The organism is Microbacterium sp. GXF0217 (genome assembly GCF_054798195.1).
The window spans coordinates 57063-112030 of the sequence record NZ_JBSJZG010000002.1; the positions used below are offsets into that span (position 1 = coordinate 57063).

General features: G+C 69.2%; 57 protein-coding genes, 1 tRNA gene and 3 pseudogenes (2 of these 61 cut by a window edge). 25 read left to right on the forward strand and 36 right to left on the reverse strand.

From position 1 onward, the window contains the following. From ACWAT3_RS03595 to ACWAT3_RS03605, 3 genes are all read left to right on the forward strand, one after another. Positions 1–350: the end of an endonuclease domain-containing protein gene (locus ACWAT3_RS03595; RefSeq protein ID WP_460795959.1), read on the forward strand. It extends 415 nt beyond the left edge of the window; 350 of the gene's 765 nt are visible here — the last part of the coding sequence; the start codon falls outside the window, past its left edge; its stop codon occupies positions 348–350. Positions 351–631: 281 nt separating this feature from the next. Further along, positions 632–919, forward strand: coding sequence for an HU family DNA-binding protein (locus tag ACWAT3_RS03600; protein ID WP_120230127.1), 288 nt, complete (start codon positions 632–634; stop codon positions 917–919). 94 nt (positions 920–1013) lie between these two features. After that, positions 1014–3008 carry a cytochrome c oxidase assembly protein gene (locus tag ACWAT3_RS03605; protein WP_460795961.1) on the forward strand — a complete coding sequence of 665 codons (1995 nt, stop codon included), beginning with the start codon at positions 1014–1016 and terminating at the stop codon, positions 3006–3008. Between the two features lie 157 nt (positions 3009–3165). On the opposite strand, the gene ACWAT3_RS03610 is transcribed toward ACWAT3_RS03605, so the two are convergent. Next, positions 3166–4227 carry a hypothetical protein gene (locus tag ACWAT3_RS03610; RefSeq protein WP_460795962.1) on the reverse strand — a complete coding sequence of 354 codons (1062 nt, stop codon included), beginning with the start codon at positions 4225–4227 and terminating at the stop codon, positions 3166–3168. Positions 4228–4300: 73 nt separating this feature from the next. Between ACWAT3_RS03610 and ACWAT3_RS03615 the strand changes: the two genes are divergently transcribed. After that, on the forward strand, positions 4301–5692 hold the full coding sequence (locus ACWAT3_RS03615; RefSeq protein ID WP_460795963.1) for an ATP-dependent DNA helicase: 1392 nt from the start codon (positions 4301–4303) through the stop codon (positions 5690–5692). Here ACWAT3_RS03615 and ACWAT3_RS03620 read toward each other — a convergent pair whose 3' ends face one another. Next, a complete protein-coding gene (locus tag ACWAT3_RS03620; RefSeq protein WP_460795965.1) occupies positions 5693–6340 on the reverse strand; it encodes a biliverdin-producing heme oxygenase in 648 nt (215 codons plus the stop codon). Positions 6341–6384: 44 nt separating this feature from the next. After that, positions 6385–6702: a DUF2470 domain-containing protein gene (locus tag ACWAT3_RS03625; RefSeq protein WP_460795966.1), complete on the reverse strand. Its 318-nt coding sequence runs from the start codon at positions 6700–6702 to the stop codon at positions 6385–6387. A 94-nt stretch (positions 6703–6796) separates the two neighbouring features. Between ACWAT3_RS03625 and ACWAT3_RS03630 the strand changes: the two genes are divergently transcribed. Both ACWAT3_RS03630 and ACWAT3_RS03635 read left to right on the forward strand, forming a co-directional pair. Beyond that, positions 6797–8080 (forward strand): serine hydrolase domain-containing protein, encoded by a 1284-nt coding sequence (locus tag ACWAT3_RS03630; RefSeq protein ID WP_460795967.1) that lies wholly within the window; start codon positions 6797–6799, stop codon positions 8078–8080. 5 nt (positions 8081–8085) lie between these two features. Further along, positions 8086–8763, forward strand: a complete 678-nt coding sequence (locus ACWAT3_RS03635; protein WP_460795968.1) for a FadR/GntR family transcriptional regulator — start codon at positions 8086–8088, stop codon at positions 8761–8763. Positions 8764–8772: 9 nt separating this feature from the next. Here the strand turns inward: ACWAT3_RS03635 and ACWAT3_RS03640 are convergent. Both ACWAT3_RS03640 and ACWAT3_RS03645 read right to left on the reverse strand, forming a co-directional pair. After that, positions 8773–8964 (reverse strand): annotated as a pseudogene (locus ACWAT3_RS03640) (response regulator transcription factor); the annotation flags it as partial. Positions 8965–9116: 152 nt separating this feature from the next. Continuing rightward, positions 9117–9281 (reverse strand): hypothetical protein, encoded by a 165-nt coding sequence (locus ACWAT3_RS03645; protein ID WP_460795970.1) that lies wholly within the window; start codon positions 9279–9281, stop codon positions 9117–9119. 150 nt (positions 9282–9431) lie between these two features. Here ACWAT3_RS03645 and ACWAT3_RS03650 point away from each other — a divergent pair, with 150 nt between their 5' ends. From ACWAT3_RS03650 to ACWAT3_RS03670, 5 genes and pseudogenes are all read left to right on the forward strand, one after another. Further along, positions 9432–10616 (forward strand): MalY/PatB family protein, encoded by a 1185-nt coding sequence (locus tag ACWAT3_RS03650; RefSeq protein WP_460795971.1) that lies wholly within the window; start codon positions 9432–9434, stop codon positions 10614–10616. Between the two features lie 85 nt (positions 10617–10701). Then, positions 10702–11478: an alpha/beta fold hydrolase gene (locus tag ACWAT3_RS03655; protein WP_460795972.1), complete on the forward strand. Its 777-nt coding sequence runs from the start codon at positions 10702–10704 to the stop codon at positions 11476–11478. A gap of 77 nt (positions 11479–11555) precedes the next feature. Then, positions 11556–12113, forward strand: a complete 558-nt coding sequence (locus tag ACWAT3_RS03660; protein WP_460796783.1) for a Dps family protein — start codon at positions 11556–11558, stop codon at positions 12111–12113. Then, positions 12110–12253: pseudogene (locus tag ACWAT3_RS03665) on the forward strand (SDR family NAD(P)-dependent oxidoreductase); the annotation flags it as partial. The gene ACWAT3_RS03660 and the pseudogene ACWAT3_RS03665, both read left to right, overlap by 4 nt. A gap of 67 nt (positions 12254–12320) precedes the next feature. Continuing rightward, positions 12321–12515, forward strand: a pseudogene (locus ACWAT3_RS03670) (DUF72 domain-containing protein); the annotation flags it as partial. Between the two features lie 3 nt (positions 12516–12518). Here the strand turns inward: ACWAT3_RS03670 and ACWAT3_RS03675 are convergent. The 5 genes from ACWAT3_RS03675 to ACWAT3_RS03695 form a co-directional block, all read right to left on the reverse strand. Then, the gene (locus tag ACWAT3_RS03675) at positions 12519–13592 is read right to left on the reverse strand and encodes a PQQ-dependent sugar dehydrogenase (RefSeq protein ID WP_460795974.1); all 1074 of its coding nucleotides are present in this window, start codon (positions 13590–13592) and stop codon (positions 12519–12521) included. Between the two features lie 126 nt (positions 13593–13718). Next, positions 13719–14480 carry a hypothetical protein gene (locus ACWAT3_RS03680; protein ID WP_460795975.1) on the reverse strand — a complete coding sequence of 254 codons (762 nt, stop codon included), beginning with the start codon at positions 14478–14480 and terminating at the stop codon, positions 13719–13721. Then, positions 14417–17539: a P-loop NTPase family protein gene (locus ACWAT3_RS03685; RefSeq protein ID WP_460795976.1), complete on the reverse strand. Its 3123-nt coding sequence runs from the start codon at positions 17537–17539 to the stop codon at positions 14417–14419. Before ACWAT3_RS03685 ends, ACWAT3_RS03680 begins: the two co-directional genes overlap by 64 nt. 364 nt (positions 17540–17903) lie before the next feature. Next, positions 17904–18239 (reverse strand): hypothetical protein, encoded by a 336-nt coding sequence (locus ACWAT3_RS03690; RefSeq protein WP_460795977.1) that lies wholly within the window; start codon positions 18237–18239, stop codon positions 17904–17906. Then, a complete protein-coding gene (locus tag ACWAT3_RS03695) occupies positions 18236–18442 on the reverse strand; it encodes a DUF3263 domain-containing protein (protein ID WP_460795979.1) in 207 nt (68 codons plus the stop codon). Before ACWAT3_RS03695 ends, ACWAT3_RS03690 begins: the two co-directional genes overlap by 4 nt. A 41-nt stretch (positions 18443–18483) precedes the next feature. Here ACWAT3_RS03695 and ACWAT3_RS03700 point away from each other — a divergent pair, with 41 nt between their 5' ends. From ACWAT3_RS03700 to ACWAT3_RS03725, 6 genes are all read left to right on the forward strand, one after another. Then, entirely contained in the window at positions 18484–18648 is a 165-nt protein-coding gene (locus tag ACWAT3_RS03700) for a hypothetical protein (RefSeq protein ID WP_460795980.1), read from the forward strand. Positions 18649–18835: 187 nt separating this feature from the next. After that, on the forward strand, positions 18836–20080 hold the full coding sequence (locus tag ACWAT3_RS03705; RefSeq protein WP_460795981.1) for a DUF1214 domain-containing protein: 1245 nt from the start codon (positions 18836–18838) through the stop codon (positions 20078–20080). Between the two features lie 52 nt (positions 20081–20132). Then, entirely contained in the window at positions 20133–20501 is a 369-nt protein-coding gene (locus ACWAT3_RS03710; protein ID WP_460795982.1) for a hypothetical protein, read from the forward strand. Positions 20502–20536: 35 nt separating this feature from the next. Next, positions 20537–20989, forward strand: coding sequence for a hypothetical protein (locus ACWAT3_RS03715; RefSeq protein ID WP_460795984.1), 453 nt, complete (start codon positions 20537–20539; stop codon positions 20987–20989). 24 nt (positions 20990–21013) lie between these two features. Next, on the forward strand, positions 21014–21688 hold the full coding sequence (locus ACWAT3_RS03720; protein ID WP_460795985.1) for a hypothetical protein: 675 nt from the start codon (positions 21014–21016) through the stop codon (positions 21686–21688). After that, positions 21639–22142 (forward strand): site-specific integrase, encoded by a 504-nt coding sequence (locus tag ACWAT3_RS03725; protein WP_460795986.1) that lies wholly within the window; start codon positions 21639–21641, stop codon positions 22140–22142. The genes ACWAT3_RS03720 and ACWAT3_RS03725 overlap by 50 nt, the downstream gene beginning before the upstream one ends. An 83-nt stretch (positions 22143–22225) precedes the next feature. On the opposite strand, the gene ACWAT3_RS03730 is transcribed toward ACWAT3_RS03725, so the two are convergent. Next, positions 22226–22299 (reverse strand) — tRNA-Gly (locus tag ACWAT3_RS03730). A 220-nt stretch (positions 22300–22519) separates the two neighbouring features. On the opposite strand from ACWAT3_RS03730, the gene ACWAT3_RS03735 reads away from it, so the two are divergent. Both ACWAT3_RS03735 and dcd read left to right on the forward strand, forming a co-directional pair. Then, positions 22520–23269, forward strand: coding sequence for a dienelactone hydrolase family protein (locus ACWAT3_RS03735; protein WP_460796785.1), 750 nt, complete (start codon positions 22520–22522; stop codon positions 23267–23269). A 57-nt stretch (positions 23270–23326) separates the two neighbouring features. Further along, positions 23327–23932: a dCTP deaminase gene (gene dcd, locus ACWAT3_RS03740; protein WP_429459318.1), complete on the forward strand. Its 606-nt coding sequence runs from the start codon at positions 23327–23329 to the stop codon at positions 23930–23932. Positions 23933–23992: 60 nt separating this feature from the next. On the opposite strand, the gene ACWAT3_RS03745 is transcribed toward dcd, so the two are convergent. The 3 genes from ACWAT3_RS03745 to ACWAT3_RS03755 are packed head-to-tail and all read right to left on the reverse strand — an operon-like array spanning position 23993 to position 28575. Further along, the gene (locus ACWAT3_RS03745) at positions 23993–26026 is read right to left on the reverse strand and encodes a pectinesterase family protein (RefSeq protein WP_460795987.1); all 2034 of its coding nucleotides are present in this window, start codon (positions 26024–26026) and stop codon (positions 23993–23995) included. Next, positions 26023–27558 (reverse strand): pectinesterase family protein, encoded by a 1536-nt coding sequence (locus ACWAT3_RS03750; RefSeq protein ID WP_460795989.1) that lies wholly within the window; start codon positions 27556–27558, stop codon positions 26023–26025. The genes ACWAT3_RS03745 and ACWAT3_RS03750 overlap by 4 nt, the downstream gene beginning before the upstream one ends. Positions 27559–27609: 51 nt before the next feature. Beyond that, the gene (locus ACWAT3_RS03755) at positions 27610–28575 is read right to left on the reverse strand and encodes an alpha/beta hydrolase (RefSeq protein ID WP_460795990.1); all 966 of its coding nucleotides are present in this window, start codon (positions 28573–28575) and stop codon (positions 27610–27612) included. Positions 28576–28648: 73 nt separating this feature from the next. Between ACWAT3_RS03755 and ACWAT3_RS03760 the strand changes: the two genes are divergently transcribed. Both ACWAT3_RS03760 and ACWAT3_RS03765 read left to right on the forward strand, forming a co-directional pair. Continuing rightward, positions 28649–29293: a TetR family transcriptional regulator C-terminal domain-containing protein gene (locus ACWAT3_RS03760; protein WP_460795992.1), complete on the forward strand. Its 645-nt coding sequence runs from the start codon at positions 28649–28651 to the stop codon at positions 29291–29293. A gap of 78 nt (positions 29294–29371) precedes the next feature. Beyond that, positions 29372–30286, forward strand: a complete 915-nt coding sequence (locus ACWAT3_RS03765; protein ID WP_460795994.1) for a hypothetical protein — start codon at positions 29372–29374, stop codon at positions 30284–30286. Positions 30287–30476: 190 nt separating this feature from the next. Here the strand turns inward: ACWAT3_RS03765 and ACWAT3_RS03770 are convergent, their stop codons facing one another. Continuing rightward, complete coding sequence (locus tag ACWAT3_RS03770; protein ID WP_460795995.1) at positions 30477–31232, reverse strand: MarR family winged helix-turn-helix transcriptional regulator; 756 nt, start codon at positions 31230–31232, stop codon at positions 30477–30479. 89 nt (positions 31233–31321) lie between these two features. Between ACWAT3_RS03770 and ACWAT3_RS03775 the strand changes: the two genes are divergently transcribed. Next, the gene (locus ACWAT3_RS03775) at positions 31322–31825 is read left to right on the forward strand and encodes a MarR family winged helix-turn-helix transcriptional regulator (RefSeq protein WP_460795997.1); all 504 of its coding nucleotides are present in this window, start codon (positions 31322–31324) and stop codon (positions 31823–31825) included. 18 nt (positions 31826–31843) lie between these two features. Here ACWAT3_RS03775 and ACWAT3_RS03780 read toward each other — a convergent pair whose 3' ends face one another. The 3 genes from ACWAT3_RS03780 to ACWAT3_RS03790 form a co-directional block, all read right to left on the reverse strand. Continuing rightward, positions 31844–33247: an MFS transporter gene (locus tag ACWAT3_RS03780; RefSeq protein WP_460795998.1), complete on the reverse strand. Its 1404-nt coding sequence runs from the start codon at positions 33245–33247 to the stop codon at positions 31844–31846. 67 nt (positions 33248–33314) lie between these two features. Continuing rightward, a complete protein-coding gene (locus ACWAT3_RS03785; protein ID WP_460795999.1) occupies positions 33315–34163 on the reverse strand; it encodes a serine protein kinase RIO in 849 nt (282 codons plus the stop codon). A 35-nt stretch (positions 34164–34198) separates the two neighbouring features. Then, positions 34199–34417 (reverse strand): hypothetical protein, encoded by a 219-nt coding sequence (locus tag ACWAT3_RS03790; protein WP_460796001.1) that lies wholly within the window; start codon positions 34415–34417, stop codon positions 34199–34201. On the opposite strand from ACWAT3_RS03790, the gene ACWAT3_RS03795 reads away from it, so the two are divergent. Continuing rightward, positions 34416–35606: an MFS transporter gene (locus ACWAT3_RS03795; protein WP_460796002.1), complete on the forward strand. Its 1191-nt coding sequence runs from the start codon at positions 34416–34418 to the stop codon at positions 35604–35606. The genes ACWAT3_RS03790 and ACWAT3_RS03795 overlap by 2 nt on opposite strands. A gap of 47 nt (positions 35607–35653) precedes the next feature. Then, positions 35654–36115, forward strand: a complete 462-nt coding sequence (locus ACWAT3_RS03800; RefSeq protein ID WP_460796003.1) for a DUF3817 domain-containing protein — start codon at positions 35654–35656, stop codon at positions 36113–36115. Between the two features lie 30 nt (positions 36116–36145). Here the strand turns inward: ACWAT3_RS03800 and ACWAT3_RS03805 are convergent, their stop codons facing one another. From ACWAT3_RS03805 to ACWAT3_RS03890, 18 genes are all read right to left on the reverse strand, one after another. Continuing rightward, positions 36146–37042: a helix-turn-helix transcriptional regulator gene (locus tag ACWAT3_RS03805; RefSeq protein ID WP_460796005.1), complete on the reverse strand. Its 897-nt coding sequence runs from the start codon at positions 37040–37042 to the stop codon at positions 36146–36148. A 51-nt stretch (positions 37043–37093) separates the two neighbouring features. After that, positions 37094–37852, reverse strand: coding sequence for an ABC transporter ATP-binding protein (locus tag ACWAT3_RS03810; protein ID WP_460796006.1), 759 nt, complete (start codon positions 37850–37852; stop codon positions 37094–37096). Continuing rightward, positions 37849–38667 (reverse strand): ABC transporter ATP-binding protein, encoded by an 819-nt coding sequence (locus ACWAT3_RS03815; RefSeq protein ID WP_460796007.1) that lies wholly within the window; start codon positions 38665–38667, stop codon positions 37849–37851. Before ACWAT3_RS03815 ends, ACWAT3_RS03810 begins: the two co-directional genes overlap by 4 nt. Next, the gene (locus ACWAT3_RS03820; RefSeq protein WP_460796009.1) at positions 38664–39524 is read right to left on the reverse strand and encodes an ABC transporter permease; all 861 of its coding nucleotides are present in this window, start codon (positions 39522–39524) and stop codon (positions 38664–38666) included. Before ACWAT3_RS03820 ends, ACWAT3_RS03815 begins: the two co-directional genes overlap by 4 nt. Next, positions 39521–40483: an ABC transporter permease gene (locus ACWAT3_RS03825; protein WP_460796010.1), complete on the reverse strand. Its 963-nt coding sequence runs from the start codon at positions 40481–40483 to the stop codon at positions 39521–39523. Before ACWAT3_RS03825 ends, ACWAT3_RS03820 begins: the two co-directional genes overlap by 4 nt. Positions 40484–40542: 59 nt before the next feature. After that, entirely contained in the window at positions 40543–42036 is a 1494-nt protein-coding gene (locus ACWAT3_RS03830) for an ABC transporter substrate-binding protein (RefSeq protein WP_460796011.1), read from the reverse strand. 55 nt (positions 42037–42091) lie between these two features. Then, on the reverse strand, positions 42092–42808 hold the full coding sequence (locus ACWAT3_RS03835; RefSeq protein WP_460796013.1) for a DUF1684 domain-containing protein: 717 nt from the start codon (positions 42806–42808) through the stop codon (positions 42092–42094). A gap of 223 nt (positions 42809–43031) precedes the next feature. Beyond that, positions 43032–43961, reverse strand: coding sequence for an NAD(P)/FAD-dependent oxidoreductase (locus tag ACWAT3_RS03840; protein WP_460796014.1), 930 nt, complete (start codon positions 43959–43961; stop codon positions 43032–43034). Beyond that, on the reverse strand, positions 43954–44283 hold the full coding sequence (gene fdxA, locus ACWAT3_RS03845; protein WP_460796016.1) for a ferredoxin: 330 nt from the start codon (positions 44281–44283) through the stop codon (positions 43954–43956). Before fdxA ends, ACWAT3_RS03840 begins: the two co-directional genes overlap by 8 nt. Continuing rightward, positions 44280–45716 carry an FAD-dependent oxidoreductase gene (locus ACWAT3_RS03850; RefSeq protein WP_460796018.1) on the reverse strand — a complete coding sequence of 479 codons (1437 nt, stop codon included), beginning with the start codon at positions 45714–45716 and terminating at the stop codon, positions 44280–44282. Before ACWAT3_RS03850 ends, fdxA begins: the two co-directional genes overlap by 4 nt. A gap of 46 nt (positions 45717–45762) precedes the next feature. Beyond that, complete coding sequence (cobA, locus tag ACWAT3_RS03855; protein WP_460796020.1) at positions 45763–46629, reverse strand: uroporphyrinogen-III C-methyltransferase; 867 nt, start codon at positions 46627–46629, stop codon at positions 45763–45765. Continuing rightward, positions 46626–47528: an ABC transporter permease gene (locus tag ACWAT3_RS03860; protein ID WP_460796021.1), complete on the reverse strand. Its 903-nt coding sequence runs from the start codon at positions 47526–47528 to the stop codon at positions 46626–46628. The genes cobA and ACWAT3_RS03860 overlap by 4 nt, the downstream gene beginning before the upstream one ends. Beyond that, positions 47518–48390 (reverse strand): ABC transporter ATP-binding protein, encoded by an 873-nt coding sequence (locus ACWAT3_RS03865; protein WP_460796023.1) that lies wholly within the window; start codon positions 48388–48390, stop codon positions 47518–47520. Before ACWAT3_RS03865 ends, ACWAT3_RS03860 begins: the two co-directional genes overlap by 11 nt. After that, positions 48390–49451 carry an ABC transporter substrate-binding protein gene (locus ACWAT3_RS03870; protein ID WP_460796025.1) on the reverse strand — a complete coding sequence of 354 codons (1062 nt, stop codon included), beginning with the start codon at positions 49449–49451 and terminating at the stop codon, positions 48390–48392. The genes ACWAT3_RS03865 and ACWAT3_RS03870 overlap by 1 nt, the downstream gene beginning before the upstream one ends. 37 nt (positions 49452–49488) lie before the next feature. Next, positions 49489–50835, reverse strand: coding sequence for a sulfate adenylyltransferase subunit 1 (locus ACWAT3_RS03875; protein WP_460796027.1), 1347 nt, complete (start codon positions 50833–50835; stop codon positions 49489–49491). Next, positions 50835–51773 carry a sulfate adenylyltransferase subunit CysD gene (cysD, locus tag ACWAT3_RS03880; RefSeq protein ID WP_460796029.1) on the reverse strand — a complete coding sequence of 313 codons (939 nt, stop codon included), beginning with the start codon at positions 51771–51773 and terminating at the stop codon, positions 50835–50837. Before cysD ends, ACWAT3_RS03875 begins: the two co-directional genes overlap by 1 nt. Then, on the reverse strand, positions 51770–52513 hold the full coding sequence (locus tag ACWAT3_RS03885) for a phosphoadenylyl-sulfate reductase (protein WP_460796031.1): 744 nt from the start codon (positions 52511–52513) through the stop codon (positions 51770–51772). The genes cysD and ACWAT3_RS03885 overlap by 4 nt, the downstream gene beginning before the upstream one ends. Further along, entirely contained in the window at positions 52510–54228 is a 1719-nt protein-coding gene (locus tag ACWAT3_RS03890) for a nitrite/sulfite reductase (RefSeq protein ID WP_460796033.1), read from the reverse strand. Before ACWAT3_RS03890 ends, ACWAT3_RS03885 begins: the two co-directional genes overlap by 4 nt. Positions 54229–54539: 311 nt before the next feature. On the opposite strand from ACWAT3_RS03890, the gene dnaK reads away from it, so the two are divergent. Next, a protein-coding gene (gene dnaK, locus ACWAT3_RS03895) for a molecular chaperone DnaK (RefSeq protein ID WP_460796035.1) crosses the window boundary here: on the forward strand, positions 54540–54968 show its beginning. Its footprint extends 1434 nt past the window's final position; 429 of the gene's 1863 nt are visible here — the first part of the coding sequence; it begins with the start codon at positions 54540–54542; its stop codon lies off the right edge, out of view.

A 54968-nucleotide genomic window follows, 5' to 3' on the forward strand; every position in this document is an offset into this window, starting at 1 on the left:
CCCTGCCGCCGGCGGCGAGGAGGGTCCTCGAGCGCGCGACCCCGTTCTCGGATTCGGGGTTGGAGACCATTCTGATCCAGCGTCTTGGCTGGCTGAATCTTCCACTGCTGCCGCAGGCCTGGGTGCTGGGACATCGCGTCGATCTGCTGATCGGCGACCGGCTGGTGATTCAGATCGACGGCGGCCACCATGTCGGCGCGCAGCGCACGAGCGACATCGATCACGATGCCCGGCTCACGCTCCGGGGCTACCACGTTCTGCGGTTCAGCTATGAACAGATCATGGAGCGCTGGCACGAAGTGCAGGCCATCATCATGGCCGCCATCGCGCAGGGCCTCCACCTCGCGTGAGGGCGCGATCCGCAGGGGAGGACATGAGCCACCCGGGAGGAGCACTCGGCTCGAGGCGTCCTCCCGGGTGGCTCATGTCCTCCCGAACGGTCGCCCCAGAACTCCCAAGCGTGTGACGGGAGTGACGAATGTGGCCCGACACGCCGCTGAAAACGTCAAAACCCGCGAAATGACGCGGAAATGTCGGTCATGGTTGATACATTCGAGGCGGTCGCTCGACCAGGAGCATCCGCTCCGACCCACACAACAACGCGACGGGACCCTCGTCGCTGGAGGATGACATGGCTGACAAGTCCATCACCAAGACCGAGCTCGTCGCGAGCATCGCTTCCGCCACCGGCCAGAGCCAGGCCACCGTCTCCGGTGTGCTCGACGCTCTGTTCTCCTCGGTCTCCGACGCCGTTGCCAAGGGCAGCAAGGTCTCGATCCCCGGCTGGATCTCGTTCGAGCAGGTCGACACGGCCGCCCGCACGGGCCGCAACCCGCAGACCGGTGCCGAGATCAAGATCCCGGCCGGCAAGCGCGTCAAGGTGACCGCCGGCTCCAAGCTCAAGGCTGCCGTCAAGTAAGACTGCTTCCTTTCGAAGGCCGCTCCCGTCGAGGGGGCGGCCTTCGCGCGTTCACCTGGGAATCCGCGGCCTCCGCGCCGCGTAGGCTGGACGGGTGACCACGCCAGCGCAGCGGGTCTCGGCGTATCGCGTCGCCGGGCCCGCGATCCTCCTCATCGCCGGTGTCGTCGCCACCGTTCTCGCCCTGATCTACGGCGGGGGTGCCGAGGCGCCCCGTCTGCTCGACCCCGGCCCCGTGGTGCGCTGGGGTCTGCCGGTCGTCAAGATGCTGAGCAACGTCACGGGCGCGGTCATGCTCGGCTCCCTCGTGCTCGCGCTCTTCGCGCTCCGTACCGGCACCAAGCCCTTCGAGCGGGCGATGGATGCCGCGTCGGCGGGAGCCGCGGCGTTCACCGTGGCGTCGGGGACGACCGCGTTCCTCACCTTCATGTCGGTGTTCAACCCGGCACTGAGCGCCGACCGGCTGTTCGGCGAGCAGCTGGGCAGCTTCCTGCTGAACACGGCGCTCGGCCAGGCGTGGCTCATCACGACTCTCATGGGCGCGACCGTCACCGTCGTCGCCTTCGCGTGGCGCACCTGGACGCCGGTGCTGCTCACGGCGATCCTGGCTGCAGCATCCTTCCTGCCGCTCGCGACCCAGGGCCACTCCGGCGATGTCGCGGGGCACAACATCGCGGTCAACTCGATCCTGCTGCACACGATCGGCGCTGCGGTGTGGCTCGGCGGCCTCCTGCTCGTCGTCCTGCTGCGGCGCACCCCCGACGTCGCGGTCGCCTCGCTCGTGCAGCGCTACTCGACGCTCGCGCTCGCGGCGTTCGTCGTCGTCGCGGTCTCCGGGCTCGCCCGCTCGATCATCGCGCTGGGGGACTGGTCGGGGCTCGCGACGCCGTACGGCGGCATCCTGGTCGCCAAGGTCGTCCTGCTCGTCGCGATGGGCGCGCTCGGCGCCTGGTACCGCTCGCGACTGATCCCCAAGCTCGACCAGAACCGCCGCTGGTTCTGGATGCTGGTGCTCTGCGAGGTCGCTCTCATGGGCTTCGCCTCCGGCGCCGCCGCGGCTCTCGCCAGGACGGAGCCGCCCGTCGGCGAGACACCGCCCGCCGTTCGGACGCCGGCCGAGATCCTCACCGACTCGCCGCTGCCCCCCGAGCTCACGCTCGATCGCTGGTTCACCGAGTGGAACATCGACGTGCTGTGGCTCGTGCTCGGCGGCTTCGGGCTGGTGTTCTACATCGCCGGCGTCCTGCGGCTTCGCCGCCGCGGGGACCGCTGGCCGATCCACCGCACGGTGTTCTGGGTCTTCGGCGTCCTGCTGCTGATCTGGGTGACCAGCGGCGCCCTCAACGCCTACCAGGACTACCTGTTCAGCGTGCACATGATGGGGCACATGCTGCTGTCGATGGCGATTCCGCTGCTGCTCGTGTCCGGTGCGCCGATCACCCTCGCGCTGCGCGCGATCGAGAAGCGCGACGACGGCACCCGCGGCGGTCGCGAGTGGATCATGTGGGCCGTGCACTCGCCGTTCGCGCGCATCGTGACGCATCCGTTCGTCGCGGCCGGGCTCTTCGTGGGCTCGCTGTGGGCGTTCTACTTCACGGATCTGTTCCGCTGGTCGATGTACGAGCACCTCGGTCACGAGTGGATGGTCGCGCACTTCCTCATTTCGGGCTACCTGTTCGTGATGAGTCTCATCGGCGTGGACCCGGTGCCGTATCGCCTGCCCTACCCCGGCCGCCTGATCACGCTGATCGCCGTCATGGCGATGCACGCGTTCTTCGGCATCGCGATCATGATGCAGACCGGGCTCATGGTTTCGGAGTGGTTCGGCGCCATGGGCCGCACGTGGGGTCCGACGCCGCTGGAGGATCAGTACATCGGCGGCGGCATCGCATGGTCGGTCGGCGAGATCCCCACGCTCGTCCTCGCGATCACCGTGGCGATCCAGTGGAGCCGCAACGACACGAAGGTCCAGCGCCGACGCGACCGGCACGCCGACCGCACCGGCGAGGCCGAGCTCGAGGAGTACAACGCCCGGCTGGCGGAGCTCGCCGCCAAGGATGCCAGGGCAGCAGCACGCGAGCGCCGCTAGAGTCGTCAGCACGGCGCCGCCTCGCGGCGCCTCGATCGGAACGGCGCAGCGGGATGACAGCGCGGCCGCCCTGGCATCCCAGCTTCTCATCGCCGGCTGGCCGTACTCGTCGGATGCTCTTCCCCCCGATGCCGAGTGACCGAGAGGCATCCGTGAATTATCCGTCGGTCGGGGATCCGACGAGGATGGATGCCGAGCCGTCGGCGAGGATGGTGATCGTGCCGTTCACCTGGAACGGGACGTCCTCCGAGACATGCAGGATCTTGCCGTCGAAGAGGGAGCGGATGTCGACCTCGATGTGCGCCACGGCATCCGTCGCGGGGATCGCCCACGCGCCGCCGTCCGGTTCGACCGCGACCTGAGGCTGCTGCGCGATCGACCAGGTCGGCACGCCGTCGATGCGGTTGCTCACGTCGTAGCCGAACGGGCAGGCGGTGGGCTTCAGCACCTGCTGGGCGGTGCACGCCGTGAGGAACTCCTCGACCCGCTGCTGCACGACCGCCACGAATTCGTCGGTCGCCGTCGCGGTCACCGAGATCGGTGTCGACGTGACCGGAGCATCCGCGAGGACGCTGACGCCCGGAGACTCCGAGATCGCGGTGTCGACCGTGACCGAGTAAACGCCGGGGGTGAACACGAGCATCGAGAGCGGGGCCGTCGGGTCGGCTTCGGATCCGGACGCCGAGACCTGGCCGCGCTCGACCGTGAACCCGTTCACGGCGAACCGGTCGGCGCCGAGCAGCGAGAGTTCGACCGCCGCAAGGGGGCTCTCGCTGAACCGCCACCGCGGGGCGATGCCGATCCAGCCGTCCTGCTCGACGTGGAACGTGCTCTCACCCGCATGGCCGTTGGCGGCGTACGCGACGGTGACCTCGCTGACGTCGTCCTGCGTCGTCGTCGCGACGACGTCGACGTCGGTCAGCGGCGTCAGGGCGGCCTGCCGCAGCAGCGCCTCGGAGGCGGTGGGGTCGATGCCGGCATCCTCGAGCGTGGCGCGGTCGATCGCCACCCCTGGGACGAGCAGCGCGTCGCCCGCCCGACCGGCGGCCAGCAGGTCGAGATAACGGGTGACGAACGCCGCCGGACTGTAGAACTGCTGGTACAGCGCGACGCCGCCGGCGCCCAGCGCCGCGAGGAGGAGGATGCCGACGAGCGCGAGGATCGACAGATCGACCCCGAGGCGCGCGCGCCGGGGCGACCTCGGCGCAGGCAGCTCCATGGCGTCAGTCTAGGAGGGCGGGCCTGGGACGAAGCCGAGCATTGCCGACGGTGACGGGGCAGGGCGACGTACCATGGATGCCGTGTCCCTCCCCGCCCTCTCCGCCGAACAAGAAGCCCTTTTCCGGCTGATCGAGGACACCGACGAGCACGTCTTCGTGACCGGCCGTGCCGGTACGGGCAAGTCGACGCTGCTGCAGCATTTCGCGTGGAACACCAAGAAGCAGATCGCGATCTGCGCGCCGACCGGCGTCGCCGCGCTCAACGTCGAGGGGCAGACGATCCACTCGCTGTTCCGCCTGCCGATCGGGCTCATCGCCGACAGCGAGATCGACCAGAACGATCCGACCCGGCGCATCCTCAATGCGATCGAGACCCTCGTGATCGACGAGGTGTCGATGGTCAACGCCGACCTGATGGATGCGATGGACCGCGCTCTGCGTCAGGCGCGCGGGCGCCGCGGTCTGCCGTTCGGCGGGGTGCAGGTCGTCATGTTCGGCGATCCGTATCAGCTCGCGCCCGTGCCGCCGCGCGGCGACGAGGCTCGCTACGTGGACGATCACTATCGATCCTTCTGGTTCTTCGACGCGAAGGTGTGGGCGGGATCCGCTCCCGGCGATGACGACGGACTGCTCGACCTCGGACGGCACGGCGCCGAGCTGCACGTGCGCGAGCTCGTCGAGATCCATCGGCAGTCCGACGACGGGTTCAAGGCGATGCTGAACGCGGTCCGATACGGACGCGTGACCGCCGAGATCGCCCAGGTGCTGAACACGCAGGGTGCGCGGCCCCAGCCGGAGCCGGAGCCGGGCGAGGTCCCGATGATCACACTCGCCACGCGCAACGACATCGTCAACAGCATCAACCGCCGTCACCTGACCGCTCTCGGCGGCCGGGAGCAGACCGCGAAGGCCGAGATCAACGGCGACTTTGGCCGCGGTGAGGCGAACTTCCCCGCGGATGCTGAGCTGAAGCTCAAGGTCGGAGCCCAGGTCATGTTCCTGCGCAACGACACCGCGATGGCCGGTGAACCGCCGCGGTGGGTGAACGGCACGATCGGAACCGTCACCCGCATCCTCGGCGGCTCGGTGCGCGTCGACATCGACGGCGAGGAGGTGGATGTCGAACCGGCCGTATGGGAGAGGTATCGGTACGCCTACAACCCGCTGACCAAGACCCTGTCACGGGACGTGGTGGCGGAGTTCACGCAGTTCCCGCTGCGTCTCGCGTGGGCAGTCACGATCCACAAGTCGCAGGGCAAGACCTACGACCGAGCGCTCATCGATCTCGGCTCTGGCGCGTTCGCCCCCGGCCAGACCTACGTCGCCCTGAGCCGATTGACGTCGCTCGACGGCCTGTACCTGTCTCGGCCGCTGCGGCCGAGCGACATCCGCGTCGACGAGGACGTCCGCCGCTTCATGCGCGCGGCGTGGGAGCGCAACTCGACGCCCGAGGTCACCGCCTGATCAGGCGGCGACGCGGGCGCGGTCGAGATCCTCGAAGAGCTCGGTGTTGAAGCGGTACGCGAGCAGCACCTCGGCGATGACGCGCTCGCGCTCGGCCTCGTCCCAGGGCGCAGCATCCAGCTGGTCGCGGTAGACGTCCTTGAACGCCTTCGGGTCGGCGATGTCGTCGAACAGGTAGAAGCCGATCCCGTTCGTCTCGAACCCGAACCGGCGCTGCATGACGCGTCCGATGAAGATCCCGCCTGAGAGATCGCCGAGGTAGCGCGTGTAGTGGTGGGCGACGAAGCCGCCCGGCCATGTTGCGCCGACCTGGTCGATGCGCTCGACGTAGCGCCGGGTGGTCGGCAGTGGCTGGATCTGCGCCCGCCAGTCGGATCCGAGAAGGAAGGCGAGGTCGGCCTCGAGCGCGGGCAGGCGCGTGAGCTTCTCGCTGAGGAAGACCGAGGCCACCGGGTCGCGCCGCATCCGCTCGGCGGCGGATTCGAGTGCGGCGTAGATGAAGTAGTGCTGCGCGACGAGCGCGATGTAGTCCTCGCGCGAGCCCTCGCCGGTCAGCAGTTCGCCCATGAATCCGGCGTGCTCGCTGCGGGAGTGGGACCCGGAGGAACGCTCGCGCAGGGCTGCGGAGAACGACAGGATTTCGGACATGCCCTCAGTGTAAGGGCAACCTAACTCAATGCGAAGAGACGATTTCAGGCGTGCGGTCGCGGCTCGACGCCGAGGCGTGCGCAGGCCTCGTCGTACAGCGCCACGATCTCGCGGCGAACGGCCGGCCGCTCGGAGATCGCGCCGCCCGGCCACGGCACGCGCACCTCGTCCTCCGTGTCGTCGGCACCGGTCACGCGCCAGGTGCCGGCGTCGCCGTCGAAGCCGGTCATCACGGCATCCACGATGAGGCTCCCGGATGCCGGGGCGAACGCGCGAGCGATCAGCAGGTTGTCGTCGGTGTGATCGCCGTTCATGTGGCGCAGCACGGCTGCGACCACGTCGGCGTCAAAGGTGTGGGGCACGCCACCACTGTAGGACCCGGCCGGTCAGTTCCATCCGGGGTGTCTTTCAGGATGCGGCCTCTAGACTCTCTGGAGATACCCAGGGAGTGGATCAATGCACCTTCTGTCGTCGCGCCGTCTGGGCGCAGCAGCAGCCTCAGCCGTGGCGCTCGCGCTCGTTCTGGCGGGTTGCTCGAGTGATGCGGACGCGACGTACACGCCGCCGTCGCAGGTGGACGGCGCTCTCCCCGACGACACGGTCGCGCAGATGCAGGCCGCGGTCGACAACGCCATCACGGCATCCGGCTCCTCGGGTGCGATCGTCGGCGTGTGGGTGCCCTGGAGCGGCGAATGGGTCGCGGCGACGGGAACGCAGGCGCAGGGCGACGAGACCGAGGTCACGACGGACATGTCGTTCCGGATCGCCGACGCCACGCGCCTGATGACCTGCGATGTGCTCTACGGCATGGCCGACGACGGCCTGATCGAACTCGACGCCGCGGTGCCCGATTATGTCTCGGGCGTCGCGGATCTCAAGGACATCACGCTGCTGGATCTCTGCAACGGCACCGCGGGCATCGGCTCGTCCGAGGCGAAGCTGAAGAGCGCGTGGCTGACCACGCCGGAGCGCGTCTGGGCTCCGCTGGAGCTCGCGAGCTTCGGTCTCGGCCAGGAGGCGTCGACCCCGCACACCGCCTACCGCGACTCCGACTCGGGGTACCTGCTGCTCGGTCTCGCGCTCGAGCGGGCGTCGGGCAAGAGCGCGTCGGCGCTCATCAACCAGTACGTGACGGATCCCCTCGACCTCACCCAGACGCGTCTGCCGGGGTCGCGGGCGGCTGCAGCATCCGACGACGCCGTGCTGCGCGGCAACACGCTCCCGGCGATCGAGGGCGGATACGACTGCACCACGCCCATCGACGTGAGCGTCGCGTCCGCGAGCATGGGCTACACCGACTCCGGTGCGGTGTCGACGATCGAGGACCTCGGCAAGTACGTTCAGGCCACAGCGGCGCAGGCATTGCGCGCCAAGGATGCCGAGCCCGCACGGTTCGGCACCCCGCTGCCGGTCTCGGCGTCCTCACCATCCTGGTACCAGGCCACCGGCGGAGCGTTCGTCGTCGGATCTATGATCGGCCAGCAGGGCTGGGTCCCCGGCTACGCCACGTCGGCGTACTCGGACCCCGCCACCGGCTTCACGGTCGCGGTCACGCTGAACAACTCGGCATCCGGCAGCGCTATCGCCGCCTACCTCGCGTGGGAGCTCGCGGCGATCGCGTCCAAGGCTCCGGCCGCCGACGGAGAGACGGCACCCGACTTCGGGCTTCCGTTCACGGCCCAGCAGTACCACGACACGATCTCCAGCATCGTCACCTGCGCCGCCCCTCCCGCCGGCTGACGCTCGTGCCCGATCGTCCGACCGGCTCGCCGAAGGCCGTCGACACACTGAACTTCCTCAAAGCCCGCATCGCACGGGGCGACTGGCCGATCAACAGCCGCATCCCGCGCGAGCCGGAGCTCATGGCGATGATCGGGGTCGGCAAGTCGACGGTGCGCGAGGCCGTCAGGGCGCTCGCCACTCAGGGGATGCTGGAGCCGATCACTGGCGTGGGGACCTTCGTGCGCTCGCGGACGCCGGTGGCGTCCGTCGTGACGGACCATCTCGCCGAGTACTCGCTCGAGGACGTGCTGGTCTACCGTCGTGCCCTCGAGATGGAGGCGGTGCGGCAGGCGGCCGTCCAACGCACGGACGAGCAGGTGGAGCAGCTGCGCGCCGTGTGCGAGCGCGACCGCCGGATCACGGCGGGCACGCCGTTCGCGAGAGAGCTCGGCGAGACCCCTGGGAGCTTCCACCATCTCCTCTTCGAGGCGTCGGGCACGCGTCTGCTCTCCGGTCTGTACGTCGCAGTGATGCCGGTGATCCGCATGGCGGTCCGCGGGGGTCGGCTGCAGATCGGCGCCGCCATGGAGGTCTTCGACGCGGATCATGCGGCGATCCTGGCGGGCATCGCGGATCAGGATGCCGTGGCCGCCGCCCGTGCGATGGCCACGCATCTGGATCACGACCTGGTCGTCGTCTGAGCGGCCTCGTCAGTCGACGAGCCCGAGCCGATGGGCGAGGATCACGGCGTGCACCCTGTCGCGGGCGCCGACCTTCGCCAGCACCCGGCCGACGTGCGTCTTCACGGTGGATTCGCTGAGGAACAGCGCCTGTGCGATCTCGGCATTCGACAGGCCGCGCGCGATCTGCAGGAAGACATCGCGCTCGCGCTCGGTGAGCGCCGTGGTCGGTGATCATGCTTCGACGCTACGGAGGACAGTAGTGGTCGCGCGTCCTCCTGCGGTACCGTTCCTGTGCCATCCGGAGGCACCGCAGGACCATGAACTGAAGAGGCCGCGGCGATTGCTCGCCGCGGCCTCTCCCTTTACCGTTCTCAGACTCTGTTGCGTCCGCCGATCACGCGGAACAGGAACGCGATCAGCGCGATGACGCCGACGATGAGCGCCACCCACAGCAGCCAGCTCAGGGCTGTGTTGAGGCCACCGACGATGGCCAGGACGACGGCGATGACGATGATCAGCACCAGTGCGATGTTCATGAACGACTCCTTCGCTCGGGTTATGCAGACAATAATGCCGCGCTTTGGGCGATAGGCCACGAGGGTTGACGCGCGACGTCGCCGGGTGGTAGCCGCGCCGGCGCCGCCGAGAGCCGGGGAGAATGGAGGGACGAGGTTCTGAGGAGAGACATGGCAGCGCACCCCTTCGACGCGATCACTGCGGACGACCTTCGGCACGCCGGCAGCGTGAAGTGGACGGCGTTCCCCGACACGATCGGGGCGTTCGTCGCCGAGATGGACTTCGGCGTCGCGCCCGCCATCACGGAGGCGATCACCGCGTCATTGGATGCCGGAATCACCGGCTACCTGCCCCAGCGGTTGAGTGCACAGCTCGCTGAGACGACGGCATCCTGGTACTCCGAGAAGTACGGCTGGGATGTTCCGACCGAGCGCGTGCGCGCGGTGGCCGACGTCATCTCGGCGTTCGAGTTCGCGATCGCGTCGTACTCGTCGCCCGGGGCCGCGGTCATCGTGCCGACGCCGGCGTACATGCCGTTCCTGACGGTGCCCGGCCGTCTCGGTCGACGCGTCATCGAGGTGCCGAGCATCCGCGTGGACGGTCGTTGGGTCATGGATCATGCCGGGGTCGCCGCGGCGTTCGCCGACGGCGGGGAGCTGCTCGTGCTGTGCAACCCGCACAATCCGCTCGGCACGGTCGCGACGCGCGATGAGCTGCTGGCGATCGCCGCGACGGTGGATGCCGCGGGCGGGCGGGTCTTCAGCGACGAGATCCACGCGCCGCTCGTGTACGCGCCCGGCGTGCACATCCCGTACGCGTCGGTGTCGGACGTCGCTGCCGCGCACACGCTGACCGCGGCATCCGCGTCGAAGGCGTTCAACCTTGCTGGGTTCAAGTGCGCGCAGCTGATCTTCTCGAACGAGGAGTCCGATCGGCTGTGGGAGGCGGATGGCGGATGGGCCGGGCACGGCACCGCGACGGTCGGCGTGATCGCGAACATCGCCGCCTACACGGGCGGGGAGCCCTGGCTCGACGATGTCGTGGAGTACCTCGACGGCAACCGGCGGCTGCTGGCTGAGCTGGTCGCCGAGATCCCGGGGGTGAGCATGGTGGTTCCGGAGGGGACGTACATCGCGCTGCTCGATTTCCGCGAGACCGGTCTGACGGGGGATCTCGCCGCCTGGTTCCGCGAGCACGCCGGTGTCGCGATGACCGACGGGTCCGCGTGCGGGGAGGCGGCGATCGGGTGCACCCGTTTCGTGTTCGCGACGCCGCGTCCGGTCATGGTCGAGGCGATCGAGCGGATCGCGCGTGCTCTCGCCGATGTCGCTTCGGCCGGGGAAGCCGTGGCCTGATTCAGCACTGGACCGTCATGCGACTCGCAGGATGCCGCGGGGGAGATGCCTTGACGCCCTGCGGGTGCGGGTGTTGCCTGGGGTGATGGAGATCGTCACCTCTGCAGACGGGACACCCATCGCCACCCACACAGTGGGCGACGGCCCGACGGTCGTCTTCGTCAACGGGGCGATGTCCACCGCGCGCGACGCCGGTGAGATCGCCCGTGCGTTCGCGGATGCCGGAATGCGCGCGGTCACCTACGACCGGCGGGCGCGCGGCGACAGCGGCGATGCAGCGCACGCTGAGCCCGAGCGCGAGGTCGAGGACCTCGCGGCGGTGATCGCGGGATCCGGATCCGACGCCGCCGTGATCGGGCACTCCTCTGGTGCCGTGCTCGCGCTGTTCGCAGCCGGTGCGGGCGTGCCGATCGCGCACCTGTTCCTATCCGAACCGCCGTTCCGGTTCGGCGTGGATGATCCGGCATCCGACCTCGCCGACCGGCTGCAGGCGCTGGTCGACGACGGGCGACCAGGTGACGCAGTGGTGCTGTTCCAGCGCGAGGGCGTGGGGCTGCCGGAAGCGTTCATCGAGCAGTTCCGAGCGTCGCCGGCGTTCGCGCAGGTCGCGCCCCTCGGGCGCTCCACGGTCTACGACACGCTCGTCACCCAGCGGGTGTCGACGCCCACGCCGAAGATGCTCGGGGTGCGGATGCCGGTCACGATCATGCGCGGCTCGGAGACGATGCCGATCCTCGTGACGGCCGCGTCGCGGCTCTCCGCGGCGATGCCGGATGCCGAGTTCGTGGAGGTGCCTGAGTCGATCGGGCACCGGATGGATCCGGAAGCGACGGCGCGCGTCGTCGCCGCCCGCCTCGGCTGACCCGCCCGTGGTGGGGCTCGGCCTGCTGTCAAGCCCCTGCGGTTCGCGAGGTCGGGTGGGTTACGGTCGGCCGCATGATGGCAACGACGAAGACATCCCCCAAGGCATCCGGCTCCCGTACCGCCCGCGGAGGGAGCGGCGAGAAGCGCACACGTCGGCAGAACGCCGAGAAGGGCTTCGTGGCGTCGCCGGAGCTGAGCGCGCATCTGCAGGCGGTGCTGGTCGATCTGCTGGAACTCGCGATGCAGGGCAAGCAGGCGCACTGGAACGTCGTGGGGCGCAACTTCCGAGACACCCACCGACAGCTGGACGACATCATCGATGCGGCACGCGAGTTCAGCGACACGGTCGCCGAGCGCATGCGGGCGCTGCACGCGGTGCCGGACGGGCGCAGCGATACGGTCGCGTCGAGCACGACGCTGCCGGAGTATCCGCAGGGCGAGGTGGACACCGCCGAGACGGTCGATCTCATCACGGAGCGGCTCGAGGCGGTCGTGGCGACCATGCGTGATGTGCACGACGGCGTGGACGAGGAGGATCCGACCAGCGCCGACATCCTGCACGCCGTCATCGAGAAACTGGAGCAGTTCGCGTGGATGGTCAGCGCGGAGAACCGTAAGCCGGCCGGGCGCTGATCGTGGACGCGGAGCCGCGCCGGGCGATCGTGACGGGGGTCGATTCCGGTATCGGTCGGGCCGTTGCGGTCGCGCTCGCCGCCGAAGGCGTCGACGTCGCGATCACCTGGCATTCGGATGCAGCGGGCGCCGAGGAAACGGGCGCCTGATCGCGGTGACGAGCGTGCATGCGCATCAGCCGATGGTCGGGTCGAGCGTGTAGCCGCCGTGCGGAGAGGCACCTCCGGGTGGCGGTACCCGCGTTGGCGAGGCGACTTCTATCCGAAGGGACTCGCACAGCGGCGGGAACTGGAGTACATCGGGTCGCGGTTCTCGACCGTCGAGCTGAACGGCTCGTTCTACTCGTTGCAGCGGCCGGAGAGCTACCGGCGCTGGCGAGTTGCCGTGCCGGACGGGTTCGTTGCGTCACCCGATCGGTACCCGGAGGATGCGGTCGTCGCCCGTGTCCGGCTCGCCGCGCCCGTCGGTGTTGTTGGTGAGGATCCACAGGGAGCCGTCCGGTGCCTGGGCGACATCGCGCAGCCGACCGTACTCGCCCACGAACCATTCGGACGACGTCGTCAGGTCACCCAGTGGGGCCGTATGGAGACGTTCGCCCCGCAGGTTGGCGATGTAGACCGTGCCGTCCGCGATCGCGATACCGCTGGGGCTCGCCTCCGACGGAGCCCACTGCTGCACGGGATCGATCGTGTCGGGCACCTCGGCGATGCCCTCGGCATCCGGCCAACCGTAGTTCCCGCCCGGTTCGATCGCGTTCAGCTCGTCCCAGGTGTCCTGGCCGAACTCACTCGCATACAGCGTGCCGTCGTCATCCCAGGCGAGTCCCTGCGGGTTGCGATGTCCGTAGCTGTACACGAGGGAGTCCGCGAACGGGTTGTCGGCAGGGATGCCGCCATCCGGCGTCATCCGGAGGATCTTGCCGGACAGCGAGTCCGGATCCTGTGCGCTGCTCCTGTCGCCGGCATCGCCGGCCGTCGCGTACAGTATCCCGTCCGGCCCGAACGCGATCCGTCCGCCGTTGTGATTGCCGGCCGAGGGGATGCCGTCGAGAACCGTCTCGGACGCACCCAGCCCGAGCCCGCCCGGTTCGCCGGTCAGCTCGTAGCGGTCGATGCGGTTCTCATCGTCACCGGTCGCGTACGCGTACAGATAGCCGTCGCGGACCGCGATGCCGAGGAGCCCGCCTTCGCCCTGCGGCACGACCTCGGCGATGGTGCCGACCTCGCGCGCGGTGCCGTCCGCCGCGATCTCGAGGATGCGGGCGGTGTCGCGCTCGCTGACCAGGGCCGTGTCTTCGTGGAACACGATCGACCACGGGGCGTCGAGGTTCTCGGCGATGACCGTCACCGGCTGTGCGGGTGTCGAGGGCGCACTCGAGTCGGATGGTGACGCGTCCGGCGTGAGCGATGTGCACCCGGCGAGCACTGCGATGCTGCCGAGAGCGATGACGAGCCGGGCGGAACATGTGCTGGTGGACATGCGATCTCCTCGGCTGTGTTCACGCATCCCGCGGCAGTCGACTGAAACGAACGAGTCCCCCGGGTTCACAGTAACCGGTTGGGGAGCATCTCGGGCCGCGACCGGTTTCGGGAACGTGACTCCGATTCACGCCTCGGCGGTGAGAACCACTGTCACGGGCCGGGAGCCGTGGAACGACGCGCGCATGTCCGAGACGGTGACGGCGAGTGTCAACTCCGTGCCGGTCCGCGCCAGGGCTTCGGAGAGCGCGTCTCGACGCACGAGCACGGCGTGCGGAGCCGACAACCCGGCGGCGGGGTCGGTGAACACCTTCACTCCATCGCCGTCCACTCCGTCGAGTCCCCAGCCAGTCCAGTGCGCTCCGAGCAGCCGCGGCAGAACTGCGCTGAGCGGGGCGACGCTGCCGTCCACCGCGGGGACGACGACCGAACCGTCTTCCGGCAGCGTTGTGAACGCGTCGGCGAACAGGTCATGGCGGATGGCGCGCCGACTGACGACGGGTTCGGGGCCGAACGCGTCCATCGGAATCAGACGGGCGTCGTCGATGCGGATCACGTCGTGCCGGGTGCGGCCGATAGCAGGGAGACCGTCGTCATCGTCGTCTCCGAGCATCCATCGGTGTCGTCCGAGGCGCAGCGTCGCTCGCTGATCGTGGTGGCGGTGCGCTGGGTCGAGCAGACGGAACCGTCCGTCGATCACGACCCAGACCGTACCCTCCGGATCGGTGACCTCGAGCTCCTGCGCAGAGTGCCCTCCCGACCCGAGCGGACCGATCCGCGGCACCCACCAGCGTCGTGGTGGCACGGCATCCGAGTCGCGCAGCATCAGCGCCACCGGCACGGTCGGGTCGAGCCGTGTGCGCCACGCCCCATCCGGGTCTTCGAGCATCTCCGTCGCCGGATTCTCGGACGTCCCGCCTTGACGGGGACGAATCCCACCGAGAGGCGCGCGCCGAACGGATGCTTCGCATACTGGCGCGCGAGCCAGCGCCCGCGCACGAGGGAGAGCCCGTGACCGTCGAAAGCGTCCCCGATATCGACGACCGCATCGCGTCCGGTGACCGGCACGCCCATCGCGTCGAGGATGTCCGTCTCGAACCGCTCGGCGTCGCGCTCGGATCGTGCGTCCGCGAACATCGCCCTGTCGTCGTCCCGGATGAGGTCGCGACGGCGGGGAGAGAAGCGGAGACGGCGCACGCGCAGCGGCGGCAGGGCGTGATCGAGGAACGCATGCATCGGAACTCTGGAATCGATCGCCCGGTGGATCGCCGCGAGCGACGCGTACGACTGCACAGCGAGGTCGCTTCGGAGCGCGTCCGTGCACACGTCGCGGACGATATGCGCGGATGGCGACTCCGGCCAGCGGGCGATGATGCCGGCCGCCGCCGCGAACAGCGCGTCGCGAGGGTGGTCGTCGTCGACATCAGCGACCCGTCCAAGCACGGTCTTCAGCAGCGTCGGATGCCGGTGCGCGATCTCGACGAGGCTGCTCACCGCGAACCCGGGCAGACCGGTGTGATCATTCGCGCACGTCATCCAGGTGAGTATTTCCACCACCGGGTCTGCCTGGTCTTCGCTCAACTCCGGCCACCGCTCGGTGGAGAGCCAGGAGAGCAGCTCTTCCATATCGTCCTGGTCACTCGGCGAACGCTCGCACAGGTCCTCCAAGATCGTCGGCCAGAACCGGGATCGCTGAGCGAGCGGAGTCGACCGGAGGATGTCGCACAGCCAGGTGACGCCGATCCGCGACCGTCCCGGAACGCTGAGCACCGACCAGAGAACGGCTTGGCCCGCGTCCCCGCCCGCGCGCAGCATCCGTTCGGCGAGAACACCGGTGCCTGCGTGGATGCTGCCATCGGTCCGCTCGTTCAGGGACAGGGCGAACGCGAAGTCGCGCTGGTCGTCGGTGACGTTCGGAACGGGGAAATCCGGAAGCTCGAGCCGACGTTCTGCCTGGGGGAGCAGCTCGGCGAGAAGGGCGAGAGCTGATTCTCGCTTCCCGCTGGGAAGCTCCCGGAAGAGCGCGTCGACAGAGCCGTCGGCGATCGCGCGCCGCATCCGGAGCGTCTCGCTGAGACCGTCCCAATGCACGCGAACAGCGTCGTCACCCGCGGATTCGAGCAGACCCTCGTCGATCAGCCGATCCACGACGCGGTCGACAATCGGAGCAGGGGTTTCGGCCTTGCGAGCGATCCCGGTGATGTCGCTGCTGCCCCCTGCGTGCGTGATCGTGCCGATGATGCGCTGCACCGTCGCCCTGGGCATCTGCAACGCGGCGGCCGCCTCGTCAGACAGCAGGTCGACCCAGGCCTCGAACAGTCCGGTCCGACTGAGCACACGATCCGCCTGATCGGGCCGTGCACTGATGACCCGGACGGCCACCGACGCCAAGAGGGGATTGGACACGACGGCATGCCAGCGCGTGCCGGCCGGGGCATTGAGCGTCCGCTCCACGGCGCGCGACAGCACGGCGCGTTCGGGACGGTCGTGGTGGAATTCGGGCACGCCGCCGTCGGCGACCGGCATCCGGTCCTCTCGGTTGGAGAGCACGAGCCGGAGGCTGGGGAACCGGCCGACCGTGTCGAACAGGCGCTGCAGGGCGACCGGGAGATCGCGGATCGACGCCTCGTTGAGGCCGTCGACGATGAGCACCAGCGGTGAGCCGCCGTCGCGGACGGATCGGTGCCCGATCGCGTCGAGCATGGCGGCGATCTCCGTCGGTTCGGCGTTCCGGTTCTCGAAGGCGCCGCGCCAGGGCTGTGCGAGGATCGGGTCGTCGGTCGCGGTGAAGTCCCTGGCGCGCAGCAGCAGCACCGGGATGCCGGCGTCGGAGGCCCGGCGCGTGTATTCGGCGAGTTGGTAGCTCTTGCCCGTGCCCCACGCACCGGAGATGAGCAGCCGGCGCGTTCGGGCGGCTTCGGCCTCGCAGGCGAGGAGCTCGGCGTGGGTGTGCAGTGCGGCCGCTGAGGCGGCCACCCTCAGGATCGCTTTCAGGACCGGTCGTTCGTCCTCGCTGTCCTCCGGCAGTGGCAGCCGCGCGCCAACCGTCGTCCTGGCGAGCGTGGATACCGCCGCGCTCCGGTCGCGCAGCTCGGTCAGTGGCGCTTCGAGCTCGGTCGCAGACAGAGTCAGGGATCCTTGCACGGCGGTGCCAGCGGCGAGGACTGCCGCGCAGGCATCGCGGACATCGGTGACGAGCGGCGAGGCCGCGGGAAGGGCGTGTTCGCGACGGTGGAGTTCGTCAATCAACTCGGTGAGACCGTCGAGGCGGATGCGTCCATTCGGTCGGGTCGAGTCCGACAGTCGATCGAGCAGATCGGCAGTGCGCGGCGCGGGAAACTCCAACTGCGGCGCCAGTTCGCCACCCAGGCGGGTGAGGATGCTTCCGGCCCGTGCGGCCGAGTATCGCCTCACATCCTCCAGGCGGAACGGTGTCAGCGACGCCATCACCGCGGCGTACTCTGGGCGTTCCGTGCGGACGATCTCGTCGAGGTCGGTGGCGAAGCGGATGGCGACGTCGACCGTGCGCCCACGCTTCGCGGCCTCGGCGGTCATAGCGGCGATCGCCTGTTTCGCCTTCGCATCGTTGCCCGGCGAGGAGTGCTTCGCACCGGAAACGCCGGTGCCGCCGGTGCGATCCGCGGTCGAGCACCAGATGTACCGGGTCACGCCGCCATGCTCCGGCCGGCCGAGAAATGTGGTGAAGGAGCGCTTGATCGAGCCGATCTCCTTATCGAAACCCGCGCCGGGGTACGCCTTGCACTGCACCGCGAGCCAGCCGCTCGTCGTCGGGATCTTGGCCTCGATACCGCCGTCCGTCGATGGCGCCATCAGCTCGGACGGGCCCGTCGGTACGTCGCCGTAGACCTTCGCGATCTCGCCGATAATGCCGCTGCACACCCACTCGAACTCGCGCGCGTCGAGGTTTCTGACCGACTGCTGCTGCATATGACCCCCAGGACGCGCCTCGTACGACCGTATCGGATGGCTGGCGCGCAGGATCTCATGCCCCGGGTGAGCCGTTCTGCACTTCACGGCCGATGCGGAAGCACCCGCTGGTGTCACGCGCGAGGCGGAGCGAAGAGTCGATCGAGATGCTGATCAAATGGCCGAGATCGTCGCCTGCGGGCTGATCGAACAGTGGAGGGGCTGACGGGAATCGAACCCGCGCTGTCTGCTTGGGAAGCAGAAGTTCTGCCCCGCACTAGTCGGAAATGTTGATAAGCGTTTCTGATCAGGTGTTTCTGATGTCGGTCAACGGTCCTGGATAGTGCCGAATCTCGCTCAAATCCGCGAGTAACTAGCGAGCGGCTTACGGATTGAAGAACAGCCGAACGGCGCCGTCAGGGCTCATGCCGTAGACAATCGTGTGGCCGCCGCCCTCAACGTCACCGGATACACCAGGTGTCAGTGCCTGAGTGATCGTGTACTGCTCGGTCTTGTCGGGAACGAGTCCCTGCAGCAGGCACGTCGACGCCTCACCGGTGGAGTCATGGTCCTGGTCGTACTCCAGCACGCCGTCACTCGTTACCGTGATCCCAGCGTCGCTGCCACCACATTCCTCCGCGACAGAGTCGAAGGATGCCGAGCAACCGGCGAGCGTCATCGTGGCTGCTACGAGCGCGACCACCGACAAGCGTTTCTTCATGCGCCCAACGTAGCGGACCGCTCTCGCACGCGCCGCGCCGTGATCGGGTCCGAACGCACTCCGTCGGGGGAGTGCGCGGCACGACCCAGAAGCTGATAGACCCGCGCCGGGGTCACGCCGAGCTCGTGGCGGATCGCTTCTTCCTTCATGCCGTTGTGGCGCGGCCAGCGCGCTTCGAACGCGAGCAGAGTCTCGGGAGGCATGGGCTCTACCCTGCCGAGAGCCACGGACATACGCTGTCGGTATGGTGAGCCTCGATGCGGCGGCTCAGCAGCACAGCCCCCACGACGACGTCGTGATGCGGGAGATCCCCGGCGCGTACGTGTGCCCGGAGTGCGGGCATAGGCTCACCGTGCCGAGCGTGCCGATGCCGCCCGAGCATGACGGGCCGGCGTTTCCGGGCTATTGATACTTGGCTTCCTGTCTGATCGTGTGGCAGTCTCCTCATCAGGTGGGATCCCGAGGAGGACGGCTTGTCGAGGTATCAGTTTGAAGGCGGCTACCCTACGGGGCAGACCGTCGAGGCGGCGTACGACGATGCGGACTACGCCCGTGCGGTGGTCGTGTACAAGCACTTCTTCCCTGCCGTGTCGGGGATGGCGATCTGGGCCGGAACACAGGCCGCCGGGGTGGTGCCGAACAAGGTCTTCGGGACGATGGACACCCGACCGGGGCAGGTGGGCTTCACGCTGAACTCCGATACCCCTTACGGTCCTGTCCTACTTGACCTCGCGGTCGGGCCGTTGGTGGTGACCATCCCGGCGGGGCCGGTCATCGGTGCGGCGCTGAACACTGACCAGAGCTGGATCACCGACATCGGGATTCCCGGCCCCGACCAGGGCCACGGAGGACGTCACATCTTCTTGCCGCCCGGGTGGGAGGGTGACCTGACGACGGACGGGTTCGTCCACCGTCCGGCGGGGAATCGTGTCGTCGTCGGTCTGCGCGCGATCCCGCAGGATGGCGACGTGCAGGCCGCCATCGCGTTGCTGCGCTCCACCCGAGTCAGTCCGCTCGGTGACTCTGCCGAATGGGCAGAGCCGTCATGGGTCGACCTGACCGGGAAACCGCAGGACACCACTCCGCAGACGGTGCAGGGAACTCTGGAGTACTGGAAGCTGCTGCACGAGTACATCGACAGCGAGCCCGCACACTCCGCTGATATCGCCTACCTCGGTGAACTCGCCACGCTCGGTATCCGCGCCGGGCAGGCATTCTCGCCGGACGAACGGATGCGAACGATCCTGGCGTGTGCGGCTGAGCATGCGGATGCGCAACTGCGGGTGCAGTCACTCGCGGACCGGAGACGGGATCGCATCGTCTGGCCAGATCGCCAGTGGGAGTGGGTCACGCTACGGCCCGAGAACGCAGACTTCGCTATCGACGGTCGAACAGATGTCGACGCCCGCGAGACCTGGTTCTACCAGGCCATCGCGAGCTCTCCGGTCATGTTCCGCCGGCAAGCCGGGTCAGGGTCGCTGTACTGGTTCATCGCCCGCGACGATGCAGGACAATATCTGGACGGTGCACGGAACTACCGTGTTCGCGTTCCCCTTCCTGTGCCCGCGGGGTTGTTCTGGTCGCTCACCGTGTACGACGCCGAAACGAGAAGCCAGATCAGCACACCGCAGGACAACGCCGCCCTGCGTTCACTGTTCGAGCTTGACGGACAACTCGACAGCGACCACATTGACTTGCACTTCGGCCCCGAACCCGCCGAACAAGGGCCGTGGGTTCAGACTCTGCCCGGGCGCGGGTGGTTCGCCTACTTCCGCATCTATGGTCCGACCACCGCAGCATTCGACGGCGCGTGGCGCCTCGGCGACCCGGAAGGCGTCTAACGTCTCGACGTCACCCTTCCGTCAGCTGGATTCAGGCATAGGCGCGGTGGAAGTGCCACCCGTCCTCGCTCTTGAAGACGTCGAAGACCATCGACTCGCCAAGTACGGCACCCTCGAAGCTGCTGCCGACGATCTGGGCATGCCGTACAAGACCCTGCGCCGCCACCTGACCACGACGGGCAAGGACAGGACCGCGAGGGTATCCCTCGACTTCGTGCTGGAAGTCTCCGAGCATCTAGAGCGAGTTTCCGGCGTGAGCTTCGAGGAGATCTATCGCCGTGCGACCATCCGCCCCGACGCGACAGTGACCCCGATCAATGTCCGACGCCCGAGGCAGGATCTGGAGACGGTGGAACTCGATAACACGAGGATCGCCGCATCGAAGGACACGCCGATTAACCCCGATCGGGGCGAGGCGTAACGGAGGGGTACGAATTGAACGGTGCACTGAACTTGATGGAAATGATCGACTACGGAGAGCCGACGGGCAGCCCCACGGCTACCACCGCCTACATGTTCGGGATCGTCGATTTCCAGAACGGTCCGTGCGCGATGGACTACGATCCGTGGGTTCACGCCGAGATCCTGGACCTCCCGATCATCTTCCGCGACGACCTTCCCGACGACGAGATGGTCGCCTGTTACTCCCCGGACCACGAGGCCGTGTTCGTCCGCCCGAACCTGCACGGCGTCGTCGAACGCTGCGCGATCGCCCATGAGATCGTGCACTTCGAGCACGGCGACATCGGCGCCAACGACATACAAGAGGAGCGCGCTGACGCATCGCAGCCCGCCGCCTCCTCCGCCCGTCACGCCTCGACGAGTTCGTCGACGTCACCGAAGACCCCGGCGTCGTCGCGCTCGAGCTCGGCGTCACAGAGAAGATCATGCGCACGTACATGCGCATGATCCGCCAGGGACGGATCGCCCGCTATGCCTAGACCACCGCTCGTCCTCGAAACGTGGGGACGCATCCGCCGTACGACCGTGGGCGGGAAGCCGACCGCCGTCGCCTACTACCGCGACAGCGACGGCGTCACCCGGAAGATGCAACGCCAGGGGAAAACGCCCGCGCAGGCGGAGCAGGCCCTCGTGCAGGCCCTGCGCGACCGTGTCGCCCCCACCGGCGAATCGATCGCCCGAGAGTCGACCCTCGCTGATCTCGCGCGCGTCTGGTTGAGCGAGATCGAGAAGCAGGGGAAAGCGGCGGCGACCGTCTCTAGGTACAAGTCGACGGTGCGCGCGCAGATCAACGAGCATGTCGGCGCCGTCCGTGTCCGGGAAGCGACACCGCCCCGGCTGCAGCGCATCGTCGACCGAGTCGCCGAGTCGTCCGGGCCCGCGCAGGCGCGGATGCTCGGCGTCGTCCTCAACGGGATGTGCAGCCTCGCAGTCAGGTACGGGGCCTCACAGTCCAACGCCGCCGACGAGCTCCGGCTGCCGGCCCGCGCGAAACAGGTCGTACGCGCCCCCGGCGTCGAGGAAGGTCCGGACGCTGCGTGCCGCGATGCGAGCGTGGGATGCGCTGCCGCCCCACCGAGACGGGGCCAGGCGCGACATGGCCGACCTTGTCGACATCCTCCTGGGCACCGGGTGCCGCCCGGGTGAGGCCCTCGCGCTCCGCTGGGACGACCTCGACCTTGACGGCGGGTGGGTGTCGATCACCGCGACCGTCGCCCGCATCGAGGGGGAGGGCCTGATCCGTCAGGAGCATCCGAAGTCGGACGCGTCGAACAGGCGGCTCGCTCTGCCTCGGTTCGTACTCGACGCGCTCACCAGTCGCCGCGTGCACGCCTACTGCGAGTGGGTGTTCCCCTCGGCCGTCGGTGGACTCCGCTGGCCGGAGACGGTGCGCACACACTGGAACGGTGCACTCAAGGGCACGGCGGTGTCGTGGATGACGCCGAAGGATTGCCGCAAGGCGGTCGCGACGCTACTCGGCATCGAAGACGCACAGCACCAGCTGGGCCACGCGGATGCCGGAGTGACGTCGAGGCACTACGTGGAGAAGCCGCTCGAGCGACCCGACATGGCGGCGAAGCTCGAAGCGTTCGCTTCCTGAAAGCGAGTAAATAGCGAGAAGCCCCGACCTCCGAGATGGAGGGCGGGGCTTCTGTCTGTCTCGATCCCTTACGGGAGTAGGTGTGGAGGGGCTGACGGGAATCGAACCCGCGCTGTCTGCTTGGGAAGCAGAAGTTCTGCCATTGAACTACAGCCCCGTACCGGCATCCGAAGAGGCAGGTATCGGACAGCCTACCTGGCGCCCGGCCGCAGGCCAAAGTGCGGGCGGGCTCGCCGCTGGTACTGTGGAGCGTCCGTGCAGCGGTTCGAGGAGGTGGTACCCGTGATCAGAATGACGTCGGTGCTCCTCTGCGGAGGCACGGCCGGGCGATAGGTCGTCCGGGAGCGCCGCTGATGGCACTCCCGAAAGGCACGACCATGCGCTTCACCTCAGAACACGATGACGGCGTCATCACCCGCGAGTTCGCTCTCGACGGCATCCCCGGGATCCTGTGGACGCCGTCGGACGCTTCCCCGTCCGCACCCGTTCCGCTCATCATGATGGGTCAACCCGGCGGGCTCGGGATGCGTCGAATGCATCCTCGCCTGGCCGCACGGGCGCGCACCGTAGCCGCGCACGGCTTCGCCTCGGTGGCCGTCGAACTGCCCGGAGCCGGTGATCGATCACCGCTGCCCGGTGCGGAGCAGGCGCGATCGGACCTGGTCCGCGCGCTCTCGGCCGGCGAGGCGCCGAGCGCACGGACCATCGACCGGCTGGTTCTTCCTCTTGTGGAGGAGGCGGTGCCGGAGTGGCAGACCGCACTCGATGCAGTCCTGGACCTGCCCGAGATCGGGGAGAGAGTGGGATTCTCCGGCGGCGTGATCGCGATCGGCGTGCGTCTGGCCGCCGTCGAACCGCGCATCCGTGCGGCCGGGCTCTTCGCGGGCAGCTACATCCCGCGGACGATCATGGAAGAAGCCCGCACGGTCACGATTCCTCTTCACGTCCTCCTGCAATGGGATGACGAGGGCAACGACCGCCAGATGGCGCTCGACCTCTTCGACGCCTTCGGGTCCGCGGAGAAGACCCTGCAGGCCAACATGGGCGGCCACACCGGCGTCCCGGCATTCGCCGGAGAGGACGCCGGACGCTTCTTCGTCCGTCATCTCGGGACGCCTCTCGCGTGAGCGCGCACGGCCGGGCGTCGCCGTCATGACGGAAGCACCGCGCACTAGGCTGTTCCCGTGCTTCTCAGCGACCGCGACATCACCGCAGAACTCGCCTCCGGCCGGATCGGACTCGACCCGCACGATCCCGCGATGGTGCAGCCGTCGAGCGTCGACGTGCGCCTGGACCGCTACTTCCGGTTGTTCGACAACCACAAGTATCCGTTCATCGACCCGTCCGAGGACCAGCCCGAGCTCACCCGCCTCATCGAGGTCGCGCCCGACGAACCGTTCATCCTGCACCCGGGCGAATTCGCGCTCGGTGCGACATTCGAGCAGGTCTCCCTACCGGACGACGTCGCCGCCCGTCTCGAGGGCAAGTCGTCGCTCGGCCGCCTCGGACTCATCACGCACTCCACGGCCGGCTTCATCGATCCGGGGTTCACCGGGCATGTGACCCTCGAGCTCGCGAACGTCGCGACGCTGCCCATCAAGCTGTGGCCGGGCATGAAGATCGGGCAGCTCTGCTTCTTCCGCCTGACCTCGCCCGCCGAGAACCCCTACGGCTCCGGCCCGTACGGCAACCGCTACCAGGGGCAGCGCGGGCCGACGGCATCACGCTCGTTCCAGAACTTCCACCGCACGGATGTCGGGGTCACCGACCTCGGCTCGACCGGCGGCTGAGAACGCGCAGGAGGGGCGCCCGGTCCGAGGACCGGGCGCCCCTTCGCGCAGAGCGTCAGCTCAATTCCACGGACTCCAGCCGTCATCGCCGGACAGGTACGCCTCGCGCGTGAACGCGGCGGCCTCGTCGTCCGTCAGCTGCGGTCGCCCCGGATCCTCGCCGACGACCGCACCGGGACCGGAGTTGGCGTACTCGCGGAAGAAGTCCTCCTGCCAGCTCCACCCGCTCATGTCCGACCATGCGGGCGTGCGCACGTGTGCGCCGAGTTCGGAATCGCGCACGACCATGGCCGGATCGACGTCCGGATTGCTGCTCGGGTGCCACGGGCGCCCGAGCGACACGGTGCCCGGCGCGGCGTCCGACGTGAACACCGAGTCGACGAACAGAAAGCCCTTGCCACCGGGTACCGTCGCGGGAGCCGCGACGTACCCGTTGTTCGTGGTCGACGCCCGATCGAGCGAGCGGATCTCGGAGTCCTCGACGACGAGCGTGCCGCCGCCGTAGATGAAGTCGACGTCGCCGGCGACGTACGAGTCCGTCATCCAGACGCGCGACGGCTGCGTCTTCGAGATCGGATCAACCAGGAACGTGTCCTGGTTGCCGAGCAGTCGCACGCCGTCGAGCACCGTGCGGTCGGCCGCCGTGCGCAGCGCCAGCGCCTGACTGCTGCCGTTGACCGCCTCGTCGTACGCGTTCTCGATCGTGATGTCGCGCAACGTGACGTCGTCCGCGAGCACCGACAGCACGGGGGAGCCGGTGTGGCCCCACGTTCCGCCGTAGAACTTCGCCTGCCCTGCCGCGAGGTCGTAGGTGATCACCACGTCCTCCGCGACCCCGGACGAGCTGCGGATCGTCAGGTCATCGGCATCCGGCCAGATCCGGACCACCTCGCGATAGACGCCGGGGGAGACGACGATCTCCACCGGGTGCTTCGCACGGGATGCCGCGCCCACCGCCGCGCCGACGCTGGCGAAGTCGCCGCTGCCGTCGAGCGCGACCGTGATCCGCTTCTTGACCTTCTCGTCCTTGCCGAGCGGACCGCTGTGCGCGTCGACGATCGAGACGACGTCGGCCGTGGCATCCGGCGTGTAGGAGTAGAACGACGTCGGATCGAACGTCGGACCCGTGTTGTCCTTGCGGCCCCGGATGTTCGTGAAGGTGTTGTTCCGCGACTCCACGGTGGACTCGGGGTCCTTCGCGACGATCGCGTCCTCGCCGTTCTCATAGACGCTGGATTCGATCACGAGCTGCGAGGCACCTCGTGACATCGTCCCGTAGTGCGTCTGCCCCTCGAACCAGTTGTTGTAGAGGTGGCCCGCCGCGACATTGTCGATGCTCGCGTTGCGCTGGAACGTGTTCGAGAACGCGTTGTGATGCATCGTGATCGTGGTGACGACGTTGCTCGTCCACCCCACGCCGACCGTCTTGTTGTGGTCGTGGAAGGAGTTCCACGACAGCGTCACCGCGGTCGAGTCCTTGCGCACGTCGACGAGTCCGTCGCCGAGGCGGGTGAACTCGTTGTGGTCGATCCAGACGTGCGACGACGTGTCGATGCGGATGCCGTCGTTGTCGTTGTCCGCGCTCTTGCCGTCCCAGTCGCCGGGGACATACGAATCGCGGAACGTGAGGTTGCGCACGATCACGTTCGACACCCGATCGAGGAACAGCCCGCCGCCGACGAGTTCGGAGTCGCGGCCGGCGCCGACGATCGTCTTGTCGGAGGCGACCGTGATCTGCGAGCCGAACGGCTCGACATCCAGGCTGCCCTTGACGAGGATCGTCAGCGGCTCCTCGAGCGCGGCGTACTCGGCGAGTTCGACGGCGTCGTCGGCCACGACCAGCCGACCGCCTCCACCGCCGGTCGTGCCCTCGGGCAGGTCGTCGCTCGGCGTCGAGGCGAAGCCCGTTGCGGTCGGCGACCACACCGGGCCGTCGGCGGTCGTCGTTGTCGGCGCGCCGATGCGCTCGAGCAGCGCGGCGCCGTCGAGGCCGGCGGAGGCGTCGTCGGCATGCGCCGGCGCGGCGATCAGCGACAGGGCGAGCAGCGGTGCGCTCGCGACGACCGCCACGCGGGTCAGGGTGCGCGTTCTCATCGGTCCGCTCCTTCCACGAGGGTGTCGCCGATCAGGACGACATCGTCGAGAGTCGTTCCCGTCCCGGCATCACGCAGCGCCAGAGCCGTCTGGGGCGGATCCACGTCCAGCGGGTTCTCGAGCGTGAGGCTCTGCAGTGTGACGTCGTCGGCGAAGACGTTGACCGTCGGCCAGTCGCTGCTCGCCTTGTCGTACGTGATGACGACGTCGGCCGGGTCGCCGGTGGCGCCGACGATCGTCAGGTGATCGGCATCCGGCCAGATCGAGAGGACCTCGCGGTAGATCCCGGGCTGCACGACGATCTCGACCGGGTGCGCGCTGCGCGAAGCCGCACCCACGGCCGCGTGCACGGAGAGGTAGTCGCCGCTGCCGTCCTGTGCGACGGTGACGCGGCGCTCGGCCTCATCGGTCGTGGCGTGCACGGGGCCGGCGTGCTTGCTGAGCAGCTTGCGGACCTTCACGGCGGAGTCGGCGGTATAGGCGTAGTTCGCGGACGGATCGAAGGTCGCACCCGTGTCGCGCGGCTGCTCGCCCCAGACATCCTCGAAGATGTTGCCCTGCTGGAAGACTGAGCCCTCACCGATCAGCGGATTGCGGGCGTGCTCGAACACGTTCGACTCGACGACGAGCTCAGTGTCGACGCCGCGGGCGTTCATGCCGTACGAGCTCACTCCGGACAGCCAGTTGTTGTACACGTGCCCTGCCGCGACGTTGTCGAGGCTGCTGTTGCGCTGGTGCACGTTCGAGAACCGGTTGTGGTGCAGCGTCAGCGTCGACACGACGTTCTCGGTCCATCCGACGCCCAGGGTTTTATTGTGGTCGCGGAAGTAGTTCCAGGATGCCGTGACCGCGGTCGAATCCTTGCGGATGTCGAGCTGGCCGTCGCCGAGACGCTCGAACTCGTTGTGGTCGACCCAGACGTGGTGTGACGTGTCGATGCGGATGCCGTCGTTGTCGTTCTCCGGCGACTTGCCGTCCCAGTCGGCGCCGATGAAGGAGTCGCGGAACGTCAGGTTGCGGATGATCACGTTGGAGACGCGGTCGACGAAGAGTCCGCCGTTGACTATCTCGCCGCCGTCAGCGGCACCGGCGATCGTCTTGTTCGCCGTGACCTTGATCATGCTGCCGTCGCCGACGTCGATGGTGCCGTCGACGAGGATCGTCAGCGGCTCGGTGGATGCTGCGGCGGCCGTGAGCTCGGCCGGATCGTCGACCGTGACGACGTTGCCGCCCGCGCCGCCGGTGGTGCCGTTCGGGAGCTCCGCGGTCGGTGTCGAGGCGAAGCCGGTCGCCGTCGGGGACCACACCGGACCGTCGGCGGTCGTGGTGGTGGGCGCACCGATCTGGGCGAGCAGGTCGGCGTCGCCGGCGGGCTGCGCGCCGGCAGCTGATGGGATGAACGTGGTCAGGGCGAGCAGCGGTGCGCCGACGATCGCTGCGGCGGCGACGTATCGTCGGCCCTGATTTCGCGGGGTGACGGGTGGCGATTCCAGCGAAATGGGCGCGCCGGAAGACGGGGGCTTGAAGGACATCATCGTTCCTCTCGCAGGTGAGACCGGAATGGGGAACCGGTTTCTCAGACCCTAGCCAGGAAATGTTGTTGATGTCAACGTATTCCCGGAGGATGTGCGGGACTTCCTTTGCGCGGTCAGGCCGGGCTGTGCAGGTTCCGTTTCACCGCGCAGAGCAGGTCTCGCGGGGTGGGTGGTGGTGACCGCCTCGACGACGGCGTCGAGCACGTCGTCGTCCGACAGGATGCGGTTGTGGCCGAGGCCGGATGGCCGCAGCATCCGCGATCGGCCGGCGTGCGCGCGATGCAGGCGCACGGAGTCGGCATCCGGAAGGCCGCGGTCGTCCCTGCTGTGCACGACGAGCAAGCGGGTTCCCTCAGGGAGCGGGTGCGCGGCGGCGTCGAAGTGCTCGGTGACGGATGCCGGAGTCTCGCCGATCCGTGCCGCGAACAGCCGCGTGAGGTGGCCCCGTGCGGCGTCGCTCAACGCGACCAACCGCGCGAACTGGTCGATCATCGCGAGCGGGCTCGCCGCACCAGAGATCGTGATGACGAGGGGCGCCCTGGCGAACGTGCGCGCCGCGGTGAGCCCCGCGACGGCCCCGACCGAATGTCCGATGACGGCGTCGAACGGGCCGAAGCGCCGCTGCATCCCGTCGATCGCGGCCATCCAATCGCGGATGTCGGTGCGGCGCCCGCTCGAGGCGCCGTGCGCCGGGGCGTCGAACGACACCACGCGCAGACCGGCCGCGACGAGCTCGCGGGCGAGCGGCGCGAACTGCGTGGCTCTGCCCATCCAGCCGTGGAGCACGAGCACCGTGCGGGGCCCATCGCCCCAGCGATAGGTGACCACGTCCCTGCCGCGCACGCGCAGCAGCGCGCGTCGAGCGGCGAGATCCGTGGGGCGATCCAGGTCGCGCAGCACCATGCGCGGGCGCGTCCGGAAGAACAGGCCGTACGCGATCCGGCCTGCCAAGGCGGGGGACAGTGCGTCGGCCGCGCGAAGCGTCGTGCGGGCGAATGCGGCGGAGCGTGGCATGTCTTCCTCGATTCCGAATGAATACGAACGATCGTACGTAGAGTATACGAACGGTCGTGCGTAAACTAGGGGGGTGTCAGATCAGGTGGTGGACGGGCGCCGGGCGCGGGGCGATGCCTCGCGACGCAGCGTGCTCGCGCACGCCACGGATCTCGCATCCGTCGACGGTCTCGACGGGCTCACGATCGGGCGACTCGCCGCGACCTCGGGGCACAGCAAGAGCAGCATCGCGACGCTGTTCGGCAGCAAGCAGTCGCTGCAGCTGGCGACGATCGCCGCGGCTCGCGAGGTGTTCCTCACCGCGATCGTCGAGCCGTCGCGCGCCGAACGGCGTGGAGTGCGCCGTGTGGCGACGCTCATGCGTCGGGCGCTGGACTACTCCCGAGACCGCGTCTTCATCGGCGGATGCTTCTTCATCGCCACCTCGGCCGACCTCGACTCCAAGCCAGGGCCGGTCCGCGACGCCGTGCGCGAGGCCCAGTCCGACTGGTACGGCTACATCGTCGCGCAGCTGCAGTACGCCCTTGAGGGACGCGAGCTGCGCAAGGATGCGGATGCCGAGGACATCGCGTTCGTCCTCATCGCCCTGGACGAGCACGCGAACAGTCGATCGCTGCTGTTCGGCGACGACGACGCCTACGACCGGGCGGCCCGCGGGATGCGGCAGCAGCTGATCGCCGCCGGAGCCGATGCGGCGCTGCTGACCGCGCTGGCGTAGCGGCGGGTCGCGCGTCCTGGTGCGTGCCGGACGCGACACCCCACCCCGCCTCGACGTCGCGCGGCATAGGATCAGAGCGTGACCGGCGATACGGGGAATCCGGACGGACCGCGCGACGACGAGCCGCGTATCATTCCGCCGCCCCCGCCGCCCGCCCCGTCTCCGCAGGAGACGACGGTGGAACCCGTCGTCGGCGGTGATGTCGCCGGCGCGTCCGTGATGCCGGCCGAAGAACTGGATGCCGCGGCGGCCGACGATGCGATGCCCGACGATCTCGCGGTGAGTGCCGATCTCGCGATGTCGCGCGTGGATGACCTCGACATCCCGCCCGCCGAGATCGCCGTTCCGGACTTCGCGATCCCGGAGCCTCCGGAGATCCCTCCGCTCGACGCGACGGCCGCCGTGCTGCTCGAGGACGAGAAGGCGGCGGTGTCCACGGAAGTTCCGCCCCCGGCGACGCGCTCCGAACTGCGCGCGCGGACGGCGGGCCAGTCGGGTGCACCGCCGTCTGGTGCGCAGCGTGACTCCGCGGCACCGCCACTCCTTGCGACACCGGGTGCGCCGTCGCCCGTCGCCGCTGAGCAGCCAGCCGCGGCGTTCGCCCCGGCTGCGCCTTTCGACCAGGTGCCGGATGCCCCGGCATCCGACCCCTCGAACCCGTCGGGTGGCGACACCTACCGCGGCTGGCCGATCGTGGTCTTCCTCGGGCTCGCGGTGCTGCTCGTCGCGGCCGTGATCGGGATCCTCGTGCTCGTGAACAACCCGCCGTCGAGCGCGGCATCCGACGTCTCGAGCACCGACGTCTCCGACCCTGTCGCGGTCGACGCGGCGTCGGAGACCGGATGCGCCGACCTGTGCGTCGAGGTCTCTGCCACGCTGAGGAACAGGATCGTCGGCCCAGACGGCAGTGCGATCTGGACGATGGGCGAAGACTGGCAGGATGCCGCGGCGCCGGTGTCCTCTGCGGGCGGCACGCAGCAGGCGATCATCTGACATGTGCCGAGCGCGGATGCCGCGCCGCGACTGATGCTCATCGAGGGCCCGGACGACGACACCGTCTTCGACTTCTACCTCGCGCTGCCCTTCTGGCCTTCCTTCGCACCTCGCGAGACTTGCTTTGCGGGGTGAGGCGCAGCCGGTCGGCTGCGTCTCACCCGGGAAAGCAAGTCTCGTCGTCGGCGGGTCAGCGGACGGTGCTGCCGCGCTCGAACCCCGCATCGAAGCCGCGTTCGTAGGCGTGCTGGGCCATCCGCGCGACCCGGCGGTGCAGGCCGCCGCGACCGTGCTGTCCGCGTCCTTCGCTGTGGGGAGCGCCGTGGCCGTGGCCTGCGTGAGGGCGTCCGTCGTGAGCCTCGCGCTGAGCGTGGTCGCCGGCGAACTCGGGGCGCCCGGAACGGCGTCCGTGTCCTTCGTGCCCGCCGTGGTCGAAGCCGTGGCCTTCGCCCGCGTGTCCGACGAAGCGGCCGAAGGGGTGCCCGTGCCGGGGGCCGTGCCCGCGATTCCCCCGGTGCCCGCGACCCCCGCGGTTCTTGCGCGGCAGTGGGGTGTTCTCGTCCCAGCCGAGCGCTCGTGCCATCGCGGCGAGGCTCGCGATGGTCGTCGCGTACTCCTCGGAGCTGACGGCCTCGGCGATCGTGGCGCGGATGCCATCCACGACGACTCTCAGCCGTTCTTTGGCGGCGCGACCGTCCTCGGTCAGTGACCAGCCGTCGTCCGCGGCCGCGATCCAACCGCGCTCGATCAGGCGACCGAGCTTGCGATCGTCGATCGGCCGTCCGGTCGGGACGTCGCCGTCGATCGCATTGAGCAGGCGCCAGTCGCGGCGCGTGATGTCCTCGTTCTCGAAGACGCGCGCGAACTCTGCGGCGAGGAGCCGATCGGTCGCGGTGAGCCAGTAGCCGAGGGGGCGCTCTTCAGATGGTGTGTTCTGCGTGTTCATGGGGTGGTTCCTTTGAATGTCATTGTGCATGTATATGTAGTGTGACATGCAATGCTGAAGTATGTCAAATAACATGTAAAATCGGAGGCGTGAGCGCACAGGATCCTGCCGACGACATCGCCGAAGCTCTCGCACGTCTGCGCGGGCGGCGTCCGCACGGTCACGGCCACCACGGGGGTCCGCACGGGCATCACGCCGGCCCGCACCCCGGGCGCCCCGGCCCCTGGGCTGGTGGCCCTGCAGGGCGTTTCGCGGCCCCGGCATGGATGCGGATGCTGGAGGCGCTCGCCGCGGCATCCGTTCCGCTCAGCGTGAGCGAGCTCGCCGACGCCGTCGGTGTCGATCAGCCCCGCGCGTCACGGCTGGTGCAGCAGGGCGTCGAGCGCGGTTTCGTCCGGCGCGAGGCCGACCCGGAGGACGCCCGTCGCACCCGGATCGCCCTCACGGATGCCGGCATCCGCGTCGCCAGCGGGGTGAGGGGCGAGCGGAGGCAGGCGTTGTCGACGGCGCTCGAGGCCTTCACCGAGGCCGAGCGCAGGGAGTTGGCGCGACTGCTCGGCAAACTCGCCGATAACTGGGGTCCCGGCGTCTGAATCCGGGGGCGACGCGGGTTAGGCCGCGCGGCGCTCCGGAACCGGAAGCAGCAGCAGGAGCCCGAGCAGCAGCACGATGACGATGCCGAGGATTCCGAACTTCGTCTGAGCGGTCAGCACGATCAGGGCGGTCCAGGCGGCCGAGGCCATCCAGCTCGCCGCACGCCCTGTTGTCGCGTAGAGCCCGAAGATCTCGCCCTCACGCCCGGCCGGCGTCACCCGAGCGAGGAACGATCGCGATGCCGATTGGGCGGGCCCGACGAACGCGCACAGCAGCAGGCCGCCGATCCAGAAGACGACGGCACCGGCCTCCGCGAGGAAGAACACGGCGAGCCCGGCGACGACCATCGACGCCAGTGAGAAGAGGATGATCCGCTTGGCGCCGAACCGATCGTCGAGGCGACCGGCGAGGATCGTCGACACACCGGCGATGAGGTTCGCCGCGATGCCGAAGATCACGAGCTGCAGGAAGTCGAAGTCGAACACCTGGCCGGCGATGATGGCGCCGAACGCGAACACGCCGCCCAGGCCGTCGCGGAACACTGCGCTCGCCAGCAGGAACCAGAACGTGGGCCGCGTCGCCGGCGCGCGGTACAGCCCGACGACGTCCTTCACCAGCAGCACGTAAGACGCGAAGAACCCGACCTTGCGCTCCGGACGTCCCAGCGACGGCTCCGGAACGTTCAGGAAGATCGGGATGCTGAAGACGATGGCCCAGATCGCGCAGCCGACCGCGATGATCCGGAACGGCAGACCGGACTCCGTCGGAAGCCCGAACCAGTCGAGCATGTAGAACACGACGACGAGCACGAGCGCGACGATGCCGCCGATGTAGCCGAAGCCCCACCCGAGCCCCGAGATGCGTCCGATGGTCTTCGGGTTCGCGATCCCGATCAGCATGGCGTTCGAGTTGACCGCCGCGATCTCGCCGAACACGCTGCCGGCCGAGATCAGCGCGACGCCCAGCCAGAACAGCGTCGGCGTCGGCTCGACGAACCACAGCCCGAACATGCAGGCGATGAGCGCTCCGGTGCCGATCCCGAGCCAGAGCTTCTGGCGCCCGGCGGCATCCGCGCGCTGGCCGAGCACCGGCGCGAAGACGAGGATCGCGAGTCCGGCGATCGTGGATCCGAGTCCGAGCCCGCTCGCGAGGTCCGCTTCCGCAGCCAGGTACGCGGGGTCCTTATCCCCGAGGGCAGTGACCTCCGGGGGCAGGAACGCCTCGGTCGTCAGATACAGCGCCGTGAAGATGAACGTCAGAATCACGGTGTTGAACGGCTGCGTCGCCCAGTCCCACAGCGCCCACGAGTACACCTGCTTCTTGGGCGCGGGAGTGTCACCGCGCAGCTCGAGCCCGATGACGCCGACCGCACCGCTGTTCGCGGTGGGCGGTGGGGTCGGCGTGTTCTCCGGCGTGCTCATGCCTCGAAGTCTGGCCGCGTCCGGTGAACACGGGGTAGCGGCGCGCCGGGACGTCTTCCGAGCGCGCTCACCCGAAGGACACCGCGACGAGCTCGGCGAACAGCGCCTCGGCATCCGCCTCGACCCGATGCCGGGCGAACCACTCGCACACGTTGACGCAATCGCGGTGCAGCAGATCGAACCCCTGTGGGTTCGCGATGACGTCGACGATCTGCGGCAGATCGATCACCCGCACGCGACCGTCATGCACAAGGAGGTTGTACGGCGAGAGGTCGCCGTGCGCGAAGCCTGCTGCCGCGAAGACGTGCATGAGATCGACGACCTGGCGGAACAGATCAGTCAGCTCGTTGCCGTCGCCGCGCACCTGTGCGAGGCGGGGAGCCGCCACCGCACCCGTTCCGATGAACTCCATCAGCAGTTCGGTGCCGTTCACCTGCACGGGGTACGGCACGGGGGCACCGAGCTCCCATGCGCGGCACAGGGCCTCGAACTCGGCGAACGACCACTCCGCCGCCGCGACCTCGCGTCCGTAGAGCGACTTCTTCTCGGTGGCGCGGGCGTCACGCGAGTTCCGGGTGCGGCGTCCCTCGGTGTAGATGCTCGACCGGTGGAACGTGCGGTGCTGCGAGGTGCGATACCGCTTGGCCGCCAGCAGGGTGCGCTGCGACGGGTCGTCTGGCACGGCGCGCTCGATGAGGAAGACATCCGCCTCCTTGCCGGTCTTCAGGATGCCGAGTTCGGTGTCGAGGGCGCCGGCGCTCGTCACGACCCACGAGGGTTGCGGTTCGGGCCCGCGTTCGGACGGGGTGACGGCCGGCCATGTGGTCCAGCGCTGGTTCTCGCCCGGCTCGATGTCGGCGAAGGCGAGAGAGATGTCGAAGGGGGATGCGTCGGTGGACGCGAAGAGATCAGACACGGTGGTTGCTCCGGGAGAAGGAGACCACCCGTGGATCAGGAGTGGGCGGCCTCGAGGGGAAGGATCTGGTCGGAAGTGGGCACGACGACGACAGCAGTCATGGCTTGCTCCTTCCGCTGATTCCTTCCGGGGACGCCCCGGCGCCCGTCGAGCATATCCGCCTCCTGCGGCGCCGTCCAGACCCGGACGATCGGTCGGATGCCGCGGACGACCGATCGGGTGCGGACGCCGGCATCCTGCGAGGGTGGAATCATGACCACGACCGCCCCCGTCCCCACCGCCCTCCCGGCCACCGTCGAGCGCATGCGCTACGGCGGGCCGATCATGCTGATGCTGATGAGCTTCCTGCTCGTCACGGCGGAGTTCCTGCCCAACGGGATGCTGACCGAGATGGCGGACGGCCTCGGCGTCACGCCGGGGCAGGCGGGGCAGACCGTGACCGTGACGGCTCTCGTGGGGCTCCTCGTCGCGCCGACGGTCGGTCTCATCTTCCCGAGACTGGATCGGCGGAGCCTGCTGGTCTGGATGGCGCTCGCCGCCGCGGCATCCAACCTCATCGTCGCGATCGCACCCAATCTCGTGCTCGTACTGCTCGCGCGGTTCCTGCTGGGCGCCGCCATCAGCGCGTTCTGGTCGATGTCGATCACGGTCGCCGCGCGCATCGCGGGGCCCGCGCGCATCGGCCGAGCCGTCATGTTCACGACCGCCGGCACGTCGTTGGCGACCGTCGCCGGCGTCCCGATCGGCGTCATGCTCAGCGCGGTCCTCGATTGGCGTGCGGTGTTCGCGCTCGCCGGTGTCGTCACCGCGGTGCTGGCCATCGGCCTGCGGACCCTGCTGCCCTCGGTGCCTGCCGCCCAGGCCTCCAGTCTGCGCATCCTCGTCGACACGATCCGCCGCCCGGGCGTCGGGCTCGGGCTCGCCGGGCACGTGCTCGTCGTTCTCGGGCACTTCCTCGCGTACACCTACATCCGCCTCGCGCTGGAGCGGATGCCGGATGTGGATGCCGGGGCCATCGTCCTCCTGCTCGCCCTGTTCGGTGCCGGTGGGCTGGTCGGCAACCTCGTGATCGGGCTCGTCGTCGACCGGACCTTCCGGGTCTTCGCGGTGGTCGGGCCTGTGTCGATCGCGGCTGCCGTGTTCGCGACGATCCTGCTGCCCGGATCGTTCGCCGCGATCGCGGCGGCCGTGTTCGTGTGGGGCTTCTTCTTCGCCTCGTGGCTGATCGTCGTGAACACGTGGGTCGGGCACCGGATGCCGGATCGCCTCGAGGCGGGCGGCAGCCTGGTCGTCGTCGGCTTCCAGGGTGCGATCATGCTCGCGGCGGGTGTCGGCGGCATCCTCGTCGATGCGCTGGGCGTCGAGCTGAACTACGTGGTCGGCGCGGTGATCCTCGTCCTCGGGGCGCTGCTGTTCGGGGCGTCGAACCGCGTGCGGGGCTGATTCGAACGCGGCTTAGGCTGGAACCGCCCCCCCACCCGAGGAGATCCGTGTTCCGTGCACCCGCCCGCCTTTTCCGTGTCCTGGCGATCGCAGAGGCGATCACCTGGACGATCCTGATCTCCGCGATGATCGCGCGAGCGGTCGGTGCACCGGGGATCGTGGTGACGATCGGCGGAGGCATCCACGGATTCGTGTTCCTCGCGTACGGTGCGACGGCGATCCTCGTCGCGCTCAATCAGCGCTGGCACATCGGCGTCGCGGCGCTGGCGGTCGTCAGCGCAGTGATCCCCTATGCGACCATCCCCACCGAGATCTGGCTGCAGCGCACGGGTCGCCTGCGCGGCGACTGGCGACTCGAGGCCGGCGACGACCCGCGGGACGGCCGCTGGTACGACCGGCTGATGCGCTGGTTCCTGCGGCGGCCGTGGGTGCTCGCCGGGCTGCTCGTCCTCGCGATCGTCGCCCTCTATGTGGTGCTCCTGCTCGTCGGCCCTCCCGGCGGGCGTTGATCCGCCGCCGGAGCGGTCAGGCCGGGCCGGTCAGGCCGGGATCGCGGTGCGCCCACTGGCGCGCCACAGCGACGGCGTCACGCCGGTGTGGCGGCGGAACGCGCGGCTGAACCCCTCGTCCGACGCGTAGCCGAGTTCGCGCGAGGTCTCGGAGACGCTGTGCCCGGCATCCAGCAGCTCTTTCGCCTGACGCATCCGCACGTCGGTGACGTAGCTCGCCGGAGACTGACCGACGGCGGCACGGAACCGCTCGGCGAACACCGAGCGCGACATCGCGCCGACGCTGGCGAGCAGGTCGACGGTCCAGTCGCGCCCCGGCTCGGAGTGGATCGCATCGACGACCCGGTCGAGGAAAGGATCGCCCGCACGGGACGGCCACCCCTGCGGCGCGCAGCCGTTCTGCGCCCAGGCCCGGATCACGCTCAGCAGCACCGTGGTGACCATCATCCGGCAGATGAGCGGGTCGCCCGAACGTTCGTCGTGCGCGCTCGGGTCGACAGGGCCGAGATTGGCGGCCAGCGCCGCGGCGGCCGGCTCGAGCTCGGCGAATCCGGTCACGAAGACGAAGCCGGGGATGCCGTCGACGGCGGCCGAGTCGAGTTCGAGATCGGCGGTCATCAGTCGTGCACCGGAGGTGGACTCCAGGGCGATCGACCGGTGACCCATGCTGAGGAACGCGTCTCCGGCGAGCAGCGTGCGCGGCCCGCTGGCCGGTGCCGCAGAGCCGCGGGCGACATCCAGGGCGCAGCTGGTGTCGAGCACCACGTCGCCGGTGATCTCGCCCTCGACGACGTAGGCGAGCGTGACCTGCCCCTTCGGCAGCGGAAGCACGCCGTCCTGCGACAGCGTGGTGCGGCGCGCGAAGCCGAGTCGGACATCGAAGGAGGACAGCACCTCCGCGAGGCGATCGGGATCGACAGTCGTCATGTGTGGATGCAACCGGGGGCGGGTCGGCCGTATTCCGAAGCGACGGTCCGCTCAGGCCGCGGGCAGCCGCGGAATCGCCGAGACCAGCGTGCGCGCGTAGTCGGTCTGCGGTGCGCTCAGGATGCCGCGGGTCGGTCCCTCCTCGACGACGCGTCCGTCGCGGAGCACGACCGTCCGCTCGCACAGCGCCGCCACCGCACTCAGATCGTGGGACACCATGACGAGCGCCAGGCCGGTTTCGGCGCGGAGCGTCCGCAGCAGATCGATCACCTGGATGCGGGTCGTGACGTCGAGCGCGCTCACCGGTTCGTCGGCGAGCAGCACCCGCGGCTGCGACACGATCGCCCGCGCGATCGCGATGCGCTGCCGCTGCCCGCCGGAGAACTCGTGCGGGTACCGCCCGAGCACATCGGCGTCGAGGCCGACCGATCGGACGGCATCCGCCACCGCCGTCCTGGCCGTCTCCCCGCGGGCGATGCCGAGCGAACGCAGCGGTTCGCCGACGATGCGGTCGATGCGCTGCCGGGGGTCGAGCGACGAGTACGGGTCCTGGAAGACCGTCTGCACGTCGGCACGGAAGCGCCGCATGAGCGCCCGGTCGCGCGTGTTCAGCGGCTGCCCGTCGAACAGCACCTCGCCCTCGTGAGGCGCGGCGAGACCGAGCAGCAGCGAGAAGATCGTCGACTTGCCCGCCCCGGATTCGCCGACGAGCCCGACGGCCTCGCCCTCGGCGACCTGCAGCGAGACGGTGTCGATGACCGTGCGCTGGCCGTACGCGAAGCGCGTGTCGCGCAGCTCGAGAATGCTCATCGTCCGCTCCCCTCGGAACCATCGGATGCCGTCGGCTCGTCGAGCGCGGCATCCAGAGCCCTGGCGCTCGCGACCAGCGCCGTCGTATACGGATCGTGCGGGGCGGAGATGATCTGCCCCACCAGGCCCTGCTCGACGGACCGTCCTCGTTGCATCACGATCACCCGATCGGTCATGCGGGCGACGACCGCGAGGTCGTGGCTGATGAACAGCAGCGCCATGTCGCGGTCGGCGACCAGGCGGTCGAGGAGCGTGAGGATCTCGTCCTGCACGGTGACATCGAGCGCGGTGGTCGGCTCGTCGGCGATCAGGAGCTTCGGATGCCCGGCCAGCGCGATCGCGGTCGCGACCCGCTGCCGTTGCCCGCCGGACAGCTCGTGCGGATAGGCGCGGGCGATGCGCTCGTCCGGGAGCGAGACGTCGGCCAGGGCGGTGCGCACGGCATCCTGCAGCTCCTGTCCGCGCAGGCCGAGGTGACGGCGCATCGGCTCGGCGATCTGACGGCCCACCCGCATGAGCGGATCGAGGGCGGTCAGCGGCTCCTGGAAGAGCAGCGCGGCGACGGGTCCGCGCAGCGGCCGCAGGGCTCGGTCGGACGCGCCGATGACCTCGGTGCCGTCGAGCCGGACGGACCCGGATGCCGTGAGTCCAGCGCCCAGCAGACCGGTGGCGGCGAGCGAGGTGACCGACTTGCCCGAGCCGGACTCGCCGATGATGCCGACGCGCTCACCCGCGGCGACGGCGAACGACACGTCGTCGACCACCCGGCGTCCGCCGGCGGTCACCGTGAGTCCGGTGATCTCGAGAAGGCTCATCGTGACCTCCTGCGGGTCGGGTCGGCGAAATCGCGCAGACCGTCGGCGACGAAGTTCACGCCGAGCACGAGCACGACGAGGGCGATCCCCGGCGCGATCGCACCGACCGGCGCGGTGAGTACGGTGCCCTGCGCCTCCTGCAGCAGTCGACCCCACGATGCGTTCGGCGGCGGAGCGCCGAGCCCGAGGTACGACAGGCTCGCCTCGGCGAGGACCGCCGCACCGAACTGCAGGGCGAGGCTCACGCCGAGCGTCGGCCAGATGTTGGGCAGCACGTGGAACGCCACGATCCCCGGCCACCGCGTGCCGCTGGTCTTCGCCGCAGTGATGAACTGCTCGTGCAGCACGCGGCGGGCGAGGATGCGGGTGAGCCGTGCGATGACGGCCGACATGGCGAGTCCGATCGCGAGGATCGCCGACCACAGCGACGCCCCCTGCACGGCGACGACGAGCATGGCCAGCAGCAGCACGGGGAAGGCGATGATGACATCCAGCGCTGCCGACATCGAGTCGTCGATCCACGGGCGGGCGAACGCGGCGATGAGGCCGATCGTGATCCCCAGCACCGCCGCCAGCGCGACGGATCCGATGCCGACGATGAGCGCGATGCGCGCGCCGATCATGAGCTGCGTGAGCAGATCGCGGCCGAGCTTGTCCGTGCCCAGCAGATGCGTGCCGCTCGGCCCTTCGAGGCGGCCGCCGCTGATGTCGCTCGGCGTGTACGGCAGCCACAGCAGCGATACGACGGCCAGCAGCACGATGAGTCCGGTGAGGCACAGGCCCACCACGAGGGTCGTGCGGCTGCCGCTGCGGCGCCGGGGCGCTGCATCCTCGATCTGCTCCACGACGCCCGTCATCGTGCACCGGCCACTCGTGCGCGCAGCCGAGGATCGATGAGCCGCTGGGAGATGTCGGCGAGGAAGCCGACCAGTAGGACGAACACCGTCGACACGACCAGGACGCCCTGGATGTTCGCGAAGTCGTGCTGCTCGATACCGGTCAGCAGCATGCTGCCGAGGCCGGGAAGGGTGAAGACGGCCTCGACGACGACCGCGCCCAGCAGCGTGGTGGACAGCTCGATGCCGAGGACGGCGATCACGGGCACGGCGCCGTTGCGGACCCCGTGGCGCAGCAGTGCTTCGCCGAGGCCGGCACCTCCCGCGCGGGCGGTGCGCAGGTAATCGCTGCCGAGCACGTCGAGCGTGGCGGCGCGCACGTAGCGCGACAGCGACGCGCTCATGACGATCGCCACCGTGAGAACCGGCAGCACGAGGGAGCGCAGCGCATCCGCCGGATCCTCCCAGTCATCCCGAGGAAAGCCGCCGGAGGGGAGGACGCCGAGACCGAGGGCGAACACCCACACCAGCAGGATGCCGACCCAGAACACCGGAACAGCGATGCCGAGCTGCGAGAAGCCGGACAGCACCGTGCCGTACCAGGTGTCGGCCTTCACCGCGGCGGTGATGCCGATCACGAGCGACAGCAGCAGCGCCAGGCCGAAGGCGAGGAGCGTGAGCGGCAACGTGATCTGCAGGCGTGCCGCGATCTCGGGACCGACCGGCAGCGTGCTGATGTATGACTCGCCCAGATCGAACCGCACCATCTGGCCCGCCCACAGCGCGAACTGCTCGATGAGCGGTCGGTCGGAGCCCACCTGCGCTCGTGCCGCGGCGATCTGCTCGGGGGTCGCGTCCACCGACAGCAGGGCGTTCGCCGGGTCGCCTGGCAGCAGCCGGAGCAGCACGAAGATCACCATCATGGCGACGACGAGCGACACCAGGAGGAAGGCCGAGCGGCGGAGCAGATACGTGAGCATGAGGGGCGTGAGGATCGCGGGGCGGATGCGTCAGCATCCTGCCCCGCGATCCGAAGGGGTCAGGACTTGACGATGTCGTAAGCGAAGAACTGCGAGTTCAGACCGTTGACCGGGTACCCGCTGAGGTCGCTGGAAGCGACCACGATCTGCGGGTAGAGGTACAACCATACGCTCGCCGCATCCTCGGCGATCTTCTCGTTGACCTGCTTCAGGAGCGCGGTCTGCTCATCGGTCGTCGCCGCCTGCTCGGCGCCGGCCACCCACTGCTGCACGTCCGCGTCGTCGTACCCCCAGTAGAAGTCGGGGTTGCCGTACCAGACGACATCGCGGTCGTTGACGTGCTCCTGCAGCGTCGCCTCGAAGTCGCGCTCCTGGAAGACCTTCGTGTACCACTCGTCGGCGCTGATCGTGTTGATGTTCACCGTGATGCCGACCTCGGCGAGCTGCGACTGCAGGAACTCGGCGACGACGGGGTGCGGGTCGTAGCTCGGGGTGTCGAGGGTGAACTCGAAACCGTCCGGGTAGCCGGCCTCGGCGAGCTGCTGCTTCGCGAGGTCGACGTCGTACGGGTTGACGTCCGTGAGGTCCTCGTACCAGGGGTCGGTCGGGGGCACCATCGAGCCGATCAGCGTGCCGTAGTCGCCCCAGATCGAGGTGAGCAGCTTCTCGGTGTCGATGGCCGAGTACACGGCCTTGCGCACCAGCGCGTCGTCGAACGGAGCGACGCGGTCGTTGAACGCGAGCAGCTCCTTCGTCGTCGACGTGCCCTCGCTGATCGTGTACTCGTCGTTCGAGGCGAACTGCTCGAGCGCGTCAGGGCTCTGGATGCTGGTGATCACATCGATCTCGCCCGTGAGCAGCGCGTTGTTCTGCGCGGTCGCCTCGGTGAAGTACGTGAAGACGAGCTCGCCGTTCGCCGCAGGCTCCCCCCAGTAGTCGTCCCAGCGGGTCAGGGTCAGGGTGCTGCCCTGCTTCCACTCGTCGAGCGTGTAGGGGCCGGTGCCGTCCTCGGTGGTGGTGAGATCCTCGGCATCCGCGTTCACGATCCAGATGTACGCGAGGTTGTACAGGAACGAGATCGAGCGCTGCGAGAGCGTGAAGACGACGGTGCTGTCATCGGGCGTCTCGATGCCGGAGATCACCGTGAAAGCCGACTTGCGGGCGGACTTCGAGTCCTCTGCGGTGACGGCCTCGACGCTCGCCTTCACGTCGGCCGAGGTCAGCGCCTTGCCGGAGTGGAACGTCACGTCGTCGCGCAGCGTGATCGTGTAGGTGAGGCCGTCTTCTGAGACCTCTTCGCTCGCGGCGAGCAGCGGCTCGACCTCGCCGTCGTCGGTGAGCTTGTACAGCCCCTCGTAGACGTTGCCGTTGAACGCCTCGGTGACGCCCTGGCCGCCGCCCTGCGTGTTGCTGAGGTTCTGCGGCTCGTAGAGCGAGCCGATGTAGACGGTGGCGTCGGCGGCGTCCTCGGCGGAGGGCGTGCTGGATGAGCAGCCGGCGAGGACGAGGGCCGAGGCGACGATGGTCGCCGCAAGCGCGAGCGGAGTTCTCACAGGGGTCTCCTGGGGGTTCGGGGAGGGATTTCGGGTGGGATCAGGATGCCGCGGCTCAGGCCGTGTAGATATCGAAGTCGTCGACGAAGACGACGTTCTTCTCTCCGGCGCGGATCGGCTGGGCGAACCGGTTCTGCGCAGGCGGCAGCGGGCAGTTGTACTGCGCCGAGAATCCGCACGGCGGCACGAACGCGCGGTTGAAGTCGAGCACGACGGATCCGGCGTCGCCGAAACCGGCCTCGTCATCGCGCCGCACGAACAGGAAGCGTCCGGATCCGTACGTCTCGGTGCCGTTGGTCTGGTCGCCGAAGACGAGCAGCAGCGTGCCGCCGTCGTCGAACGCGGCGAGGTGGTGCTCGGTGCCGTCCAGCGTGAACGTGATGTCGCCGGGGACGGCGAGATCGCGCGTTCCGCCGTTGTCGCGGATGTGCTCGAACGGCACGGTGCGGCCGGCATCCACCGGAGCGAAGTGCGCCTCGATGACCCAGGCCGGGTCGTACTCGTACGCGTCGATGCGGTCGTAGGCGCGGATCGCGGGGGAATCGGCATCCCAGAACCGCAGGCCGTACTCGGGCGCGCCGGTGGAGATGTCGGTGCGCTGGAGCGGAGTCACGGTGACGGATTCCGGTGCGGCGGCCTGCGCGGCTGCGAGGTCGGGGCGCTCCTGGCCGATCCAGCGCGTCTCGACGAGTGCGAGGTTGCCGGTGGGCCGTGCGACGGAGGCGTGGCGTTCGTTGCGCCAGCGGGCGTGGTCTTCTTCGGGTGCAGACATGACTGTTCCAGGGTACGGGCGTGAGGAGATCGCGCCGTGATCCGGCGTCACCGAGGGGAACACACGCGGTGCCCGCGGCATTCCGCCAGGGGTGCTGATTCCCGTCGCACTTCGTGCCGCTTCAGGTGTCGTGTGTGTCGTTCCGGTCGCACTTCGTGCTGCTCCGTCCGCTCTGAAGCGGCAGGAACTGCGACCGGAGGGTCGACCGGGCGACTGGATCGGGTCAGTGCGCGGTCGCGACGCCGATCGCGTCGTGCACGATCACGGCGGCCACGCGCGCACCGGCACCCGCGGCGACGATCAGCTGCTGGGGGCCGGGGGCTGCGGCATCCCCTGCGGCGTACAGCCCTGGCACGTCGGTGCGTCCGTTGCGATCCGTGACAAGGTGCCCCGACTCGTCGAGGGCGGGCGCGATGCCGTCGAGGAAGGCGAGGTTCGTGTCCCACTCCGGGCGCACGAATCCGCCATCGACCGGCACGCGCGTGCCGTCGGCGAGCACGATCGCCTCCAGCCTTCCGCGCTCTCCGACGAGTTCTGCGATCGGATGCCGAGCCACATCGATGCCCGCGGCGGCGAGCTCCGCCTCTTCGGCCGTCGAGACGACGTCCGCGCCGTTCGTGAAGACGGTGAGGTGCGGCGTCCACCGGGCAATCAACCGGGCGCGGTCGGCGAGATCCGCGGATTCGCCGATCAGGGCGAGCGGGCGGTCGCGCAGGTCCCATGCGTCGCACGCCGCGCAGCTGAACAGGCTCATGCCGTAGAAGCCGCGCAGGTTCGGCACGTCGGGGAGCGTCTCGCGCAGCCCGGTCGCGAGCAGCACCGTCCGCGCCCTCACGGTCGACGACGCCTCGCGGCGGCCGATCCCGGCGACGAACGCATCGTCCTCCCGCGACAGCGAAGCCACGACGACGCGCGAGCGCACCTCGACGTCCGAGTAGGCCATGAGCTCCTCTCGGGCGAGCCGGCGCAGCTCGTGCGGCGGGATGCCGTCGCGTGTGAGGAACCCGTGCGAGTTCAGCGTCGCCGCATTGCGCGGGCGGTCGGCGTCGATCACGAGCACGCGCATGAGCGCGCGCCCGAGGTTCAGCGCGGCCGAGAGCCCGGCAGGCCCGCCGCCGATCACGAGGACGTCGTAGACGGAATCGTCAGTCATGCCCGTCGCCCTGAGGGGGGAGTGCGGCGACCACAGGGTGGTCGAAATCGTAGACGCCGACCTTGGCCGCGCCGCCGGGGGATCCGATCTCCTCGAAGAACTCGACGTTCGCCTTGTAGTAGTCGGTCCACTCCTCGGGGAGGTCGTCCTCGTAGTAGATCGCCTCGACCGGGCAGACCGGCTCGCAGGCGCCGCAGTCCACGCATTCATCCGGGTGGATGTAGAGCGAGCGCTCGCCCTCGTAGATGCAGTCCACAGGACACTCGTCGATGCAGGCGCGATCTTTCACATCGACGCACGGCAGCGCGATGACGTAGGTCATGAGACCAGCGCTCCGTCCCGCGACACCGCCACCTGCTCGTCGCGGGGGACGACCTTGACGCGCTCGCGGGAGTGCTCGTGCGTCTCGCCGAGGTGACGCTCGTGAGCGTCCAGGGCGAGCCAGCCGTCCCATGTCGTGTACTCGGTCCCGCGCTCGTCGAGAAGCTCGAGCACGTCGGGACCGTCGGCCGCCGAGAGCAGCCCGGCCTCGGCATCCGCCACCAGGTGGGTGATCGTCTCGAGGGCGTCGGACTTGGTGTGGCCGATGAGTCCGACCGGACCGCGCTTGATCCAGCCGGTCGCGTACAGGCCGGACTCGTCGTCCACGCGTCCGCCGTCGTTCGGAACCACGCCTCGGACGCCGTCGAACGGTGCGCCGTTGACCTGCGTGCCGTAGTAGCCGACCGCGCGGTAGACCGCCTGGATCGGGTACTCGCGGATCTCGTCGGTGATGACGAGGTTGCCCTCGGCATCCGTTGTGGTGCGGGCGAAGCGGATGCTCTCGACCTGTCCGTCTCCCTCGATCGAGACGGGCGCGTGCCAGAAGTGCAGGTGCAGGCGGCGCGACGCCCCCTGCGACGATGCCGCGGACTCCGCCTTCTGACGGTCGCGCCAGCTGTTGAGCGTGCGCAGCATGACCTTGAGCTGGTTGTTGGATGCCGCGGCGGGGTCGACGCCGTCGAAGTCCTCCTCGTGCAGCACGATGTCGACGTCGCGCACCTCGCCGAGCTCGCGCAGCTCGATCGGGGTGAACTTGATGTCGGCGGGGCCGCGCCGACCGAAGACGTGCACGTCGGTGACGGCGGAGGACTCGAGGCCCGCGAGCACGTTGTCGGGGACCTCGGTCGAGCGCAGGTCCACGGCGTGCTTGGCGAGCACGCGGGCGACGTCGAGCGCCACGTTGCCGTTGCCGATCACGGCGACCTCGCGCGCCTCGAGCGGCCAGGTGCGTGCGACGTCGGGGTGGCCGTCGAACCAGGCGACGAAGTCGGCGGCGCCGTACGAGCCGGGCAGGTCGACACCGGGGATGCTGAGCGCGGCGTCGCGGATCGCGCCGGTCGCCAGGATCACCGCGTGGTACTGCTCGCGCAGCTCGTCCAGGGCGATGTCGCGGCCCACCTCGACGTTGCCGATGAAGCGGATGGTGCGGCGCGCGCCCTTCTCGGCGCCCTCCTCCGTCTCGGGGAAGGCGTCCAGCATCTCGTGCAGCGAGTTCACGATGCCCTTGATGCGGGGGTGGTCGGGTGCGACGCCGTAGCGGATGAGGCCGTAGGGCGCGGGGAGCGACTCGAACAGGTCGATCTCGACGCCCTGAATCGGTCCGTGAGCCTGTCGGACGGCCGTGACCGCGTTCGCGAGGAGGTTGCCGGCGTAGATGCCGGCGGGCCCGGCGCCGACGATCGCGACGCGCAGAACAAGAGGAGAGGAGGACATGGGCATGGCCTTTCGGGGTGCCGCTCCGCGGAGCGTGCGAACGGGGTCAGATCACGTAGTCGAGAGTGCTGTCGATCGCCCGGCCGAGGCCGGTGTCGACCGCGAGTCCGGCATCCATCGCCTCGAACCAGCGGGCGCGGGGTGCGGACTCGGAAGCCGGTTCGGAGGCCGGGAGGGATGCCGCGTGCGGGCTGAGCCGCACCACATCGCCGACCACCACGACGGCTGGCGAGCGGACCTGGCGGATCGCGGCGAGGTGCGCGATCGTGCCGAGCGTGCCGATCGTCACGCGCTCGTTCGCGCCGTAGCCGTCCTCGACGATCGCGACGGGGCACGCAGCGCCGCGCGGACCGGAGGCGAGCACATGCGCCGAGTGGCCCAGGGTGTTCACGCCCATGAGCAGCACGACCGTGTGGTCGCTCTTCGACTGGCTCAAGGTCCCGCCCGGGGCGATCTGGTCATGCGCGCTCACGATCGTGAACGACGTCGACACACCGCGATGCGTGAGAGGGATGCCGGCGACAGCCGGGACCGAGATGGCACTCGTGACGCCGGGGACGACGTCGACCGCCACCCCGGCCTCCTCGCAGAACAGCTGCTCCTCGCGTCCGCGTCCGAAGATGAACGGGTCGCCGCCCTTGAGGCGCACGACGCGCTTGCCCTCGGTGGCGAGCTGCACGAGCAGCGCGTTGATGCCGTCCTGGGGCACCGTGTGGTGCCCTGGCAGCTTGCCGACATCGATCACCTCGGCGGTGAGGGCGGTGCCCTCCGCTGCGAGCTGGTCCAGTACGGCGCGGGCGCCGAGCCGGTCGGCGACGATGACATCCGCCTCCTCGAGGGCGCGGAGCCCGCGAAGCGTCAGCAGTCCGGCATCCCCGGGGCCAGCGCCGACGAGCGTCACGCGACCGGTCATCGTGCACCTCCGGGGGCGAGCCCGCGGCTGCGCAGCAGACGCCGTTCGAGCGGCCCGAACAGGACGAGTTCGATGAGGATGCCGATCGCGAGGATCACGAGGATCGTTCCGAGGACGCCTGCGAGGTCCGCGAGCTCACGGGTCTGCTGCAGCATCGTGCCGACGCCGAAGCCCATGGTGCCGGCGCCCGTGATGATCTCGGCAGCCATCAGCGAACGCCACGAGAACGCCCACCCCTGCTTGAGGCCCGCGAGGTAGCCGGGCAGGGCCGCGGGGAGGATCACCGCGGTGGCGAGCTGCCAGCGGCTTGCGCCCAGCACGATGCCCGCGCGGCGCAGCTGCGGCGGCACCTGGTCGATGCCGGAGAGCAGGCCGTTGATGATCGAGGGGATCGCGCCCATGAGGATCACGAAGTAGACGGTGGCGTCGCTGAGGCCGAACCAGATGATGGCGGCGGGCACCCAGGCGACCGAGGGCAGCACCTGCAGGCCGGAGATGAGCGGGCCGGCGGCGCGGCGCAGCGCCTTCCACTCGGCGAGCAGCAGTCCGAGCGGGGTGCCGATGACGATCGCGATGAGGAAGCCGAGGATGCCGCGTTCGAGGCTCGTCGCGACGGCCTCCTGGAGGCGTCCGGATTCCCAGGCGTCGCCGAGCGCGGCAGCCACCTGCAGGGGGCCGGGGGAGATGTCCGGCCGCGGCTGGGCGATCACGACGTACAGCTGCCAGGCGGCCAGCAGCGCGACGAGCAGGATGATCGGCGGCAGCACTTTGCCCACGACGTTGCGCCAGGGCGACGAGCGCTGGTCCTCTTCGCTCTGCAGCCGGTCGAGTCCGGCGGAGAGCGTGTCGAGCTCGTCCGCGCCGGAGGCGGCGGGGGTCTTGACGGTCTCAAGCGGCATTGCGTCGGATCTCCTCGCGCAGCTCGGTGGTGATCTCGGCGGCCAGTGCCGAGACCTCCGGCGATTCGATGCGCCGCCCGGCGGTGCCGCCGAGCTTCCACTCCCTGGCGATCCGGCCAGGGCGGCTGGAGAGCAGGATGACGCGCTGGCCCAGGCGTGCGGCCTCGCGCACATTGTGCGTGACGAACACGATGGTGCGCCCGGTGGCGCGCCAGACCCGCTCCAGCTCTTCGTGCAGCAGGTCGCGGGTGATGGCGTCGAGCGCGGCGAACGGCTCGTCCATCAGCAGCACGGAGCGATCCTGAGCGAGCGCGCGCGCGAGGGCGACACGCTGGCGCATGCCTCCGGAGAGCTCGTGCGGACGCTTGTCTCCGGCATCCGCCAAGTTGACCGTTCCGAGCAGGCGCCGTGCCTCCTCGCGGCGCTCCGCACGAGGGACGCCGCGCAGGCGCAGCGCGAGCTCGACGTTGCGGCGGGCGGTCAGCCACGGCATCAGGGCGGACTCCTGGAACATCACGGCCGCGCCGCTGCTGGGCACGGAGATCGACCCGCTCGACACCGGCTCGAGGCCCGCGATGAGGTTCAGCAGCGTCGACTTTCCGCATCCGGATGCCCCGAGCAGGCACACGAACTCGCCGGGAGCGATGTCGAGAGACACGTCATCGAGGACGACGGGGCCGGTTCCGAAGCGCTTCGTGACGTGGTCGATCCGCACGATCGGCTCCACCGGAGCGGATGCCGGGGCGATCGGAGTCACGCCGTCGAAGCTCGGCCCCAGCGAGGACGCACCCTTCGGCCGTTCCTGGGTCGCTGCCAGGGAGTTGTCGGTGGTCGCTGAGCGGCCCTCCGGGGTGCGCGTCATCATTCGTCCCCGAGGCCGCCCGCGGAGACCGGCTGCTGGCCGTCCTCCTCGAGCAGCGCGTTCAGCGCGGTCAGGTCGAAGAGCCCGTCGATGGACCCGTCCTTCTGCGTGCCGGCGGCGAGGCCGTTCTCGACCAGGGTCGTGAACGTCTCCGCGTGCGGGTCGACCGTGAACGTCACGTTCTCGAGAGCCCGGGTCAGCACCTCGTCGGAGAGCCCCTTGCCCGTGGCGTCCGTCAGTGCCGTGTTGATCACCTCTGGGGCTTCGGCGGCGTTCTCGTCGAGCCAGGCGACGGATGCGATGTGACCCTCGAGGAGCTTCTCGACGACGTCGGGGTGGTCCTCGGCGAACTCGGCACGGACGAGCAGCACGGTCGTCGGGAAGGCGCCGTCGTCCCAGAGGTCCGCTTCGTCCACGAGCACGTGCGCGCCGGCATCCACGATCAGGCGCGAGACCCACGGTTCGGGCAGCCAGGCGCCGTCGACCTCGCCCTGCTGGAACAGCGTCAGCGTCTGGGCGTTCTCGGTCGGGGTGATGGTGACATCGCCGCCGCCGGAGGTCGAGGTCTCGAAGCCCTCGTCCGCGAGCCAGCTGCGCAGCGCGACATCCTGCGTGTTGCCCAGCTGCGGGCTCGCGATGTTCGTGCCCTCGAGATCCGCGACATCGTCGATCCCGTCGCGGACGACCAGCGCCGCACCGCCGGAGGTGGCCCCGGCGATGATGTGCGCTGACTGACCGCCGGACTGGATGAACGTGTTGATCGACGGGTTCGGGCCGATGTAGGTCGCGTCGATCGCACCGGCCGAGAGGGCTTCGATCGCGGCGGGGCCGGCGTTGAAGATCTCGGTCTTGAGCTCGATGTCGTCGCCGAGCGCGTCGGCGAACAGCCCCTCCTCGACGCCGACCAGGGCCGGTGCGTGGGTGACGTTGGCGAAGTAGCCGAGGCGGACCTCGTCGACGGACTCTGCTTCGGTGCCTGGCGCGGAGGAAGCGCAGCCGGCGAGCATCATGGCCCCGAGTCCTAGCGCGGTGAGAGCGGTGGTCTTGCGGGTGATCTTCACGGTTTCGCCTCCTTAGACGGTGAGGGGTGGTGCAGGTTCAGTCGACGACGGTGGCGGCGGCGAGCGTCGCCCCATCGACGGGGTGGATGAGCAGCAGCGAGCCGGCGGCGCGGTTCACCGCGTACGGCTCGAGCGGCAGGTCGGCGGCGAAGCGCAGGCGCACGCGGCCGATCTCGTTCACGGCGAGGCGTTCGGCCGCCTCATGCTCGAGGGTCTCGAGGTCGCGGCGGTCGACGATCTCGGCGATCAGCGCCTGCACCGTGGACGTGCCGTGCTTGACGAGCACTTTGGCGCCGGGAACGGTGTCGCGCGTGTCGAGCTGGAACACCTCGACGACGGCTTCGCGACGAGGCACCGGTGCCGTGCCGGCTGCCGCGATGACGGCGCCGCGGGCGGCATCCACCTCGTCGGCGAGCGTCACCGAGATCGATTGCGCTGCCGCGGCCGACTCGGCCTCGTGGCCGGCGACTCGGATGCCGGTGATCACGGTCTCGTGTCCGCCGGGCAGCACCTCGACGCGGTCGCCGATGCGGACGGTGCCCGATGACACACGACCGGCGAAGCCGCGGTAGTCGCGGTAGCGCTCGGCTTCCTCCGCAGGGATGCGGGGGTCGAGGCCGCCCTGCGGGCGCAGCACCAGCTGCACGGGAAGGCGGAACGCGGCATCCGCCGATTCGGTCTCCTCCTGCGTCGGCAGGGTCTCGAGCAGCTCGATCAGCGTCGGGCCGGTGTACCAGGGCGTCTGCGGCGACCGGTCCACGACGTTGTCGCCTTCCAGCGCCGACACCGGAAGCACGTGGATGCCGGACAGTCCGAGCTGCTCGGCGACCCGCTCGGCCTCGAGCTCGATCGCGACGAAGCGGTCCTCGTCGTAGCCGGTGAGGTCGATCTTGTTGACCGCGACGATCACGTGCGCGACTCGCAGCAGCGAGACGACGGCGAGGTGCCGTCGGGTCTGCTCGATCACGCCCTTGCGCGCGTCGACCAGCACGATCACGGCATCCGCGGTCGCGGAGCCGGTGACCATGTTGCGGGTGTACTGCACGTGACCGGGGCAGTCCGCCAGGACGAAGCTGCGCTGATCCGTGGCGAAGTAGCGGTACGCGACGTCGATCGTGATGCCCTGCTCGCGCTCGGCGCGCAGGCCGTCCGTCAGCAGGGCGAAGTCGAACTCGCCATGCGCGAAGCCGCGGGCACGGGACGTCGAGGCGACCTGCTCGAGCTGATCGGCGAGGATCGCCTTGGCGTCGTGCAGGAGTCGACCGACCAGGGTCGACTTGCCGTCGTCGACGGAGCCGGCCGTCGCGAACCGGAACAGTGTCGCCTGCGGGCTCGCCGAGCCTGCCCCGCTCGCTGCGTCCGTCGAAGCGTGGATGATGCTCATCAGAAGTACCCGTCCTTCTTGCGGTCCTCCATGGCGGCTTCGCTGATGCGATCGTCCGCACGGGTGGCGCCGCGCTCGGTGAGCGTCGACCGCGCGACCTCGGCGACGACGGATGCTGTGTCGACGGCATCCGATTCGACCGCACCGGTGCAGCTCATGTCGCCGACCGTCCGGTAGCGGACGACGCGGCGCTCGATCTCCTCGCCCTTCGACGGCTGGGCGAACTCGCCGACCGCCCACCACATGTTGTCGCGGCGGAAGACTTCGCGCTCGGATGCGTAGTACAGCGGCGGCAGCGCGATGTTCTCGCGCTCGATGTAGCGCCAGACATCGAGCTCGGTCCAGTTGGAGATCGGGAAGGCGCGCACGTGCTGACCGGGGAGGTGGCGGCCGTTGTACAGGCTCCACAGCTCGGGGCGCTGGTTGCGCGGGTCCCACTGGCCGAACTCGTCGCGCAGCGAGATGATGCGCTCCTTGGCGCGGGCCTTGTCCTCGTCGCGGCGCGCGCCGCCGAACACGGCGTCGTGCTTGCCCGCGGTGATCGCATCCAGCAGGGGCTGTGTCTGCAGCGTGTTGCGGGTGCCGTCCGGGCGCTCGGTGAGCCGGCCGTCGTCGATGTAGTCCTGCACGCTCGCGACCTCGAGGGTGAGGCCGAGGCGGGCGACGGTCTCGTCGCGGAACGCGATGACCTCGGGGAAGTTGTGCCCGGTGTCGACGTGCAGCACGGGGAACGGCACCCGGCCGGGGGCGAACGCCTTGGTCGCCAGGTGCAGCACGAGCACGGAGTCCTTGCCGCCGGAGAACAGCAGCACGGGGCGCTCGAACTCCGCGACGACCTCGCGGATGATGTGGATGGCTTCGGCCTCGAGCTGGTCGAGGGCGCTGAGTCTGCCCTCGGTCGCCGAGCGCGTCGAAGCGGCGGTCGTGTTGATCGTCATTCGTGCAGCCCGCATTCTGTCTTCGCCTGCCCGGCCCATCGGCCGGAGCGGGGGTCCTCGCCAGGGGCGACCTGCTTCGTGCAGGGTTCGCAGCCGATCGACGGGTACCCGAAGTTCACCAGCAGGTTCACCGGTGCCTTGTGCTCGGCGGCGTACTCCAGCACGTGGTCGAAGCTCCACGCCGCGACCGGGTTCACCTTCACCAGGCCGTTGCGCTCGTCCCAGGTGACGAGCGGAGTGTTCGTCCTGGTGGGGGCCTCGTCACGGCGCACGCCCGTGAACCACAGCTCGTACCCGCCGAGCGCGTCCTGGAGGGGAGCGACCTTGCGGCGCGCGCAGCAGAGCGCGGCGTCGCGTGCGAACAGCTTCGCGCCGAACTCGGCATCCTGCTCGGCGACCGTCTGGTCCGGTGTCACATCGACGATCCGCACGTCCAGCGCGCGCTCGACCTCGTCGCGCGTCGCGTAGGTCTCGGTGAAGTGGTAGCCGGTGTCGAGGAACAGCACGTCGACGCCGGGGAGGTGCTCGGCGACCAGGTGCGGCAGCGCGGCATCGGCCATCGAGCAGGCGACGGCGGCGGCATCCGCTCCGAAGTTGCGGGCGACCCAGGCGACGACCTCGGCGGCCGAGGCCTCGTGGTCGGTCAGGCTGCCGAGTTCCTCGTTGCCCTGTGCGGCGAGGGCGGCGAGCTCTTCCCTGGTGCGCCTGGTCCGGATGCGGGGGGCGAGACTGACGGTCATTGCAGTGCCTCCTCCTCGGCGCGGTGGGCCCACTGCGCGAAGCTCTCGCCGTCGACGCGGTCGGCCAGGTAGCGGCGGATGACGCGCTCGGCGTAGTCGGCGATGCCGTCAGCCGCGACCTTCAGCCCGCGCACGGTGCGGCCGAGGCCGGCCTCCGCGCGGTCGACGCCGGCGAGGCCGCCGCCGAGGTGCACCTGGTAGCCGGGCACCTGCTCGCCGTCGATCGAGACGAGCTGGCCCTTCAGGCCGATGTCGGCCGTCTGGATGCGGGCGCAGGAATTCGGGCATCCGTTCACGTGCAGCGTGATCGGGCGGCCGATCTCGGGCTCGAGGGCGCCGAGGCGCTCTTCGAGCTGCTCGATCGCGGTCGCGGCATTCGCCTTGGTCTCGACGATCGCGAGCTTGCAGTACTCGATGCCGGTGCAGGCGATCGTGCCGCGGCGGAACAGGCTCGGGCGCGCCGACAGGCCGATCGCGTCGAGGCCGGTGACCAGGGCGTCGATCTCGGCTTCGGGGATGTCGAGCACGAGCAGCTTCTGGTACGGCGTGGTGCGCACGCGCTGCGATCCGTGCACTTCGGCGAGATCCGCGAGGGCGGTCAGGGTGCTGCCCGAGACGCGGCCGACGAGCGGCGCCGCACCGACGTAGAACCGGCCGTCCTTCTGCTCGTGGATGCCGACGTGATCGCCGATCGTGGTCGGGATCGGGGCCGCGGGGCCATCAGGCAGCGGGCTCTCGAGGTACTCGGTCTCGAGTACGTCCCGGAACTTCTCGGTGCCCCAGTCGGCGAGCAGGAACTTCAGACGCGCCTTGTTGCGCAGGCGCCGATACCCGTAGTCCCGGAAGATCTGGGTGACGCCGTGCCACACCTCGGCGACACGGTCAGGGGCGACGAAGACGCCGAGGCGCTCGCCGAGGCGGGGGACGACCGAGAGTGCGCCGGCGACCCACAAATCGTAGCCGATGCCCAGTTCAGGATGCTCGACGGCGACGAACGCGCAGTCGTTGATCTCGTGCACGACGTCCTGGCTCGGGTGGCCGGTGATCGCGGTCTTGTACTTGCGCGGCAGGTTCGCGAGGGTCGGATCGCCGACGAAGCGCTCCGCGATCTCCTGGATCTGCGGCGTCGGGTCGATGAGCTCGTCGGCGGCGATGCCGGCGACGGGGGATCCGAGGATGACGCGGGGCACGTCGCCGCAGGCCTCGGTCGTGCTGAGCCCGACCGCTTCGAGGCGGCGCCAGATCTCGGGGACGTCCTCGACGCGGATCCAGTGCAGCTGGATGTTCTGCCGGTCGGTGAGGTCGGCGGAGTCGCGGGCGAACTCGGTGGAGATCTCACCGATCACGCGCAGCTGGTGAGTGGTGAGCTGGCCGCCATCGATGCGGACGCGCAGCATGAAGTACTCGTCCTCGAGCTCGTGCGGCTCGAGCTGGGCCGTGCGGCCGCCGTCGATGCCGGGCTTGCGCTGCGTGTACAGCCCCCACCACCGGAAACGGCCGTGCAGGTCGGTCGGATCGATCGACGCGAACCCGCCGACCGAATACTCGTTCTCGATGCGCTCGCGGACGTTGAGGCCGTTGTCTGCGAGTTTGAACTCCTCATTGCCGTTGAGGGGTTCCGTGCCGTCGACCAGCCACTGACCGTGCGGCTTGGTGGGCGTCCTGGTCGTGCGGGTGCGTGCACCGCGGATCGGGGTCTGCTGTGGCGTGGTCATGGAGGTGGCTCTCTGCACTGCTCGGCACTGCTCGTCGGAGATGGCGTTGGACAACTCTGGCGTTAACCCCGAAAGACGTCACGGGAAGGTGACACATGACGTCAGCCGACGAAACATGACGACATAGAAGGCGTGCATGTGGGGTCATGCGGTCTAATGCACGGTCACGTGTCGCCCGCCTCGGTAAAACTTGAGTGAACTCGTATCAACTTTGTTTGACAGCATCCGGAGCTCGAGGTACAGTTGAGTCATCGCGACTCAGGTTTTCTGATCGCCGCAGACCCCCGACCGAAAATCACAAGGAGAATCACATGGCACGTGCTGTTGGAATCGACCTCGGTACGACGAACTCCGTCGTCAGCGTCCTCGAAGGTGGCGAGCCGAAGGTCATCGCCAACGCCGAGGGCTTCCGCACGACCCCCTCGGTCGTCGCGTTCACGAAGGACGGCGAGGTGCTCGTCGGCGAGACCGCGAAGCGCCAGGCCGTCACGAACGTCGACCGCACTGTCGCCTCCGTCAAGCGCCACGTCGGCACCGACTGGACGTTCGACGTCGACGGCAAGAAGTGGACGCCGCAGGAGATCTCCGCGCGCATCCTCCAGAAGCTCAAGCGCGACGCCGAGTCGTACCTGGGCGACACCGTCACGGATGCCGTCATCACCGTCCCCGCGTACTTCAACGACGCCGAGCGACAGGCCACCAAGGAGGCCGGCGAGATCTCGGGCCTGAACGTCCTGCGC

Excerpts from the sequence above, each read along its gene's own strand:
- ACWAT3_RS03600 (WP_120230127.1), top strand. The coding sequence starts at position 632 with ATGGCTGACAAGTCCATCACCAAGACCGAGCTCGTCGCGAGCATCGCT.
- ACWAT3_RS03610 (WP_460795962.1), bottom strand. The coding sequence starts at position 4,227 with ATGGAGCTGCCTGCGCCGAGGTCGCCCCGGCGCGCGCGCCTCGGGGTC.
- ACWAT3_RS03615 (WP_460795963.1), top strand. The coding sequence starts at position 4,301 with ATGGATGCCGTGTCCCTCCCCGCCCTCTCCGCCGAACAAGAAGCCCTT.
- ACWAT3_RS03620 (WP_460795965.1), bottom strand. The coding sequence starts at position 6,340 with ATGTCCGAAATCCTGTCGTTCTCCGCAGCCCTGCGCGAGCGTTCCTCC.
- ACWAT3_RS03630 (WP_460795967.1), top strand. The coding sequence starts at position 6,797 with ATGCACCTTCTGTCGTCGCGCCGTCTGGGCGCAGCAGCAGCCTCAGCC.
- ACWAT3_RS03645 (WP_460795970.1), bottom strand. The coding sequence starts at position 9,281 with ATGAACATCGCACTGGTGCTGATCATCGTCATCGCCGTCGTCCTGGCC.
- ACWAT3_RS03650 (WP_460795971.1), top strand. The coding sequence starts at position 9,432 with ATGGCAGCGCACCCCTTCGACGCGATCACTGCGGACGACCTTCGGCAC.
- ACWAT3_RS03655 (WP_460795972.1), top strand. The coding sequence starts at position 10,702 with ATGGAGATCGTCACCTCTGCAGACGGGACACCCATCGCCACCCACACA.
- ACWAT3_RS03660 (WP_460796783.1), top strand. The coding sequence starts at position 11,556 with ATGGCAACGACGAAGACATCCCCCAAGGCATCCGGCTCCCGTACCGCC.
- ACWAT3_RS03675 (WP_460795974.1), bottom strand. The coding sequence starts at position 13,592 with ATGTCCACCAGCACATGTTCCGCCCGGCTCGTCATCGCTCTCGGCAGC.
- ACWAT3_RS03680 (WP_460795975.1), bottom strand. The coding sequence starts at position 14,480 with ATGCTCGAAGACCCGGATGGGGCGTGGCGCACACGGCTCGACCCGACC.
- ACWAT3_RS03685 (WP_460795976.1), bottom strand. The coding sequence starts at position 17,539 with ATGCAGCAGCAGTCGGTCAGAAACCTCGACGCGCGCGAGTTCGAGTGG.
- ACWAT3_RS03690 (WP_460795977.1), bottom strand. The coding sequence starts at position 18,239 with ATGAAGAAACGCTTGTCGGTGGTCGCGCTCGTAGCAGCCACGATGACG.
- ACWAT3_RS03695 (WP_460795979.1), bottom strand. The coding sequence starts at position 18,442 with ATGCCTCCCGAGACTCTGCTCGCGTTCGAAGCGCGCTGGCCGCGCCAC.
- ACWAT3_RS03700 (WP_460795980.1), top strand. The coding sequence starts at position 18,484 with ATGGTGAGCCTCGATGCGGCGGCTCAGCAGCACAGCCCCCACGACGAC.
- ACWAT3_RS03705 (WP_460795981.1), top strand. The coding sequence starts at position 18,836 with ATGGCGATCTGGGCCGGAACACAGGCCGCCGGGGTGGTGCCGAACAAG.
- ACWAT3_RS03715 (WP_460795984.1), top strand. The coding sequence starts at position 20,537 with ATGGAAATGATCGACTACGGAGAGCCGACGGGCAGCCCCACGGCTACC.
- ACWAT3_RS03720 (WP_460795985.1), top strand. The coding sequence starts at position 21,014 with ATGCCTAGACCACCGCTCGTCCTCGAAACGTGGGGACGCATCCGCCGT.
- ACWAT3_RS03725 (WP_460795986.1), top strand. The coding sequence starts at position 21,639 with ATGGCCGACCTTGTCGACATCCTCCTGGGCACCGGGTGCCGCCCGGGT.
- ACWAT3_RS03735 (WP_460796785.1), top strand. The coding sequence starts at position 22,520 with ATGCGCTTCACCTCAGAACACGATGACGGCGTCATCACCCGCGAGTTC.
- ACWAT3_RS03745 (WP_460795987.1), bottom strand. The coding sequence starts at position 26,026 with ATGAGAACGCGCACCCTGACCCGCGTGGCGGTCGTCGCGAGCGCACCG.
- ACWAT3_RS03750 (WP_460795989.1), bottom strand. The coding sequence starts at position 27,558 with ATGTCCTTCAAGCCCCCGTCTTCCGGCGCGCCCATTTCGCTGGAATCG.
- ACWAT3_RS03755 (WP_460795990.1), bottom strand. The coding sequence starts at position 28,575 with ATGCCACGCTCCGCCGCATTCGCCCGCACGACGCTTCGCGCGGCCGAC.
- ACWAT3_RS03770 (WP_460795995.1), bottom strand. The coding sequence starts at position 31,232 with ATGAACACGCAGAACACACCATCTGAAGAGCGCCCCCTCGGCTACTGG.
- ACWAT3_RS03780 (WP_460795998.1), bottom strand. The coding sequence starts at position 33,247 with ATGAGCACGCCGGAGAACACGCCGACCCCACCGCCCACCGCGAACAGC.
- ACWAT3_RS03795 (WP_460796002.1), top strand. The coding sequence starts at position 34,416 with ATGACCACGACCGCCCCCGTCCCCACCGCCCTCCCGGCCACCGTCGAG.
- ACWAT3_RS03790 (WP_460796001.1), bottom strand. The coding sequence starts at position 34,417 with ATGATTCCACCCTCGCAGGATGCCGGCGTCCGCACCCGATCGGTCGTC.
- ACWAT3_RS03805 (WP_460796005.1), bottom strand. The coding sequence starts at position 37,042 with ATGACGACTGTCGATCCCGATCGCCTCGCGGAGGTGCTGTCCTCCTTC.
- ACWAT3_RS03810 (WP_460796006.1), bottom strand. The coding sequence starts at position 37,852 with ATGAGCATTCTCGAGCTGCGCGACACGCGCTTCGCGTACGGCCAGCGC.
- ACWAT3_RS03815 (WP_460796007.1), bottom strand. The coding sequence starts at position 38,667 with ATGAGCCTTCTCGAGATCACCGGACTCACGGTGACCGCCGGCGGACGC.
- ACWAT3_RS03820 (WP_460796009.1), bottom strand. The coding sequence starts at position 39,524 with ATGACGGGCGTCGTGGAGCAGATCGAGGATGCAGCGCCCCGGCGCCGC.
- ACWAT3_RS03825 (WP_460796010.1), bottom strand. The coding sequence starts at position 40,483 with ATGCTCACGTATCTGCTCCGCCGCTCGGCCTTCCTCCTGGTGTCGCTC.
- ACWAT3_RS03835 (WP_460796013.1), bottom strand. The coding sequence starts at position 42,808 with ATGTCTGCACCCGAAGAAGACCACGCCCGCTGGCGCAACGAACGCCAC.
- ACWAT3_RS03840 (WP_460796014.1), bottom strand. The coding sequence starts at position 43,961 with ATGACTGACGATTCCGTCTACGACGTCCTCGTGATCGGCGGCGGGCCT.
- fdxA (WP_460796016.1), bottom strand. The coding sequence starts at position 44,283 with ATGACCTACGTCATCGCGCTGCCGTGCGTCGATGTGAAAGATCGCGCC.
- ACWAT3_RS03850 (WP_460796018.1), bottom strand. The coding sequence starts at position 45,716 with ATGTCCTCCTCTCCTCTTGTTCTGCGCGTCGCGATCGTCGGCGCCGGG.
- cobA (WP_460796020.1), bottom strand. The coding sequence starts at position 46,629 with ATGACCGGTCGCGTGACGCTCGTCGGCGCTGGCCCCGGGGATGCCGGA.
- ACWAT3_RS03860 (WP_460796021.1), bottom strand. The coding sequence starts at position 47,528 with ATGCCGCTTGAGACCGTCAAGACCCCCGCCGCCTCCGGCGCGGACGAG.
- ACWAT3_RS03865 (WP_460796023.1), bottom strand. The coding sequence starts at position 48,390 with ATGACGCGCACCCCGGAGGGCCGCTCAGCGACCACCGACAACTCCCTG.
- ACWAT3_RS03875 (WP_460796027.1), bottom strand. The coding sequence starts at position 50,835 with ATGAGCATCATCCACGCTTCGACGGACGCAGCGAGCGGGGCAGGCTCG.
- cysD (WP_460796029.1), bottom strand. The coding sequence starts at position 51,773 with ATGACGATCAACACGACCGCCGCTTCGACGCGCTCGGCGACCGAGGGC.
- ACWAT3_RS03885 (WP_460796031.1), bottom strand. The coding sequence starts at position 52,513 with ATGACCGTCAGTCTCGCCCCCCGCATCCGGACCAGGCGCACCAGGGAA.
- ACWAT3_RS03890 (WP_460796033.1), bottom strand. The coding sequence starts at position 54,228 with ATGACCACGCCACAGCAGACCCCGATCCGCGGTGCACGCACCCGCACG.